Raw genomic sequence first — 57,671 nt, forward strand, 5'->3', positions numbered from 1 at the left:
GGTATGGGTATACGCGGGAGTTCCCGGTGGAGCGGATGATGCGCGACGCCAAGATCACCCAGATTTATGAGGGGACCAACCAGATCCAGCGGATGGTCATGGCCCGCCAGCTCCTGAAGTAACCGGCGGCAGGAGCCCCCGCCGACCCCGGGGGACGGGCCGGTGCCCGTCCCCCGGTGACGGGTCAGGCGTGCGAGACGTCGACGATGGCGTTGCCGTTCTTCGTCATGCGCGGACGGAACGTGATGCCGTTGTAGCTGGCGGTGGAGTTGGTCCCCGCCACGTCCATCACGGTCTTCGTCTTCGGGTTGCGGGCGTCCTCCAGGGTGAAGATCGCGCGGTTGCCGCGGAGGTCGACCTTGACCGGCTTCAGGCCGTACTTGGGGTCGAGCGGGATCTTCTGGCCGTCGCGGACCTCGACCTCGCAGGTGGCGTCCATGCAGGCCGCCAGGCGGGTGCCGTCCTTGGCGCTGGACGACTCGGCCAGCGTGGACGACTTGGACGAGACGGGCGGCGCGACCTCCGGCGCCTTGGTGGAGGAGGCCGGGTCGCCCGGTGGCGGCGCCGCGAGCGCCGAGCCGGCCATGCCGGCGGCGAGCGCCAGCGCGGCGGCGGTCGTGGTGAGCAGGCTGGGAATCCTTGTGGACATGCTGGTGACTCCTGACATGCGACTACTGTCTGTCACCAGAATGTTACCCAGAGTGCTTGATCAGGAACGGGCCGGGGGCTCGTCCACGAGAAGCGTCTGCATCACGCGGCCGACCTCGCCGGAACGGTCCGCCAGCGTCCCGTGGCACAGGGCGCTGCCGCCCGGGCCGGCGTCGAGGGAGGCGTGCATGCACAGCCACTCGCCGACGGGGTCGCGGTGCAGCGCGACCGTCAGGTCCGTGTTGATGATCAGCCATTTGGCCAGGTCGAGCTGGCTGCCGATGCCGGACGCGCTGTCGGCCAGCGTCAGCGCGCGCACCAGCGGCGTGTCGGGCTCGCCGGGCACCAGCGGGACCCGGGAGCGCGCCCAGGTCGTCCCCGGGCCGGGCTCGCCGAAGGCGCCCTCGACGACGCGCCACTCCATCGCGGACAGGTAGCCGTCCACGTGCGCCCCCGGCCAGCCGCCGAACGGGCGCTGAGGTCCGGGCAGGTCCGGCGGGGCGGGGGCGTGCACGACGGGTTCGAGGCGGGACGGGGCCGCCATGATCCGCCACGCGGTGGCGTGCACGACCGGCCTGTCCTCGTGGGTGATCCTCCCCTCGAGGAGGCTGACCCGCCGGCCGGGCCGGACGGTCCGGACGGCGACCTCCAGCTCCGCCACCGGGACGGGCGCGAGGATCTCGACCGTCACCCGCGCGACCCGGGTGCCCGGGACGGGGTCGTGCCGTTCGAAGGCCCGCCCGATCAGGGCCGACGCCGGGCCGCCGTGCTGGAACCCCGGCGACCAGGGCCCGGCCGTCGCGGCGGTGGCGGCGAACCGCCCGTCGCCGAGCGGTTCGTAGAACGCCTCGGCGGGCGCGTCCTCGGTCATGCGGCTCCTCCCCACAAGACTAGAATCCCACTCTAGAAGATGGGGGCGGCGGGACGCGCGTCAGCCGCAGAGCTTCTGGGTGGCCGTGCCGGTCTCGATCGCGGGGCTCGTGGACGGCGACGCCCCCGGGGACGGCTTCACCTTGACCTTCTTCACGCCGTCCCAGTTCGCCCCGACCATCACCTGCACCCGCGACCCGAGCGAGGAGATCTTCTTCAGTTTGGCGTCCGGGATCGCGGCGGCCACCGTCTTCGCCGAGTCCTCCCGGCCGGGCCCGTACTGGATCTGGGTCGTCTGGAGACCGCGCCGCGCGACGCCCGGCACCACCGTCACCTCGAACCCGAGCCCGCGCAGCTGGCCGCCCGCCCTGGTCGCGAGCCCCGGGGTGCCGATCGCGTTCAGCACGCGGAGGGAGATGTCGTCCGGCGGCACCGTCAGCTCGTCCTCCGGCTTCTTCGTCGGCGAGGCGCTCGGCTTGGCGGTGTGCTCGGTGAGCGGCTGGTCGCGCCGGAGCTTGGTGAACAGGTCGCGCGCCTTGTGCTGGTCCCACTGGACGGTCGACTGCGGCGTCGGCGAGTTCCACAGGACGGCGTTGTAGTCGGGGTCGGCCAGCGGCAGCTTCGCGAACGTGAGGTCGTCGGTCGACAGGTTCTTCATCTGGTCGGCGAGCTTCGGCAGGTCGTCGGCCAGCTCCTCGTCGACGCGCAGCGACTTCAGCGAGGCGTTCAGGAAGCGCGTCGACTTGACCGGGTCGCTGAGGGTCTTCGTCGACAGCGCCTGCTTCATCAGCGACGCCATGAACTGCTGCTGCCGGTCGATGCGCCCGAGGTCGCTGCCGCCGGTCAGCGAGTAGCGGGCGCGGGCGAACGCGAGCGCCTTCAGCCCGTCCACGTGCGACGTGCCGGCCGGGAGCCGCAGCCCGCTCTTCTTGTCGTCGACGGCCTGCTCGGTGCAGACGTCCACGCCGCCGAGCGCGTCCACCATGCGGACGAACCCGTAGAAGTTCACCTCGACGTAGTGGTCGATGGACACGCCCGTCGCCTGCTTGATCGTGCTGACGGTGAGGTCGGGCCCGCCGAACTGGTAGGCCCAGGTGAGCTTGCCCGGACGGGCCGGCACCCGCGTCCCCTTCGCGCCCTCTGACCCGTTCGACCGGTGCGCCGGGATCGTCACGTAGGAGTCGCGCGGCAGGCTGACCAGCGACATGCTGTCGTGGTCGCGGGACACGTGCACCAGCATCATGGTGTCGGAGCGCTCGCCCTCGAAATGCCCGAGCTTGGCGGCCTTCTGCTGCTCCTTCGTCAGCCCCTCGCGCCGGTCGACGCCCGCGACGAGGATCGTCATCGCGCCCTTGGGGGCGTCCTCGCCCTTGCCGAGCCCGCCGACGGACACCTTGTCGATCATGCCGGTGACGTAGTTCTGGAACGCCCACGCGCCGCCCGAGGTCAGCAGGACGAACGCCGACGCCGTCCCGGTGAGGGTGAGGAAGCGCTTCTGCCGCCGCGCGCTCATCGCGGCGCGCGGGCTCAGCTGCCGGCCGGGGCGGCGCGGCCCGCGCGGGCTCTCCACCCGGACCCGCGGCGCGGGCATCCCGTCGATGGTCACGCCCTCGATGTCGCCGTCGCCGTCGTCGGCCGCATGGGAACCGGGACGCGGCCGGAAGTAGCGTTCCAGCGGGTCGGTGTCGCCACGACCAGAGTCGTGCCCGTCTGCCATGCGGCCGCCGCCTCCCGGAGATCTCGTTCTGACGCGAGTCCACACCACTCTAAAGTGGGGGACACCCGTCCGTTCGCTACCTGAGCCTCGTGTCCTTGCAGTAACGTGGCGCCGTCTTGACCACACCCCGGCGGCCCGCACGCAAACCTGGGTGGCGTGGGCTGCGTCAGACGAGCGAGCAGAGAGGAAGAGGTGTCCTGCTTCGGTCCTCCGGACGGGTGCACCCGCGAGCCCACATGAATCCGTCTCCCCATGCCCAGCGCGCCATGAACCAGGAAACCCGGTACGCCGTGAAGCCCCACTCCGCGCCCGGTGAGCGCACCTGGCCCGCCGTCTCGGTCGTGATGCCGGTCCTCAACGAGCAACGCCACCTCACCGACGCCGTGCGCGGCATCCTGAGCCAGGACTACCCGGGCGAGCTGGAGCTCGTCCTGGCGGTCGGGCCGTCCCGCGACCGCACCGAGGAGATCGCCCGCAAGCTCGCCGCCGAGGACCCGCGCGTCCTGGTCGTCGAGAACCCGACCGGGCGCACCCCGCAGGGCCTCAACATCGCGATCAAGGCGTCGCAGTACTCGATCATCGTCCGGGTGGACGGGCACTCGCTGCTGCCGGCGGACTACGTCCGCGCCGCCGTCGAGACGATGGAGGAGACCGGCGCCGACAACGTGGGCGGGATCATGGCGGCCGAGGGCGTCACCCCGTTCGAGAAGGCCGTGGCGCGCGCGATGACGTCCAAGCTCGGCGTCGGCAACGCCCGCTTCCACACCGGCGGCGAGGCGGGAGAGGTCGAGACGGTCTACCTCGGGACGTTCCGCCGCAGCGCGCTGGACCGCGTCGGCGGGTACGACGAGACGTTCGTCCGCGCGCAGGACTGGGAGATGAACCACCGCATCCGGGAGACCGGCGGCCGGATCTTCTTCACGCCCCGGATGCGCGTCACCTACCGGCCGCGGCCCAACCTGCGGGCCCTCGCCAAGCAGTACTTCCACACCGGGCGCTGGCGGCGCGTCGTCGGGCGCGAGCACCAGGGCACCCTCAACCTGCGCTACCTCGCGCCGCCCATCGCCGTGGTCGCGATGGCGGCGGGCGCGGTCGCCGGGGCGTTCGGGTTCTGGCCCGGCTGGCTGCTGCCCGGCGGGTACGCGGCCGCGATGATCGTCGGTGCCGCCGTGGAGGGGCGCGGCCTGCCGCTCGGCGCCTGGGTCCGGCTGCCGCTGGTGTTCGCGACCATGCACGTGACGTGGGGCGTCGGGTTCCTGACCAGCCCGCCGCGGCTCGGCCAGCCGACCCCGGTAAAACCGGGCGAAACCCTCCAATAGCGGACAAAAGCTAGATCCACCTGCGAACCTCCGTGGTCTTCCGGACGTCGGAGCCGTTAGGTTTGGCGGGATCTTGCCTGCCGCTGTTCGGAGGTGGCCATGTCCAGCGGAGCACGCCACGGCCTCGGCGTGGTGATCGGTCTCGTGGTGACACCGGTCATCGCGGTGTGCCTGATGTACAGCACGACGAAGTTCAGCGAGTACTTCCGGTACTTCTACACCCGGGGCGGCGGCGACCGCTGGATCGCCGCCGCGGTCGTGCTGGTCGCGGCCGTCCTGGTGGGCGTGGCGGTGGGATCCAGGATCTCACCGCTCGCCTCGCTCATCCCGGGGTTCGTCTACACGGGCGTCGGCGTCCTCTGGGTCGTGGCCCCGCGCTGGGCGATCGAGCACTCCGGGCGCGACCCGCTCCCCCGCGAGATGTACCTCGGTTACACGTTCATCGCCCCCTACGGCATCTTCCTGCTGCTGGGCGTCGCGCTCCTGGCCGCCTCGCTCGCGCCGTCGCGCTGGAAGGCCCGTACGGGCGCCGCTCCGCGCTTCGCGGGGCCGCCGCCGGCGCCGATGGGCCCGCCGCCCATGCCCGGCTCCCCGGCGCCCATGGGAGCTCCTCAGCCGCCTGCCGCGCCGGGCCAGAGCCCGCCCTGGCAGGGTGCGCCCCAGTACGGGCAGCCGCCCGCCCAGCCCGCGTCCGCCGGCCCTCCGGCGCCGTCCTCGTCCCCGCCGTCGTCCCCGCCCGCCCCGGCGTCCGGCGACAAGCCCAAGCCGTCGTCGCCGCCCGGCTCCGGCCCTGACGACGAGGAGCCCGGCGACTGGACGCGGATGTACGGCGGGAACCACCCGTCGTAGGGCGCGGGCGGAGCGGCGCTCAGACGGCCGCCAGGACGCCCGGGACGTCGTTGACCACCATCGCGTCGAACCCGGCGGCGGCGTAGGTCGGCGCCGCCTCGGCGCTCGGGCACCAGGCGATCGTCTCCAGGCCCGCCTTGCGTGCGACGTCCACGCAGTGCTCCAGCGGGCGCAGCCGCGTGTCGGGATGCTCGATGCCGCACGACCCGGTGTGCACGGCGACGGCGTCCAGGCCGAGGCCCGCCGCCGCCGGGACCGCGTGCCACAGCGGGAACCGCAGCCACGTCAGCAGCCCCAGCGGGACGCCGGGGAGCTCGTCCTTCAGGAACATCAGCAGCGACGGGTCGAACGAGGTGACGAGCAGCCGGCGCCGCCGCGCCTCCCGCCGCAGCACCGGCAGCAGCAGCGCCCCGGTGCGGCGGGACGGCTCGTCCAGGGCGTCCTCCAGGACGGTCTTCACGTCCACGTCCACCGGCACGTCCGCGGGCAGCTCCGCGAAGATCTCGGTGAGCAGCGGCAGCCCGCTCGCGGTGGCGGGCAGGTCGACCAGGTGGTCGCCCTCCGACGTCGTCGGGTCGTGCCGCAGCACGAGGTGGTCGTCGGCGGTCCGGGTCACGTCGATCTCCACCCAGGGCCCGCCCGGGGCGCCGCGGAGCGCCTCCGCGGCGGCGAGCAGCGAGGGCAGCGTGTTCTCCGCGACCGGAGTCGGGGACCCGGGCGGCGTCGGGTCGCCCGACCCGTAGCCGCGGTGGCCGATGACCGTGGGAGCGTGCTCGAAGATCAAGGGGAGTCCTCGGTGGCGAGATGTTCGGCGACGACGGCGTCGAGGGGCTGGGTGACCTTGAGGTTCCGCTCGCTGCCCGCGACGACCCGGATCGGGACGTCCGGCAGGTAGCGGTGCACGATCCCGCAGTCGTCCGTGGCGCGCAGCGCCGGGTCGGCGAGGGCCAGCTCGTAGGCCTTGCGGATCGTGCCGAGCCGGAACCCCTGCGGCGTCTGGAACCGGCTCATCGTCTCGCGCGGCGGCATCGACACGACCAGGCCGTCCTCGTCCACCACCACGATCGTGTCGGACGAGGGCACGCCCACCGCGACGGCCTCGTCCGCGTCCAGCGCGTCCAGCACGCGGTCGATCACCGCGCGGTCGACGAACGGGCGGGCGGCGTCGTGGAACAGGACGCGGGTGTCGTCGGGGCGGCCGTCCAGCACGCGCAGCGCCGCGGCCGTGGACGCGGTCCGGGTCGCGCCGCCCTCGATCACCGCCGCCGTCTTGCGGAACGGCGCGGCGATGGCGGCGGCCTCGCGCAGATGGCCGGTGGCCATCACGACCACGACCTCGCCGATCCCCGGGTGCGCGTCGAACGCGGCGATCGCGCGCGCCAGGATCGGCCGCCCGCCGATGTCCATGAGCTGCTTGGGGCGCCCGGCGCCCATCCGCTCGCCGACCCCGCCGGCGAGCACCACCGCAACCGTCCGCGTCGCCATCTCTCCCCGGTTCCCACGACTGGTCACGCTCAACGTAACAGGACCGCCCCGCGCTCACCCGCCCGGACCGCAAGGCCGCCGGAGTCCGCCGGGTTCCGCTCGTCCCGCCCTTCATGCGCGCAATCGAGTATGGTTACCTCGCCGTGTTGGGGGACGCGCGGGCAGTATCGGCGCCGCTCGTCTACGCGCCGATCACGGTCCCCGCGCTCCACCACCGCGACACCGCCCACGGCACCCGCCAAGGCCACCGGGTCCGGCCCGGCCACGACGGCCGGACGCCGTCCGCGCGGGTCCGGCCGGGCCGCCTCCGTTCGCGTACGCGGCGCCGGCCGCCTACCTTGGCGTCCTGTCCGGGGACGTGGGGGCGGCCCCCACGAGGAAAGGGAGAGAAGATCATGATCGGTATGGTGCTGGCGGCGGGCGCGGGCCGGAGGCTGCGGCCGTATACCGACACCCTCCCCAAGGCCCTGGTCCCCGTCGACGGCGAGACCACCATCCTCGACATCGCCCTCGGCAACCTCGCCGAGGTCGGGCTGACGGACGTCGTCATCGTCGTCGGCTACTGCGCGGGCGCGGTGGAGGAGCGCAAGGCCGCCCTCGAGGAGAAGTACGGCGTGTCCCTCACGCTGGTTCACAACGACAAGGCCGAGGAGTGGAACAACGCCTACTCCATGTGGCTGGCTCGCGAGCACTTCTCCAAGGGCGTCCTCATGGTCAACGGCGACACGGTCCACCCGGTGAGCGTCGAGAAGACGCTACTGGCGGGCCGCGGACCGGACATCCTCCTCGCGGTGGACGACGTGAAAACACTCGCCGACGAGGAGATGAAGGTCATCCTCGACGGCGAGGGCCACCTGAAGACCATCACCAAGCTGATGGAGCCGGCCACCGCGAACGGCGAGTACATCGGCGCCACCCTGATCGAGCCCGCCGCCGCCGAGCCGCTCGCCGACGCCCTCAAGGCCACCTGGGAGCGCGACCCGGACCTCTACTACGAGGACGGCTACCAGGAGCTCGTGAACCGGGGCGGCCGCATCGGCGTCGCGCCGATCGGCGACACCGCCTGGGTCGAGGTCGACAACCACGACGACCTGGAGAAGGCCCGCCGGATCGCCAAGGGCTACTGACCGCACGCCCGGCACGACGCGAGGAGGCCCATGCCCCTGCTCACGCGGATGCTGAACGCGCCGCTGTCCATCGACGTCCGGCGCGGCGCCGTCGCCTCCCTCGGCGAGCTGCTCGCCGACCGGCGGATCGCCACCGAGGGACGCGTCGCGATCGCGGTCGGCCCCGGCCAGGGCGACCAGATCGCCGAGCAGGTCAGACCGTCGCTGGCCGCCTGCGAGGTGTTCCATGTCGCGGGCGGCACCGTCGACGCGGCCGTCGACCTCGGCTCCAAGTTGCGCGCCGGGTCCTACGAGGCCGTCATCGGCATCGGCGGCGGCCGGACGATCGACGCCACCAAGTACGCGGCGACGCTGTCGGGCATCCCGATGGTGTCGGTCGCCACGAACCTGTCCCACGACGGGATCTGCTCGCCGGTCGCCTCCCTCTTCCATGACAAGGGCAAGGGCTCCTTCGGCGTCGTGATGCCGCTGGCGATGATCGTCGACCTCGACTACGTGCACGCGGCGCCCGACCGTCTCGTCCGCGCCGGGATCGGCGACGTGGTCAGCAACTTCTCCGCCGTGGACGACTGGCTGCTCGCGGCCGACGAGTGCGGCGAGCGGGTCGACCGGATGGCGCTCACCGTGGCCCGCACCGCCGCCGAGGCGCTGCTGCACCAGCCCGGCACGGTCGGCTCGGACCGGTTCCTCACCGTCCTCGCCGAGGGGCTCGTCCTGTCCGGGATGGCGATGGCGTTCGCGGGCGACTCCCGCCCGGCGAGCGGCGGCGACCACGAGATCCTGCACGCCATCGACCATCTGTTCCCCGACACCGCCAACCACGGCGAGCTGGCCGGGATCGGCGCCGCGTTCTGCTACCACCTGCGCGCCACCCGGCTCGGCGCGGGGGAGGAGCGGCTCGGCGAGATCCTCGCCTGCCTGGCCCGGCACGGGCTGCCGCGGGTCCCCGGCGACGTCGGGCTGACCGCCGAGCAGTTCGCGGAGGCCGTGCACTACGCCCCGCGGACCCGGCCCGGCCGCTATACGATCTTGGAACACCTCAGCCTCGACGAGGGCGAGACCCGCAAGGCGGTGGAAGAGTATGTCCAGGCCCATGGAGGCTGAGCTGCCCGGGCGGAACCGTCCCCCGGAATCCCCCGAGCCGCCCGCCGACGACCACCGGCCGCACCGCAAGGGCGCCCGCGTCGCCGACATCCGCCGGTACGGGCAGCCGCCCGGCCTGAAGGACCGCCGCAACGAGGAGCACTGGGCCGGCCGCCTCTACATGCGCGACCTGTCCCCGTACTTCGCGTGGATCGCGCTGCGCCTCGGCTTCAGCCCCAACCAGCTCACCTACATGATGATGGCGTGCGGCGTGGCCGCCGGCGCCGTGGTGTCGCTGCCCGCCCCCGCCCTGTGGACGGCGCTCGGCGGCGCCTTCCTCGTCCAGGTCTACCTGCTGCTCGACTGCGTGGACGGCGAGGTCGCCCGCTACCTGCGGCAGACGTCGGTCGCCGGGGTGTTCCTCGACCGGATCGGCCACTACCTGTCCGAGGTGTCGCTGCTCATCGGGCTCGGCTTCATGGCGCAGGGCGGCTGGTCGAACGGCGGCTGGGCCGAGCTCGGCCTCGTCGCCGCCCTCGGCGCCGCGCTGATCAAGGCGGAGACCGACAACGTCGTCGTGGCCCGCGCCAAGTCGGGGCTGCCCGCCGACCCGTCCGGCGGCGACCGGGCGCTGCGCCCCCGCTCCACCGGCATCGCGCTGGCCCGGCAGGCGGCGTCCATGCTGCGCTTCCACCGCATCATCGGCGCGGTCGAGCTGTCGCTGCTGATCCTCGCCGCCGCCGTGATCGACACCGTCTCCGGCGCGGACGACCCCGTCGCGGTCCGCGTGCTGATGGTCGCCGTGGCCGCCGTCGCCGTCGTCCAGACGCTGCTCCACCTGGTCAGCATCCTGGCCTCCCGGAGGCTGAAGTGAAACTGTCCGTCGTCGTCCTCACGATGGGGAACCGGCCGGAGGAGCTGGCCCGCGCCGTCCGCAGCGCCCTGGAGCAGGAGCACGTGGACATCGAGGTCGTCCTCGTCGGCAACGGCGTCGACCCCGTCGGCGACCAGGCCGGAGCCGCCCCCTTCGACGACGAGCGCGTCAAGACCGTCTCCCTCCCGAAGAACCTCGGCATCCCGGGCGGCCGGAACCGGGGCGTCGAGGCGTCCGGCGGCGATGTGATCCTCTTCCTGGACGACGACGGCTGGTACCGCTCCACCCGCCTCGGCACCTACCTGCGCGACCGGTTCTCCGCCGAGCCCGACCTCGGCGTGATCTCGTTCCGCGTCCGCGACCCCGAGGGCGGCCGGGGCGAGCGCCGCCACGTGCCGCGGCTGCGCGCCGGCGACCCGGAGCGCTCGTCCGCCGTGACGACCTTCCTCGGCGGCGCCTCCGCGATCCGCCGCGCCGCGTTCGACGCCGGCGGCGGCCTCCCCGAGGACTTCTTCTACGCCCACGAGGAGACCGACCTCGCCTGGCAGATCCTCAACGCCGGCTACCGGATCGTCTACGACGCCTCGGCGGTCATGTTCCACCCGGCCGTCCTGCCGACGCGGCACGACATGTTCTACCGTTACAACGCCCGCAACCGCGTCTGGCTGGCCCGCCGCAACCTCCCGTGGCCGCTCGCCCTCACCTACCTCGCCGTGTGGGTCGGCATGACCCTCCTCCGCGAACGCAGGCCGAGCGCGCTCAAGCCGTGGTTCAGGGGCTTCCTGGAGGGCTGGCGCAAGCCCGCCGGCCCCCGCCGCCCCATCTCCTACCGCACCGCCTGGCGCATGACCCGCACCGGCCGCCCTCCCATCATCTGATTCGCAAGACCGAAGCGGCGGTCACGGGCAGGCGCGTGGAGCGAGTGCAGCGAGCGGAGGGCGCATGCCCGTCGAGCCGGGCGACCGCAGCGGCACGTCGCAGACCCGCACGGTCACAGCTCACCTGAACCGTGCCGTGAGGATCGACCGGCTCGTGACGGGGGTTCCAGGGGGTCGCCCCCCTGGGTCAACACGGCCAGGATCAGGTGGGTGAGTTCGGCGGTGATGTCGTCCAGGGGGACGTCCTGGTCGCGGGCGGACCAGTGGTGGACGAGGTTGTTCACGGCGCCGATGATCGCGATCATCGTAAGGCGGTGGTCGCGGTCGACGGCCTCGCCGCGCTCGACCGCCTCGCGGGTCATCGCCAGCAGCGCCTCCTCCCAGCGGGTGCGCCAGCCGAGGCGGTGCCGCTCCAGCCCGGGGCTGACCCCGATGACCTCGACGAAGGCGATGCGGGCGCGGCGCGGGTCGCTCGCGGTGGCGGTGACGAACGCGCGGACGGCCCGCTCGACGCGGGTGGCGAGGCCGGCGTCCGCCGCCTCGGCGTAGGCGGCGGCCACGGCCTCGGAGGCGCGCTCGTTGATGCCGCGGTGCAGCGTGGTGAGCAGCTCCTCGCGGCCGGAGAACTCCTCGTAGAAGTTGCGGGTCGACACGCTCGCGGTCGCGCACAGCCGCTCGATGGACGTCGCCGCGTACCCGCGCGTGCCGAACAGCTCCAGCCCGGCCGCCAGCAGGCGTTCCCGCCGTTCGGCGCGGCGCTCCTCGGCCGAACGGCCTCCGTAGCTGCGTCGGGGCGCGGGGTTGCGGCCGCTCATCGCTCTCCGTCCACGCGTCCGAATGGGGGCAGCGTCAGCCTAACTCCCGCGCGGGGGCGGTTTCGTTCCCACCGCGGGTCCGCGGCCGAGGGCGTGGTCAGCCGCCGAGCAGCGTGCGCTTCCACTCGGGGTCGGCGGTGAGGACGGTCAGCCGCTGCGTCGCCCGCGACACCGCCACGTACAGGACGCGAAGGCCGCGCGGCGACTGGGCGGCGACGGTCTCGGGCGCGACGATGACGGCCGCGTCGAACTCCAGGCCCTTGGCCTCCAGGACGTCCAGCACCTGCACCCGTTCCGGCAGCCCTTCGCCGAGCCGTTCGCGGTCGGCCTCCGACCAGGCGACAGGGCCGGGCGAGGGGTCGAACAGGGACGGCTGGGCCCCGGACGGCGCGGCCAGGGGGAGCGGGACGATCACGCCGATCGTGCCGTCGACCTGGCCCAGCAGTTCCTCGGCGGCCTCGCGGGCGGCCGAGGCCAGATCGTGGTCCGGGACGATGGAGACGATCGGGTCGATGCCGGACGTCCGCACGGCGCGGGCGGGGGAGGCGTCCGGCAGCGCGCGGGCCAGCACCCGGGCCGACACCGCGGCGATCTCGGTGGAGTTGCGGTAGTTCGTCGTCAGCTCGTACTCGTGCCGCGTGCGGGGCGGCGCCTTGCGGGTGCGGCGGCGGCCCCGGGACGGGCGCTCGCCGCCGAGCGCGGCGTCCATCGCCTGCCGGGCGGCGTCCAGGTCCTCCCAGGCGCTCTGGGCGGGGTCCTCGACGATCGTCCAGCTGGCCTGGCGGCCGCGGCGGCCGAGCATGCGCCACTGCATGGGGGAGAGGTCCTGCGCCTCGTCCACGACGATGTGGGCGTACTCGGGGCGTTCCTCCACCACGCCGTCGTCCACGCGCCGCGACCGCTCCACCCGTTCGATGGACGTGGTCAGCTCCTGCATCTCCGGCTCCCAGGTGTCGTCCACGACCTCCTCGCCGGTGAGGATGTTGACGCCGTCGACGACGAACGGGTCGTCCTCGGACGGGGCGCTCCGGCGGCGGGACGGGCGGGGCGGCGGGCCGAGCAGCGCGTCCAGCTCGTCGAGCAGCGCGACGTCCTGGTAGCTGAGCGGCGCGTCGCCGCCGGCCCAGGACGCGGCGAGCGACTCGATCGCGGAGCGGTCGAGGTCGCGGCCGGCGGCGCGGCGCAGCCGGGCGGGGTCGCCCAGCGAGCGGAGCACGTCCGGCGGCCGGCGGATCGGCCACCACGAGACGAGGAAGTCGGTGAAGGCGCGCTGCTCGCGGACCCGCGCGTCGAACCGGCCGCGCTTGGGGTCGCCGTTCCCCTGCCGCCCGCCGCGCGCCGGCTCCTCGTCGAGGGAGGCGAGGCCGTCGGCGGCGAGGATCGCGTTCCACAGGCCCGCCTCGGCGCCCTCCTCGGCCTCGGCCGCCTCCGGGCCGCCGACGTCGGTGAAGCGCTCCCAGAGCGCGTCCAGGAGCATCTCCGCGGCCCGGCCGCGGGCCGCGTTCACGCTCCCGCGGCTGCGCCGGTGCAGCTCGGTCCTGATCCGGTCGAGGCGGGCGCGGTCGAGCGTCACGACGATGCCCTTGAACACCACGCGCAGCTCGTCGGGCGCGCCGGGCGGGTGGTCGGCGACGGCGCGGCGCAGCACGGTCGCCATCGCGCCCGCGCCCTTGACGCGGGCCGTCTCCGGCGGGTCGTGGACGGTCGCGGTGACGCCGTCGACGAGGTCGCCGAGCGAGCGCAGCGTGGCCGAGCCCTCGCCGAGCGACGGCAGCACCCGCTCGATGTAGGCGGTGAACCGGCGGTTCGGGCCGACCACCAGGACGCCCCGCGAGCCGAACCGGCGCCGGTGCCGGAACAGCAGGTAGGCGACCCGGTGCAGGGCGACGGCGGTCTTGCCGGTGCCGGGGGCGCCGCGCACCAGGACCGTCCCGTCGGCGGGCGCGCGGATCACCTCGTCCTGCTCCCGCTGGATCGTCGCGACGATGTCGCGCATCGCGCCCTCGCGGGTGCGGGCGAGCGAGGCGAGGAACGCGCCGTCGCCGACGATCGTCATCCCGTCGGAGGCGTCCGGGTCGAGCAGGTCGTCCTCCAGGTCGACGACCGTGTGCCCGCGCGAGTGCAGCACCCGGCGGCGGACGACGCCGCGCGGGTCCTCGGGGGTGGCGCGGTAGAAGTCCTCGGCGGCGGGCGCCCGCCAGTCGATCACCAGGGAGTCGTGCTCGCTGGTGCGGACGCCGATGCGCCCGATGTAGCGGACCTCGCGGGAGGCCAGGTCGAGCCGGCCGAACACCAGGCCGTCGTCGGCGATGTCGAGGGCCTGGGCGCGCAGCGCGGCCTGGTGGACCATCGCGTCGCGGTCGACCAGGGAGCCCTTGGTGCCGGCGAGCGACTGCCGGTAGCCCTCGCGGATCATGGCCTGGGCGTCGGCGCGCATCTCCTCCAGCCGCGCGTACGCGATGTCGACGTAGCGCTGCTCGGCGGCGATCTCCCGGTCTTTCACCGTGCCGCCGGGGCCGGTCGGCCGCCCGTTGACCTGGGACGACATGCAGGCTGCTCCTCGCGCGTGTCTCGCGCCGGGGACGTCCCCCGGCACCCCGAAGGGGCGAAAGAGACAGCTTATGCGGTCCCGCGGCGGTTCATCGCGGGGCGCGGATCAGGGCAGGTGGGCGGCGGGTCGGCCGGGGGCGCACGTGGATCCGCGCGGCGGGCCGCGCGAGGGAGCGGTCCAGCGCGTCGAGGACGAGCCCGTGCGGCGCCCCGTCCGCGTGGACGCAGCGGAGCGTCACGCCCTGCCCGCCGTGCTCGGCCCACAGCGCGTCGGCGTAGGCGGCGACGGCCGCCGCGGCGGCGCCCGCCGGCGCCCCCGCTCCGCCGGGGCACAGGAACAGCTCGCCGGCGCCGCGGTCGAGCATCCCCGGCAGCGTCGCCCGGACGACCGTCACCGCGCCGAGCACGTTGGTCCGCAGAACGCGTTCTACCTCGGCGGGCGACCGCGCCAGCACCGGGCCGGACGCGGTGACCGCGGCGGCGTGCACGACGCGGTGCACGGGGCCCGCCATCGCCAGCACGTCCGCCAGGGCGGCGGGGTCGGTGACGTCGCACGTCCGGACGTGCGTGTTGGGGGAGCGCAGCGCCGTCGCGGCGAGGCCCGCCTCGTCCACGTCGACGGCGACGACGTCCCAGGCCGCCGCCGCGAGCCGCCGCGCGGCGAGCGCGCCCAGCCCGCGCGCGGCACCGGTCACCAGCGCGGTCCGCCTCATGGGCGCACCTCCTCGGCACCCTGGAAGACCATCCGCAGGTGCCCGACGGTGCTGCTGCTCAGCGCCCGCGCCCGGTCCAGGCCCAGCCCGCGCAGCTCCTCCGCCACCGGGTGGTCGCCGAGCACGACCTTCGCCCCGCCCGGACGGGTCCGGACCCGCGACGGCGTCAGCGTCCACGGCGTCCGGCGGGTCACGCCGTCCAGGCACGAGTAGGCGTCCACGCTCGGCGCGCCGGCCGCGTCCGGCATCGGGATCCCCGGCCGGACGGCGACCTCGATCGCCGTCCGCCCGCCGAACCGGACCGCGCACCGCCGCACGCGTCCGGCGAGGTCCATGGGGATGTCGGCGATCTCCTTGGGGAAGCCCCAGATCGTCCGCCCCGCCTCCAGGGTGAACTCCTGGTTGACCGGGAGCCAGTGGATGAACGCGCCGACCCCGCGCAGCCGCCCGAGCACCCCGCCGGATCCCGTCCCGCCGGGCGGGCGCACCAGGAACGCGACGGCGAACTCGTGGTACGGGCCGAGGTCCCCGTCGGCGTACCGGACGAAGGCCAGCGAGCAGATCGCCTTCCCGGGCAGCGGCTCGGCGACCTCCAGGCCGGAGTAGGCGATGACGGCCTGGGCGGCTCCGGCGGGGACGGCTAACATCGCCGACCCGACGGCGGCGTCGCGGATCCGCACCGGAAGGGTGACCCGCTCGCCCTGGATCGGATACGCGTGCACGGTGCTTGTCACACCGCTTAGTAGAACAGGTTCTCGTTTTGCTGCCAAGCGGGGACGCGGGCGGACGTCACCCCTTCTCGGCGGCTGTCCGGATGCGGTCGAGGGTGGCGCGCATGCCCTTGCGGTTGGCCTCGGCCCGGCGTTCCGCCGGGACGCCGGTGAAGACCTTTCCGAGCAGTGAGACGAACGCGGCGCCGCGGTTGTCGCGCCGCAGGTCCTCCCAGTACTCGGTGAGCCGGGTCCGGGGCGAGGCCGGATCGGCGGTGACGTCCTCGATGCGGTAGCCCCACAGCGCCACGGGCATCCCGAAGCTCGACACCCGGAACGCGAACGCCTGACCGGGCACGGCCGAGGTCACCTGGCACGTGGTGAACCACACGCGCCACCGGATCCGGTTGAACCCGACGAACTTCGTCCCCGGCGCGACCGACCGGCCGCGCACCCAGATCGCGAACACCTCCGGGCTCCATTCGCCCATGCGGCGCAGGTCAGCGACCGTCGCGTACACGCTGCGCGCGTCCGCCGCGACGGCCACGCTCTCCTCGACCACCCACTCACGCTCCATGGCCCCGATCATCCCACTTCGTGACCATCTGGTCATTGAAGGTGGGCGAACCGCCGCCGCCAGGAGGAGTACCAGTCCCGGAACCACGGCTCGCCCTCGGCGAGGGGGACGATGTAGGTGAGGGTCTCGGCGTAGTAGCGGCGCTGGAAGTCCGGGGGCATCCGGTCCAGGGTCTGCACGTTACTGGCGCGGTCGGCCAGCTTGACCAGCACGGCCTCGCGCGGGGCGTCGTTCAGCCGGCGGAGGTAGGCGGCCCTGGAGGCGCGCTTGGCCTGGCGTCCGGTGCCCGTGGCGGGCGGTTTGGTCACCCAGTCGACCAGCTCGGTCACCTCGGGGCCGAATTCGGCCTCCACGTCGGCGAGCGTCGCGGGCGTGTCCTCGACGGTGTCGTGCAGAATGGCCGCGGACAGGACGGCCGGCGCCGTCACGCCGGCCCCGCGCACCAGCACTTCGAGGGCCTCCAGTAGGTGCTCGACGTACGGCGCGCCCGTCGGCCGCAGCTGGTCGCCGTGCCAGCGCTCGGCGGCGGCGACGGCCTTGTCCAGGCCGTCGAGGCCGATGTCCGCGCCGGACGCGGCGATGTCCGCGCGGGCCGTGTCCCAGGCGTGCCAGCGGGTGAAGAGCTCCACGGTTCCTCCGTTCTTCCCTCCCGTGTCGCGCGGGAGCCCCGCACAGGGCATGGTGGGTGTCGTCCTTGATGAGCCTTGGTGAGCACAGTAGGGGAGGAGGCGGGCGCGGTCGTGGTCGGGAGCCGGCAGCGGCCTGACGGCCGACCGGAGTCCGTGGGCAGGGTCCGCGTCGCTCTCGGGCTGGTCTCCGCGGTGGTGGCCGTGGTGCTGTGCGTCGTGCTCGTCGACAAGTACGTCCTGCGGGCCGAGTGGTGGCAGGTCCGCCACACCGTCACCGGGACCCCCGTCACCCCGCAGAGCGAGGTGGGGCCGCCGCCCGGCCCGCTGACCGTGAGCTGGGAGCGGACGACGCGCACCCACCACGGCTCCGTCGCCGGCTACGACGGCATCGCCCACGAGGTCGCGCAGGGGCAGGTCGTGACGGCGTCGGGGAACGGCGTCGAGGTGCGGGACGCGCGCACCGGCGACGGCCGCTGGAGCTACCGCCGCTCCGGGTGGACGCTGCTCGGCTGGACGTCCACCGGGTCCCGGCTGGTCGCCTACTTCGAGCGGGACGGCGACCGGGCCGACCGGGTGCTCGTCGCGTTCGACGCGCTGTCGGGCGGCCTGCTGTGGCGGCGCGAGGGGGAGCGTCCCGCCGCGGTCTCCCGGACGACGCTGCGCTGGCCCGCCGGGTCGGAGGTGCTGCTCACCACCGACGACGCGCGGCGCACGCTGTTCGGGGTCTCGGCCGTCACCGGCAACCGGGTGTGGCGGATGGCCCTGCCGCGCGGCTGCCGGCTGTTCGAGGGCGGCGCGCACCCGTCCGACGGCCGGGAGCGCCTCGCGGCGCTGGGCCTGCACTGCACGGCGGCCGCGGGGAAGGACGGGGCGGGCAGCCGGCTCCTCGCCGTCGATCCGGCGAAGGGCGCCGTGCGCTGGGACCGGCGCCTCGGGTCCCGGGAGTCGCCCGAGGTGTCGATGCTGGACGGCGTCACCCTCGCCTCCGACGGGACGGCCCTGCGCGCCTACGACGACAAGGGCCGCCAGGTCGGGGTCTGGAAGGGCGACGGGGTGTGCGGCGACCTGATGTGCCCTGGCGTGCGGGTCGGGGACCGGCTCCTCGTCGTCTACCACCTGGAGGATTCCGGCCCGGACGAGGCCCGCATGGAGGCGGTGGACGTCCCGTCCGGGGATGTCCGGTGGGGCCGCGACGTGCCCGCGTACGCGGCGCTCGCCCAGGCCGGCGGGCGCGTGTTCGCGCTGCGCCCCCGCCTGTCGGCCGATCTGCTGCCGGCGGCCGTCGACATCGTGGACCCGGGCGGTGGGGGCGCCACGACCGCGCCGGTGCCGTTCTCGCTGGATCCCGACCTGCCGGGCGCCCGGCCGTGGCTGGCGGCGGCGGGCGGGCTGCTGTACGTGGCCGTCCCGCAGGCGGCGCCCCGCCCGGACGGCGCGGCGCGGCTGATGGCGCTGCGCGGCGGGCTCACCGGCCCCGGCCCGGCCGAGCTCGGCGGCGTCCCGGTGGCGGACTGGCCGGACGCGTGCGCCCTGCTGAAGAAGCCCGACCTCGCCGCCGCCCGGCTGACCGGGCACACCACCCGGCCGCGGCCCACCTCCGCCGGGACGGTGAGGCTGCCGCACCCGGTCTCGTGCTCCTACGAACCCCGCCGCAAGGCGAAGGGGGAGGACCCGCCGGAGCCCGGCGAGCGGACGTCGCCCGAGCCGGAGCCGAGCGCGACCGGGTCGGCGGCGCCCGATCCGTCGGCGAGCCCGGAGGAGACCGGCCGGCCGGACACGACGGTCCGCGGCCTCACGGTCAGCGTCCGCTGGGTGGGCGACACCGACCGGGCGGCCTCGCGGATGCTGGACGCCCTCCAGGCCACGCAGGCGCAGGCGCGGCGGCGCCGCGACATCGGCGCCGACGAGGCGTACGAGATCGGCCCGGCCGCCGGGATGATCGCGCTGCGGGTGGGCCGGTACGTCGTGGTCGTCGAGGCCAGCCGCCCGCCGGGTGCGGCGGCCCGCGTCGCCCGGTCGGTCGCCTACCGGCTGCACCACCCGTCGTTCACGCGGCACTCGTCCTGACGCGCCACCCGGTCTCTCAGAACTCGGGCACCGGCCGCGCCTCGGGCTCGGGGTCCGGCGCGGCGCTCGGGGAGCGGCCCGCCCAGGCCTCCAGCTGGGCGACGAAGCGCTCGGCGTGGACGGGCCAGTGGAACCGCTTCCGGGCGGCCTCGTAGCCCCGCCGGCCGAGGTCGGCGCGCAGGTCGGGGCTGTCCCGCAGCCGCAGGACGGCCTTGGCGGCGGCCTCCGGGTCGCCGAACGGGACGATCAGGCCGCATCCGGCGGGCTCGATGATGTCCACCGCCGGCGGGTTCGGCGTGCTGACCACCGGCACGCCGCGGGCCATGTACTCCACGACCTTCGTCGGCATCGAGTGCCGGTAGTTGGGCTCGTCGTGCAGCAGCGCCAGCCCGGCCGCCGCGCCCTCGGCGATGCGCAGCGCCCGGTCGTTCGGGACGAACCCGTACCAGCGCACGATCCCCTCGCGCTGCGCCTCCCGCAGGTCCTCCCGGACGTCGCCGTCGGCCGCGCCGATCAGCTCGACCAGCACGCCCGCGGCGGTCAGCGTGCGGGCCATCTCGATCATGTCGAGGGCGCCGCGGGCCCGCGACAGCTGCCCGACGTAGACGGCGCGGCGGCCGTCCGGCGGCCCCGGGGGCAGGTCGGAGACGTAGGTGGTGTTCGGCACGACCGGGTGGTCCTCGCGGAACCTGGCCCGGTAGCCCTCCTCGGCGAGTAGCAGCCGGTGCCGCCGCTCGCTGCGCCGCTCCAGGCGGTGCACGGCCGGGCGCAGCACGGGCCGGGCCGGGCCCGGCACCCAGCCCTTGGCGGAGAGGGCGGCGGCGGTGTCCTCGTGGACGTCCCAGACGACCGTCCGCTCGCGGACCTGGCGGGGGAGGGACACCAGCAGCTCGGGGTCGTGGAGGAGGATCAGGTCGGCGTAGGCGGCGTGCTCGGCGAGGGCCCGGCGGGCGGCGCGCAGGGCCCGCAGGCGCCGCCGCCCCGTGGCGCGCGGGATGTCCACCGGGCTGAGCTGCCGCCACGGCGTCGCATTGCATGCCCGGAATGGCGCTATATATGTGACTTCATGGCCGGCGTCCAGCAGCGCGCGTATCTGCCGGTGCAGAATGCGCGCGTCCTCGGGATGGTGCACCACCGTGCAGACGCAGACCCGCATAACACTTCACTCCGCAACATGCCGAAAAACGTGCCCTCACCGCCGAGTCTCGGACGTCGATGGAAATTGCCGATGAATTCCCGCTGTCCCTGACATGGACGCTGCCGGGCGACTCGTTCCCGTCTGCTAGAGAAGCTCGACGGTGTCCGAATGGACGTTCCTCGTGCGGCCCCGCGTGTCGAAGAGCAGCCGCGCGTGCCGGGCCAGCGTCGCCGGGTCGTAGGCGGAGTGGTCGGCCAGCACGATCGCCAGATCGGCCGCCTCCAGGGCGGCGCGGAGATCGTTTCCGGCGGGCGGCACCGGCGTGCCGTCGACGTCCCACGACGCGACGAGCGGGTCGTGGAACGACAGCTCGGCGCCGAGCCGGGCCAGCCGCCGCGCGACCGGGCGGGCCGGCGACTCGCGCTGGTCGGCGATGTCGGCCTTGTAGGTGACGCCGAGCAGCAGGACCCGGGCGCCCTTGAGCGCGCGCCCCTCCCGGTTCAGCAGCTGCTGCGCGCGTTCCGCCACGTACCGGGGCATCCGGTCGTTGATCTCCTGGGCCAGCTCCACGAACCGGAACGGGTAGCCGAGCGAGCGGACCTTGTACGACAGGTAGTTCGGGTCGATCGGGATGCAGTGCCCGCCGACGCCCGGCCCCGGCCGGAACGCCTGGAACCCGAACGGCTTGGTGGCCGCGCAGTCGATCGCGTCCCACAGGTCGATGCCGAGCTCGTTGCAGAACACCGCCATCTCGTTGACCAGCGCGATGTTGACGTGCCGGTAGGTGTTCTCCAGCAGCTTGGCCATCTCGGCCTCGCGCGTCCCCTTGGCCTGCACGACCCGGTCGACGAACTTGCCGTAGAAGGCCGCGGCCGCCGACGCGCACGCCGGGCCGAGCCCGCCCACGATCTTCGGGGTGTTGCGGACGCCGTACACCCGGTTGCCGGGGTCGATCCGCTCCGGCGAGAACGCCAGGTGGAACTCCTCCCCGGCGACCAGGCCGGACGTCTCCAGGATGGGGCGGACGACCTCCTCGGTCGTGCCGGGGTAGGTGGTCGACTCCAGGACCACCAGCGTCCCGGGGTCCAGGTGCCGGGCGACGGTCGCGGCGGCGCCGCGGACCGCCGTCAGGTCGGGGCCGCCTTCGGGCGACAGCGGCGTCGGCACGCAGATGACGACGGTGCGGGCGCCGTCCAGGACGTCCTCGTCGAGGGACGGGCGGAACCCGGCGTCCAGCATCCGCTCGACCTCGCGGGGCGAGACGTCGTCGACGTGCGACAGCCCGGCCTTCAGCCCGGCGACCACCCGCGCGTCCCGGTCCAGCCCGCCGGCCCGCAGGCCGGCCCGGCAGGCCTCCCGCACGAGCGGGAGGCCCACGTAGCCGAGTCCGATGACCACGAGATCCACGCGGCCGGCTCCCTTCGATCTATGTCCTTCGGTAGGCGGCCCGGTATCCGGCCGTCACGGCGGTCCAGGTACGTTCCGCCGCGACCCATTCGCGGGCCGACCGCCCGATTTTCTGTCTCCTTTCCGGACTGTAAGCCAGATCTTCCAGGCAATTCGCCCATGCTTCCGGGTCTTCCGGAACTGTTAACGCGCCGGTCACGCCCGGTTCCACGATTTCGCGGAGAGCCTTGACATCACTGGCTACTACCGGGATTCCCCCGGCCATCGCCTCGATCGGTTTGAGGGGCGTCACCAACTGGCAGACCCGGTCCGCCCTGCGCGGGACCGCGAACACATCGAGGACGGCGTGATAGCGGCGAACCGATTCCATCGGCACCCGGCCGGTGAACACGGCGTGAACGCCGTGCGAGGCCGCCCGCCGTTCCAGCGCGCCGCGCTCCGGGCCGTCCCCGACCAGCAGCAGCGTGACGGGCGCGCCGCGGTCGCGGAGCAGGGCCGCCGCGTCGATGAGCGTGCCGATGCCCTCGTAGCCGTAGAAGGACGACGTGAGCCCGACGACGGTGGCGCCCGGCGGGACGCCGAGCCGCTCGCGCAGGCCGGACGCGTCCGGGAGCGGCTCCAGGAACGCCTCGTCCACGCCGTTCGGCACCGTGAAGATCTTCTCCTCCGGGACGCCGCGGGACACGATCTCCGCCCGCATCGCCTCGCCGAGCGTGACGACCGCGTCCGCCTCGGCCATGCGACGGGTCTCCAGCTCGCGGGTCAGCCGGTAGAAGTCGTCGGCCTCGTCGTGCGCGGGGTCGCGCGACAGCCAGGAATCCTCCAGGAAGCCGCGCACCTCGTACACGACGGGCAGCCCGTGCCGCCGTCCCAGCTCCAGCGCGACGGCCGCGTTCAGGTGGTTGCTGACCGCGTGCAGGACCGCCGGGCGCAGCTCCTCCACCAGCCGGCCCGCGAGGTCGGCGCTCCTGGCGACGACGCGCCGCGGATCGGCCTCCGGCAGCCAGGGCAGCAGCCGGTGGTACGGGACGCCGTCCACGTCCACCCGCGCCCGCGCGTCGGGTATCCCCTGGCTGAGCGGATACCCGAGCCGGGACACGATGTGCGGGTCGAGGCCCATGGCGCGCTGCGCGAGCGCGATCCGGTGCGTGCGGACGGTGTAGCCCGCGTTCGTGCGCGGCAGCGCGTTCGTGACGAACTGCAGCACGGTCCCGCCCTGCACGGCCCGGCGCTCGCGCGGCCGCGACGGCTCGTCCAGCAGCAGGCGCAGGTCCCGCGTCTCGCGACGGACGTCCCTCGGCCGCGGGACGGCGAGGCGGGAGCGCCGCAGCCGGGCGCCCGCCGGGGTGCGGGCGGCGAGCCGGACGGCCAGCCGGGACGCCCGGCCGGGGTCGTCGCGGAGCTGCCGCCAGGCGAGCCCGGCCAGGTAGACGGACTTCTTCACGGATTTCTCGGCCACAGGGCCGGACGTTAGGCAAGCCCGATGAACAGAAGGGAAATCGTGTTGGGACCCATCGTGCACGTCCTCGGGGCGCGGCCCAACTTCGTCAAGGCGGCGCCGGTGATCTCCGCGCTGCGCACCGCCGGCGCCGAGCAGACCGTGATCCACACCGGCCAGCACTACGACGCGCGGCTGTCGGAGATCTTCTTCGACGAGCTGGGGCTGCCCGAGCCCGACGTCAACCTCGGCGTCGGCTCCGGCGGGCACGCCGAGCAGACCGCCGCGCTCATGATCGGGCTGGAGCGGGAGTTCACCGGCCGTTCACCCGCGCTCGCCATCGTGTACGGCGACGTGAACTCGACGATCGCCGCCGCCCTCGTCGCGGCCAAGCTGCACATCCCGGTCGCCCATGTGGAGGCCGGGCTGCGCAGCTTCGACATGACCATGCCCGAGGAGGTGAACCGCAGGGTCACCGACCAGCTGTCCGCGCTGTGCCTCGTCACCAGCCCGGAGGGGATCGGGCACCTGGCCGCCGAGGGTGTCCCGGTGGAGCGGGCGCACCTGGTCGGCAACCCGATGATCGACACGCTGCTGGCGAACCTGGACTCCTTCGACACGGCCGCCGTGCGGGAGGCCCGCGGGCTGCCGGAGCGGTACGTGCTCGCGACCATGCACCGCCCCGCGAACGTGGACGCCCCGGAGACGGCGGCGGCCCTCGTCCGGCACCTGCACGGCGTCGCCGACCTCGCCGACCTGGTCATCCCCGTCCACCCGCGCGGCCGGGCGAACCTGCTGGCCGCCGGCCTGGACGAGCACGCCGGGGTGCACATCCTGGAGCCGCTCGGGTACATCGAGTTCATCGCGGCCGTGCGGGGAGCGGCGGCGGTCGTCACCGACTCGGGCGGCCTCCAGGAGGAGACGACGATCCTCGGGGTGCCGTGCCTGACCGTCCGCCCGAACACCGAGCGGCCGATCACCATCACGCACGGCACCAACCGGCTGGTGACGTTCGAGGAACTGGTCCCCGGAGTCCGGAAGGTTCTGGAGTCGGGTGCCGGAGCGGGGGACCGCAGGCCGCCTCTCTGGGACGGCCAGGCCGGCCCCCGCATCGCCGAAGTGATCATGGAGTACCTGAGTGACTGACGCAGCCCGGGACGCAAAGGCGTACCAGCAGGTCGCACGGCTCAAGGCCGCGCTGCGCGAGCGTGAGGCGCGGCTCGACGAGATGGAGAAGCGGCTCGCCGCGCTGGAGGCCTCGACGGCCGTCCAGTTCGGCCGGCTCGTCGCGGGCGCGGCACGCAACCCCAGGCGCGGCAAGCGCCTGCCCAGGGACCTCTACCGGCTGTGGCGCAAACGCAACGCGCCGGTGGCGGCGTCCGGCTCGGCCCGCGGGGGCGGCGTCCACCCCGACCGCGCCGACCATCCGGAGAACCGCCTGCTCGTCGCGGGGGTGCACGACGGCCTGATCATCGCGGGCGTGCTGAACCCGTCCACGGCGGCCGCGCTCGCCGCGCACGCCAAGGTCGTCCCGCTGTACCCGCACGACGCCGCGACCGCGCTCGGCTCCGCCGACGTGGACATGGTCGTCGTGGACGCGGCGGCCGGCGAGCCCGGCGGCCCCTGGGCGTACCTGGGCGTGCCCGGCATGTACGACCGCGACCTCGCGCTGGACGAGATCCGCCGGATCGCCGCCGCGCGGTCGCTTCCGCTCGTCCTGTGGGGCGAGGCGCCGCCCGCCACCCTCGCGTCCCTGCACTGGGACGCCACTGCCGGCACGCCAGGTCGGCTCAACGAGATTTCGGCCCCCGCGCGATGAAAGGAACCACCACCGTGCGACCACGCGCCCTCGTCTACGGCGACGTCGACCTCAACATGATCGACGGCTCGGCGATCTGGGCCCAGGGCATGGTCCAGGCGCTCGCCCGCGCCGGCTGCGAGGTGACCCTGGTCCTCAAGGCGGCCGTGCGGACCGGCCGGCTCGTCGACCCGCTGCGCGCGCTGCCCGGCGTCACCGTCCGCAGCCCGCACGCCGAAGGGCTGTTCGACGGCCCGGACGGCATGGGGCCGCGGCACGCCGCCGCGATCCTCGCCCGCATCGACGCGGAGGACCCGCACGACCTCGTCGTGGTCCGGGGCCGCCGCCTCGCGGGCAAGCTCGCCGCGGGCCCGCTCGCCGGGCGGCTCTGGACGTACCTCACCGACGTCCCCCAGTCCGCGGCCGAGTTCGGCGCCTCGGCCAAGGGCGAGCTGCGCCGGATCGCCGACGCCTCGCGCCTCCTGCTGTGCCAGACCGAGGAGCTGCGCGGGTTCCTGGAGGCGGCGGTCCCGGCCATGTCCGGGAAGAGCGTGCTGTTCCCACCGGTCGTGGTGCTTCCCGAGGGCCTGGAGGCCCGTCCCGCCGGACCGCCGGCCGGCCCGCTCCGCCTCGTCTACACGGGCAAGTTCGCGCCGCGCTGGAACACCTGCGAGATGACGTCGCTCCCACGCCTGCTCTCCGTGCGCGGTGTGGACGCCGAACTCCACATGGTCGGCGACAAGATCCACGACGACCCGTCCGACCCCGGTTTCGCGGCCCGGATGCGGGCGGCGCTGGAGTCGGGCGAGGGCGTCGTCTGGCACGGCGGCCATCCCCGCGCGGAGGCGATGCGCCTGACCGCCGCGGGCGACGTGGGTCTGTCCTGGCGCGACCCGTCCATGGACACGAGCCTCGAACTGTCCACGAAGGTCCTGGAGTGCGGGGCGCTCGGCGTCCCGGTCGTCCTCAACCGCACCCCCATGCATGAGCGGCTCCTCGGCGCCGACTACCCGCTCTTCGCCGCCACCGAGGACGACGTCCTGGACTCCCTGACCCTCATCGGCAAGAACCCCGAGGTCTTCACCCTCGCCGCGGACCGCTGCCGCTCGGCCGCCGCCGGGTTCACCTTGGACGCCGCCGCCGGACGGCTCCGCGCGTACCTGTCCCAGGCCTTCCCCGAACCGTCCGCCAAGGTCATGGCCGTCAAGGAGCGCCGCCTCCGCGTCGGGGTGGCGGGCCATGACCTGAAGTTCTTCACCCGCCTCCTCGACTATCTCCGCTCGCGCGCCGACATGGAGGTCCGCGTCGACCACTGGGCCGCCCTGAAGGCCCACGACGAGAAGCGCAGCCAGGACCTCGTCGACTGGGCGGACGTCGTCGTCTGCGAGTGGTGCGGCCCGAACGCCCTCTGGTTCGCCGAGCGCAAGCGCCCGGACCAGCGGCTCGTCGTCCGCCTCCACCGCTTCGAGCTGTACGCGAACTGGCCGAAGCAGCTCGACATCGACGCCGTCGACCGGGTCGTCTGCGTCAGCCCGCACTACAAGGCGCTGACCCGGGAGATCACCGGCTGGCCGGACGCGAAGGTCGTCACGATCCCGAACTGGGTGGACGACCACCAGCTCGGCCGCGCCAAACTCCCCGGCGCCGAGCACCACCTCGGGATGATCGGCATCGCCCCGTCCCGCAAGCGCCTGGACCTCGCCCTGGACGTCGTCGAGGAGCTGCGCCGCGACGATCCCCGCTTCACCCTCTTCGTGAAGTCCAAGCTCCCCTGGGAGTACTGGTGGATCTGGCAGAAGGAGGAGGAGCGGGCCCACTACAAGAAGGTCTTCCGGCGCATCCGCCGTTCCCGCCTGCTCTCCGGAGGCGTCGTGTTCGACTCCTACGGCCGTGACGTGGCGTCCTGGCTGCGCCGCATCGGGTTCGTCCTCTCCACCAGCGACGACGAGAGCTTCCACCTGGCCCCCGCCGAGGGCATGGCCTCCGGCGCCGTCCCGGCCCTGCTCCCGTGGCCCGGCTCCGACACCATCTACGACCCGCGCTGGATCCACGAGGACACCTCGGCCATGGCCGCGTCCATCGCCACGACGGTCGCCCTGGACCGCTGGCGGGACGACGCCGACGTGGCCCGCGACCAGGTGACGTCCGCCTACGGCCTGGACGAGGTCTGCCGCAGGTGGACGGACCTTCTCGCCGGGGACCTGTAGTACGAAGACCCCATACCGGGCAGAGAGCCCTCATGGGGGACACGCTGAAGAGCGCACACCGGACGATGTGGGCGCTGGGGAACTACCCGGAGCTGGCCGAGGACGTCATCCCGGACCTCGGCGGCGTCCTGGTCCGGGCCGCCGGGGTCGGGCCGGGCCGGCGAGTACTGGACGTCGCGGCCGGCTCGGGGAACGCCGCCATCGCCGCCGCGCTCGCGGGCGCCGACGTGGTCGCGAGCGACCTGACGCCGGAGCTGCTGGACGCCGGAAGGGACGCGGCGGCGGCCCGCGGGGCGACGCTGCGGTGGCAGGAGGCCGACGCCGAGGCCCTGCCGTTCGCGGAGAACGAGTTCGACACCGTGCTGTCCTGCGTGGGCGTCATGTTCGCCCCGCACCACCAGGCCACGGCGGACGAGCTGGTGCGCGTCTGCCGGCCGGGCGGCACGATCGCCCTGCTCAACTGGACGCCGGAGGGCTTCATCGGCCGGATGTTCACCACGATGAAGCCCTACGCGCCGCCGCCCCCGCCGGGCGTGCGGCCACCGCCGCTCTGGGGCGACCCCGGCCATGTCCGGGCGCTGCTCGGCGACCGCGTCACCGGCGTCACGGCCCGGCGGGAGACGGTGCGGATCGACCTGTTCGGCACGCCGGAGGACTTCCGCGATTACTTCAAGAGCCGCTACGGCCCGACGATCGCCGTCTACGACCGCATCGCGGACGACCCCGGTGCGGTCGCCGACCTCGACCGGGCCCTGGCCGATCTCGCCCGCGACCACGACCTGGGAGGCACGGGCCTGACCATGGACTGGGAGTACCTGCTCGTCACCGCGCGGAAGGCGTAGCGCCGGGGCCGCCGGGGCCGCCGGGTCAGCCGGAGCTGCCGACGGCGGCCTCGGCGTACTCGGCCGGGAGTTCGGCGCGGTAGGTCTCGATCTTGGCGTTCAGCTTGGCGAGGCTGCGGCTGTAGTCGCGGCTGGACAGCCAGAACTTGTAGATGATGATCAGCTCGAAGGCCAGCAGCCCGGCACCGCTGACCACCACCACGGGGATGATGGCGCCGGAGACGATCGCGGCGGCGATGGGCGCGACGATGAACACGCCCATCTGGAACTCGATGCCGCTGATCAGGTGCGGCCGGATCCGGCCCGCCATCAGCACGTTGCGGATGCGCGCGTACCAGGGGAAGCGCTGGTTGAAGCCCTGCTGCATGGCCGCGATGGCCGGGTCGTCGGCGACCACCCGGTCCTCCAGGTCGGCCTCGGGGTCCCCGGTCAGCGCCTCGGCGGAGCGCAGGTCCTCGTCGGCGTCGGGGATCTCGCCGTTGGCGCGGCGGGCCGCGAGTTCGAGCGAGTGGGCCTCCTCGCGCGCCGCGTTCAGCCTCGTCCGCATCTGGGAGCGCACCTTGTAGATCTCCAGGGCGTCCATGTAGCGGAGCATGTCGAGGAAGACGACGCCGAGGGCCGTCCAGACGTAGGCGACGTTGCCGGTGGCCGCGTACTGGCCGGCCATCAGCGCGATCGCGCAGGCCAGGACGCGGACGCGGTCGAAGATGTAGTCGAGCCAGGCGCCGAAGACCGAGCCGGTGCCCTTCAGGCGCGCGATCTTGCCGTCCATGCAGTCGAGCGTGAACGACAGGTGGTACAGGGCCGCGCCGGCGAGCAGCCACGGCCAGGACGCGACGGCGAAGCACGCGCCCGCGCCGAGGCCGAGGATCAGCGCCGCGACGGTGAGCTGGTTGGGGGTCACACGCGTCCGGTTGGCCGTGAACCTGACCAGCCGGGACGCGAGAGGGTCGACCAGCAGGACGGTCCACCAGGCGTCACGCGCCTTGTACGTCCGTTGCCGAACGTCATCGAGCGTGAAGTTCGCCATGGAGTTCCTTTCAGAGTGCGGAGCGGTCCGATGCTATCGGCTGTCCGGTTCGGGACACGGCAATGTCTCCGATCCGAGATCCACCGGTCACATGATGATCACTACGCTGGGTAAAGTTGGTGGGTGCGCGTCCGTTTCCTGACCCACCTGCCGTTCGCCTGCGTGATCGCGGCGGCGATCTGGATCCGGGTGATCGTGGTTCTCGGCTACCCGGCACCGATGTGGTTCGGCGACTCGCCCGAGTACCTGGAGTCCGCGGTCGAGCTGCGGCCCGGGCCGACACGTCCGAGCGGCTACTCGTTCCTGCTGTGGCTGATCAAGCCGTTCCACAGCTTCACGGTGATGGTGTCGGTCCAGCACGCGATCGGCGTGCTGACCGGCGTCCTCGTCTACGTCCTGGTGTGGCGGGCCGGCCGCGCGGCGACGGCGTCCGGCGAGACCGGACGGTGGGCGTGGCGGGCGTGGCTGCCCGGGGCGCTCGCGGCGCTGCTCACGGTCCCGGTGCTCCTGCCCGTCCACCAGATCGCCCTCGAGCACATGCTCATGTCGGACTCGCTGTTCACCTTCCTGCTGCTCGCGGCGGTGGCCGCGGCCCTGTGGCGGCGGCGGGCGACGTGGTGGCTCGCGGTCCTGGCGGGGGTGCTCGCCGCCGCCGCCGCGCTGACGCGGTCGACGGGCCTCCCGCTGATCGCCGTGATCCTCGTCGCGCTGCTGGTCCGGCGGGCGGGGTGGCGGGCCTGCGCGGCGGCCGCGGTGGCGTTCACGCTGCCGATGGTGGGCTACATGTTCTGGTTCAAGGCGGAGTACGGCCAGTTCGCGATGGCCAAGGCCGGCAGCATCTGGCTCTACGGGCGCACCGCGACGTTCGCCGACTGCCGGGTCATCGAGCCCCGCCCGGAGCTGCGCGTCATGTGCCCCGAGCGCTCCGACCCGCGCATCTCCCGCCCGTTCGCCGCCATGTGGACGCCCGACTCCCCATTCCGCGACCTCCCGGGCTGGATCTACGGCGACCAGGCCAACGAGCTCGCCGGAGAGTTCGCCCTGGACGCCATCAAGGCCCAGCCCGTCGACTACACGAAGGTGGTCGTCCGCGACACCCTGCGCGCCTTCGAGTGGAACCGCGGGCCGTACCCGACGCCCTGGACGTGGCTCCAGTACGAGTTCCCCGAAGGCGAGGCGTGGAGCGACAAGCAGGCGCTCGCCGCCGAGAAGTACGACGCCGACGGCGGCGAGACCAGGGTCGTCCGGCCGTGGGCCGGGCAGGTCCTCGCCTACCAGGACCACGTCGCCATGCCGGGGACGGTCCTCGGCGTCCTGCTGCTCGGCGGGCTGGCCGCGGCCCTCCCGTACGCGAGGTCCCGCGGGCGGTGGGAGCCGCTGCGCCCCGTCCGGCACTGGGGGACCGGCGCGATGCTCCCGTGGGGGACGAGCCTCGCGCTGCTGGTGATCCCCGCCGCGACCGCCGACTTCGACTACCGGTACGTCCTGCCCGCGGTGCCCTTCGCCTGCGTCGCGCTCGGCCTGGCGCTGTTCCCGCCGTCCCGCCCGCGGAAGGAGGCGGCCCCCGAGGACGACCGGAAGGCGCCCCGGAAGAAGGTCAGCGCCTAGCGGCGCCCGGTGTCGCGGCGGGGCGCGGCGCGCAGCCCGTCCAGCATCCGCTCCCACTTCGCCGCCACCGCGGAGACGCCGAACCGCTCCGCCGAGGCGCGGGCGTTCGCCGACATCGTGCGCCGCAGCTCCTCGTCGTCGATCAGCCGGATCAGCGTCTCGGCGAGCGCCCCGACGTCCCCCGGCGGGACGAGCAGCCCGTCCACCCCGTCGGTGATGATCTCGCGGGGGCCGCGCGGGCAGTCGAAGGCGACCACCGGCAGCCCGCACGCGAACGCCTCGATGATCGTCATGCCGAACGGCTCGGCGCGCGACGACATCGCGAGGATGGACGCCTTGGCCAGCTCGCCCTCCATGTCGTCGGTCGGCTCCAGCATCAGGACGTTGTTGTAGAGCCCGAGCCGGGTCGCCTTGCGGCGCAGCTCCTCGCGCCGCGGGCCGTCCCCGTGGATCCGCAGCCGCCACTCCGGATGCTTCTCCACGACCTGCGCGAACGCGCTGATGAGCAGGTCATAGCCCTTGATCCAGACGACCCGCCCGGCCGCGACGACGACCTTGTTCTCCTGCCGGGAGCGCGGGTACACCCGCGACGGCAGGCCGTTCCCGATCGTGTGGACGGGGCAGGACCCGTCCGGGAGCATCCGCTCGTAGTCCTCGGTGTCGGCGGCCGTCAGGCAGGTGAGCGCGTCCAGCCGCGGGTACCACTTCTCGATCTCGGCGAGGATCCCGGCGCCGTTGATGCCTAACTGGAGGTGCTCCTGCCCGACCGCGATGACCTTGCGGGGCGCCAGCCGCGCCGCCATCAGGTTGAGGCCCGCGCGGGTGGTGACGAGCACGTCGGTGCGGAGCCTGCGCAGGAACCGGCCGATCCGCTCGTCGGTCCACGCGGAGTACTTGTTGAAGCTGCGCTCCTCCGGGTGGACGAGCGTGCTCGGCTCGGCCGTCAGCCGCTTCGCCCGCCCGGCGTGCGGCCAGCCGACCTTGGCCTCCGGCCGGACGTCGATCAGGGAGCGCAGCCGGACCCGGTCCGACAGCGGGAACACCGGCCGGTCGGCCGTCCGCCGCACGCTGACGATCTCCACGTCGTGCCGGCGGGACAGCTCGTCGGCCAGCGTGAACGTGGTGCGCACCGTGCCGTCGATCGTGAAGGCCTCCAGCAGCAGGAAGGTGATCTTCACGATCCGGTGTCCTCGGGGACGAGGTGGCACGCGATCGACAGCTCGTCGTCCAGCGTGTAGTACGGCCGCACGGTCATCTCCCGGTCGGCGGACGCGGTCACCTGCCGAGGATAGGACAGCGTGCCGCGCTTGCCCGGGGCGTCGTCCAGCCGGGTGGCGAGGCGGGCGTGCACGGTCTCGCCGACGTCCAGCCACAGGTCCCAGAGGGCGGGCTCCCAGGCGGCGAACGCGCGGACGTCCAGGCGGGCCTCGAACTCGGTCCCGTCGAGGCGGACGTCCCACGTCACGGCGCCCTCGCGCTTGCGCGCCACGGCGAGGAGGCGGGCCTTCTCCCCGGGCTGCGGGCCCGCGTACGCGAGCCGGCCGACGATCCCGATGTCGCCGCCGCCCGGGTGCACGGCCTCGACCTCGGCGTGCGGGACCACCTCGTGGACCTCCAGCGTGACCCGCCCGTCCGGCAGCCGGACGACGCGGGCGGCCCGGTCGCGGGCCAGGGCGGCGTAGGCGCGCAGCCCGTCGTGGGAGAAGCCGGGATCGTCGGTCAGCAGCGGGCGGCCGATCGAGCCCGCCTCGACGAGCACCTCCCAGGCGCCCGGCGAAAGCCCGGCCAGCGGCAGGGTCACCGAGAGCCGGTCGCCGGTGAGGGGCTCGGCCCGGCTGTCGCCGGACGCGCCGTGCCGCAGCACGATCCGCGTCCCGTCCGGTACGGGGGCGGGCCAGCGGATGACCAGCTCGTCGTCCGTCCCGACCCTGCAATGATCAGCAACCGCGTTCACGGTCCGTTCGCCTTCCCCGATGTCGAGGGCGCAGGCGCGCAGCCTACCAACGCCCCTCCGGTGCGCTCGCGCGTGTTCCGTCCCACTGGCCTCAACCGGTCGCGTCGAAGACCCGGTCGACGGTGCGGGCCGCGGCCCTGCCGTCGTCGAGCGGGCAGAACCGGTCGACGAAGGCCTGGTAGCGGTCCCGGTGCCCGGCGGTGGCGGACTCGACGTCGCGGATCGCGTCGATGAGGTCGTCGGAGGTCTCCACCAGCGGGCCCGGCGACTCGGCCTCGAAGTCGAAGTAGAAGCCGCGCAGCCGGTCCCGGTAGTCGGCGAGGTCGTAGGTGAAGAACAGCATGGGCCGGCCGGTGTTGGCGTAGTCGAACATCACCGACGAGTAGTCGCTGATCATCATGTCGGAGATCAGGTACAGCTCGGTGATGTCGGGGTACAGCGACACGTCCCGAACGAAGCCGTGCTCGTCCTCGGTGACGCCGTCCACGACGTTGGTGTGCAGCCGGACGAGCAGGACGTGGTCGTCGCCGAGCGCGGCGCGGGCCCGCTCCAGGTCGAGCCGCATGTCGAACTTGTAGCGGCCGCGGCTGTAGTACTGGTCGTCGCGCCACGTCGGCGCGTACAGCACGACCCGCTTGTCCTCGGGGATGCCGAGGCGCTCCTTGACCTGCTTGGCGACCGTGTCCGCCTCGGGGCTGTGCATCAGGTCGTTGCGCGGGTAGCCGACCTCCAGCATCTCGCCCTTGAACGCGAACGCCCGGCGGAAGATCTCCGTGCTGAACGGGTTCGGGGACAGCAGGTGGCTCCACTCGGGCACGACTGGCCCGGCGGCCTTCGCCTGCAGCGCCTTCTTCATGCCGGGCGCGTACGCGAAGTGCACCTCCTTGATGTCGCTGCCGATCTTCTTCAGCGGCGTGCCGTGCCACGTCTGCAGGACGATCTGGTCGGGGTGCCGCCGGAACGCGTCGCCCAGCCGGTGGTTGGTCACGATGTACCGCGACGTGGCGAGCGCCTCGTTCCACTCGCGGCCGTTGAGGCGCACGGCCTTCAGCGTGCTCGGCAGCTCCACCTGCGCGTCGTTGACGACCCACAGCTGCTCCAGGTCCATGCCGCGGCGCAGGAGCTCCTGGTGGATGGCCTTCGGGCTGTCGGAGTACTGCCGCCCGCTGAAGCAGGAGAACACGACCGCGTCGCGCAGGCCGTCGCGGTCGACGCGGCGGCGCGCCTCCTCCCGGTACTTGGAGCCGGCGCTCTTCTCCTCCGCGGAGACGTCGCCGGTCACCGCGACGGCGAGCCGCCCGTCCCGGGACTCCAGCGCGTACCCGCGGCGCGCGACCTCCAGCGGCTCCGGCAGGTTCTGCTGCGCAGGGCCCGACAGCCGGACGGTCAGCGCCCGGCCGCCCGGCGGGCGGAACAGCACGTCCCAGCGGCCGGGACGCAGCGGCAGGACGCCCGCGACGCCCGGCACGGCCGCGACCGGCACCTCGGCGCGCAGCACGCCCGACGACGGGTCGGCGACGAGGTCGAACGCGTGCTCCTTGCGGCGGCCCCGGCCGCGCAGCACGACCTGCCCGCCGGCGTGGGCGGGGTGCGTCGCGGTCAGCGCGAGCGTCCCGTCCGGCCGCCAGACGCAGTCGTCGACGGCGAGCCGGACGGTGGTGCGCCGCACCCGCAGGTAGCCGCTCGGGCCGCGGCCCGCGGTCACCTCCAGCGGGCCGAACGTCCGCGCGGCGTCCTCGACGCCCTCGGCGAGCACGAGGGGGCGGCCCGCGACGGAGGCCGTCCAGTCGCGGGTGTCGTCGATCTGGTCGGCCGGCATCGGGGACCCTTCGAGGTCCGCCGGGTCGACCCGGGCGGTGAACCCGCCCTCGGTCGCGGTGACCGGCACCCGGAGGCGGTCGTCGCCGAGCGCGAGCTCCAGCTCCGCGGGCGCCGGGCCCTCCGCGGCCACCTCGACGACCAGCGCGGTGTCGTCCCAGCGCAGCGCGGTGGCGCGCGCCGTGAGCTTCTCGACCTTGATGACGAGGCGGCCGTCCTCGATCCGCGGGACGACGCGCACGTCGTCGGCGACGTAGTGGTACGGCGGGTGGGCGCCGCTGCCGGAGCTGCCGCCGCGCAGCGGGCCCCGCCGGAACACGCCCGCGTTCAGCACGGACGCGTCGACGCTCCAGGTGCCCTCCTCCCACCGCCCGTGGTCGCGGAGCCGGTTCACGTCGAAGGTGAACTCGAACCCGGACCAGCCCGACTTCTTGCCGGGCTTCGGCGTCTGCCGCGCCCGCGCGGTGATCTTCCGGTCGCCGGACCGGAGCGTCATCGTCTTCATCGACGTCCAGCGGCGGCGCATGCTGACCGAGTTGATGTAGGCCTCGCCGGTGACGGTGAGCGTGTCGCCCGACCAGCTCACCGCGTGCACCCGGCCCCGCAGCCGCACCTCGTCGCGGGCCCGGTAGACCTCGCGGGGGATGTCGAGCTTGGAGTCCTTCCAGTACGGGTAGACGACGTACCGGCGCAGCGGGTCGCGGACGATCGACGGCGACGCCTTCCCGCGCTCGTACCGGACGACCTTCACCAGCTCCGTCGTGCGGCCCGTGGTGGCCAGATGCCACTTCAGGCGGGTCAGCGCGGGCACCTCGCCGAGCAGCTTCGCGGGCAGCCCCGACGCGTACGCCGCCGCCTGCGCGACGACCTGGTCGCGTTCCCCGGCGGGCACGTCCGGCAGCGCGTCCAGGAACACCCGCAGCTCCTCGCCGGCCGCGAGGAGCCGGACGCGGTGCAGCGACCGGTCGTGGCCGTGCTCGCCGAGCCAGCCGGTGGCGAGGGTGACGGCGCCGAACCCGTCCGCGATCTCCTGCGCCTCCGTGGTCGCCGGGAACGGCTGGCGCCGCCGGTGCAGCACGACGTCGGGCAGCACGTCGACGCCCTTCGCGAGGTGCAGTGCCTGGAGCACGGCCGGCAGGTCGTCGTACCGGCCGAGATCGGGGAACTCCAGCCCGTGCTCCGTCCAGAAGGACCGGCGGAACAGCTTGCCGGAGATCCTCCGCTCGGCCACGAGGTCGGGGGTGCGCCGCACGTCCGTTCCGGTGACCGGGTCGAGGGACGCTCTGACCGGCCGCCACGCGTGCACCTGCCCCGTCCACCGGTGCACGGCCTCGCGGCCGAGCGCGATGTCCGAGCCCGACGCCTCCAGCGCCGCGGCCAGCGCCGCGAGCGCGCCGGCGGGGAACTCGTCGCCGCCGTTGACGAACAGCAGGAACTCGCCGTCGCTCTCGGCGACGCCGAGGTTGCGCGCGGCGCCGCGGCTGAGCGCGCCCTGCCGGACGATCCGGAACCGGTCGTCGGGGACGGCGGTCTCGGCGGTCGCGCCGGTGCCGTCGTCCACCACGAGCACGGCGAGGTCCGGGTGGGACTGGGCGGCGAGGGACGCGAGGGTGCCGTCCAGCGACTCTCCGGCCCCGTGCGCGAGCACGATCACGCTGATCCTGCTGACGGACAAGCGACCCACTCCTTTTTCACTTGGTCAAGGCCCGCGGCGATGCCGTCGGGCCTGTCGGTACTTCACGCGGCGGGCGGGTGCCTGGGAGCGTGAGGGGGTGTGCGCCGGATGCTACTGCGGCGCGGGCGACGATGGGGGCTGGTGCGGAGGATTCGGGACCTTCTCCCCCAGGAACATCCGGCGGACGGCGCGCTCGGCGGCGTTCCCGTCGTCCCAGGGGCAGAACCGGGCCCGGAAGTTCGCGAGGTTCTTCGACGCGGCGTCGCTCCAGGCGGCCCGGGACACGAACGCGTCGACCAGCTCGGCCTCCGTCGTGGCGACGGCCCCGGGCGGCGTGGCCATCAGGTCGAAGTTGACGCCGCGGGTGAGCCTGTAGGTCTCCCAGTCGTTCGCGTAGATCACGATCGGCCGGTCGAGGTTGGCGTAGTCGAACATCACCGAGGAGTAGTCGGTGAGCAGCGCGTCCGAGGCGATCATGAGGTCCTCGACGGACGGGTGCTTGGACACGTCGATGACCCGGCCCTCCGGCCAGCCCATGTCCGCCGCCAAGTTCTTGATCTTGTAGAAGTAGTGCGCGCGCAGCAGCAGCACGTACCCCTCGCCGAGCCGGTCCATGACCCGGCCGATGTCGAACATGGGGCTGTAGCGGCGCTGGTAGTCGCGGTGCGTCGGCGCGTACAGGATCGCGGTCGCGTTGCCCGGGACGCCCAGCTCGGAGCGCATCCGGCTGCGCTCCTCCTCGGTGGCCCGCACGAGCCGGTCGTTGCGCGGGTAGCCGATCTCCAGCATCTCGTAGTCGCACGGGAACCCGCGCTCCCACGCCTCGGTCGACAGCGGGTTGGACGACACGAGGTAGTCCCAGCGGTCGGACCGGGTGATGAGGGCCTTGAAGTCCATGTCGTTGGCGCCGACCGGGTACTCCATCTGGTCGAGGCCCATCTTCTTCAGCGGCGTGCCGTGCTGCGTCATCATGTGCACCTGCCCCGGCCGCTTCACGTAGTTGTCGGGGAAGTTCACGTTGTTGACGAAGTACTTCGCGCGGGCCAGCGTCCGGTAGTACTCGGCGGACCCGGCGACGACGTGGTCGACGCCCTCCGGCATGGTCTTGCGCGCCCCCGGCTTCACCACCCACACCGGGGTGATGTGCGGGGCCAGCTCGCGGACCTTCTCGTAGATCGCCGCGGGGTTGCAGGCGTACCCGCGGTACCAGTACGCGGCGAACACGGCGAGGTTCTCGTCGACCGGGAGGCGGCGCTGCACCTGGTAGTAGCGTTCCTTGGCCAGCTCCTTGCCGATCAGCACGCCGCGCTTGCGGATGCCGGCCGCCTTGGTGGCCTTGCGCTTCGCCTTGTCGCGGGTCTCGGCGGCGCGGACGCGCTGGAAGCCCCGGTAGTCGTTCGCCTTGATCAGCCGGTGCTTCTCCGCGAGGTACGGCTTGTCCTCCGGGTCCGGCGGGACGTACCCGGGCGGCTCGTACCGGTTGTACGTCTTCGACATCTCGGCGAAGAACCGCTCGTTCTCCGACTCGTGGACGCGGTCGCCGCGCTCGATGATGACGAGCAGGTGCCAGATCGTCCGGCTGAACATCAGCGGCCGGAACTGGTCGGCCTCCGGCCCCATCGCGTCCATGAACTCGAAGATGCGGTCGTACTGCGCGAACGCGTCGAAGTGCTTGGCGCCGGTCGTCTTGGTGATCGCGCCGCGGCGGCGCTGCCGGTAGATGTAGCAGACCCGGTCCAGCAGGCTGAGCCGCTCGGCCGCCATGAGGATCGGGTAGGTGACGTTGACGTCCTCGTAGTAGCCGCCGCTGAACCGCAGCCCGAGGTCGAGCAGGAACTCCCGGCGGATCGCCTTGTTCCACGCCGTCATCATCATCTCGAGCACGCTCTGCCGCTCGGACAGCGTGAACACGTCCGGCGCGGGCGGCTCGCGGAACAGGTCGTTGATGATGCTGCGCTTGACCTTGCCGTTCCAGTAGGAGCGGGCGTAGTCGAAGACCAGCACGTCGGGGCGGGTCTCGGCGAGGCGGTCGCAGATGGCGCGGACGGCGCCCTCGGTCGCGTAGTCGTCGCTGTCGAAGAACCAGACGTAGTCGCCGGTGGCCATGTCGAGGCCGATGTTGCGGGCGTGCCCGAGCCCGACGTTCTCGGTGAGGTGCCTCACCTTGACGCGAGAGTCCCGCTCGGCGAACTCGTCCAGAATCTCGCCGCACCCGTCCGGTGAGTGGTCGTCGACCGCGATGACCTCGAGGTTGGGCAGATCGGGGTCGAGGATCGAATCCAGACATTGCCGGATGTACCCCTGCACTTTGTGCACGGGCACGATGATGCTCAGGGAGATGTGGTGATCAGAGCTCACGCGTAGACCAATCAGCTACTCGGTGAATCTGGACTATACCCGCAGATCGCCGTTGAATCTTATGTCCGCCCATGGGCGGGCTTGAGCAACCATCTCGCGTCGGGCTCCACGGCCCACCGCGTGAACCGCTGGACGGGCGCGGTGGCGAGGACGACGCCGAGCGCCGTGCAGGCGAGCGTGACCGCCACGATGCCGAGCGGCCCGTGCAGGACGGGTCTGTCCAGCATGCCGGTGTAGTCGAACGTCTTCACGATGAGCCCGTGCAGCAGGTACACGTACATCGTCCGGGTGCCCATCTCGGTGTACCAGGCGCGCCCGCGCGGGATGCACGCGAGGAACGCGGCGCCGAGCAGGACGGCGAACGCCAGCGTCACGAGCCGCCAGGACATCCCCTCCGCGGCGCCGAACCCCATGTCGGCATAGCCCTTGTTCCAGTACAGGAAACCCGTGTCGATCCTGGGGACGACGTCGCCGAGCCGCCAGACGTAGGCGACGGGCAGCGCCGCGGCGAGCACCGCGAGCCCCGCCCAGCGCGCCCATCCGGCGCGCAGCCGGCGCACGTGCTCGGGCTTGATCGTCAGCCCGAGGACGAACAGCGGGAGCAGCCCGGCCGCCCGGCTGAGCGTCGAGTCGGCGGTGAACGCCCAGCTGCCCGCGACGAGGCTCAGCGCGACGGAGATCGCCACCGGGTGCCGCAGGTGGGCCCAGAGCGGGGCGCTCAGCCGCCACAGGACCAGCGCCACGAGGAACCACATCAGGAAATGCGGCCGGAAGATCTCGCTCAACCGGAAGTCGACGCCGTTGATGAGAATCAATTGCGCCCGGTAAAGCAGAATGAATATCACATAGGGCACGACAAGGGTCGGGAAAATGCTGCGGAACTTGTCCGTCGAGCGCATGAACCCGCGCGAGAAGTAGCCGGAGATGAAGACGAAGACCGGCATGTGGAACGTGTACAGGACCACGTAGGCGGCGTCCACGGCGTTGCTGTCGCCGAGCTGCGCCCACACGTGCCCGAGCACGACCAGGATGGCCGTGAAGAACTTGGCGTTGTCGAAGTAGGCGTCCCGCTGCTTGGGCGCGGGGGCGGGCGGGGCCGCGCCCGGCTTGCCGGCGGGCGTCCTGACGTCCGTCGGGATGGCGGGATACGTGCCGCCCTGGGCGGTCGCACCGCCCGGGGCGGAGGGCGCGCCGCCGGTGGCGGGCTGGGGGGTCGGGAGGATGTCGGTCATAGCTCCGGGGCAGGCCCTAGCGGGAGCGCGCGGGCCGTCGCAGGGGGGTGAACACCCAGGTCATCTTCGGCTCCAGTGCCCAGCTCATCGTCCGGACGACGGGCTTGGAGCACAGGAACGTGCCGACCACGAGGGCGCCGGCGATCACGATGAACACCCCGGGGACGGTGTGCATCCAGTCGGCGCCCCACCAGCCGGTGAAGTTCAGGAGACGGGTGACGAACCCGTGCAGCAGGTAGGCGTACAGCGTGTAGGCGCCGAGCTGGGTGAACCAGTGCTCCCGGCGCGGGATCAGGCTGAGGAACGCGGCGACGCACACGATCGCGAAGGCGAACATGGCGAGCCGCATCACGGTGCCGGCGAAGTTGCCGACCCCGAGGTCCTCGTGCGCGTGCTTCCAGTAGATCCAGTTGCGCGACATGTTGTTCATGGCCAGGTACGTCCCGGCGAGGCCGGCGGCGAGCACCACGGCCCCGATCGGCCGCGCGATCGGCTTCTTCAGCAGCTCGAAGTGCACCGGCTTCAGGCAGAGGCCGAGCACGTAGAACGGGAGCAGCCCGAGCACCCGGTGAATGTCGAACGTGCCGCCGATGTCGCTCATGTACGACAGCAGCGCGAACACCAGCGCGACGGCGAGCGGCCAGCGGATCTGCTGCCAGACCGGCGTGGACAGCCGCCACATGAACAGCGCGCACAGGAACCACGTCAGGTAGTACGGGTTCAGCAGGCTGATCTCCAGCTCGTTGCGCCCGGCGAGCCAGTCGTACAGCGAGTAGGCGATCTCGAACACCACGTACGGCACGCCGACGTTGGTGATGAGCTTGCGCGCCTTGCCGCCGGCGAACGTCCAGTTCCGCGAGAAGTAGCCGGTGATCACGATGAACAGCGGCATGTGGAACATGTAGATGAAGATGTACAGGCCCTTGGCCAGCGGGACGTTCAGCAGGTTGGCCAGGGAGTGCCCCGCCACCACCAGCAGGATCGCGAAGTACTTGGCGTTGTCGAAGAACGGGTCGCGCTTCTTGGCGGGCCGCGGCGCCGGCGCGGCGGCGGGAGCCGCGGGGGCGCCGGGAACGGTGGCCGTGGCCGTGGCGGTGGCCGTGGCGGGAACCGCGGCGCCCGCCACGGCGACGCCGGGCACCTCCGCCGCGGGCATCGCCTCTGTGGGCATCGCCTCTTGTGGCATCGTCTCCGCGGGCGGTGCGACGGGGTCGCCGAACGCCGTTGGATCGGTCCGGTGCCCCTCGCCCCCGCTGGGCCTGGTGGTGTAGGTCATACGGCTGTCCGGTCAGGTTCCCTTGCAGATGTCGTCACTGGCGCGGATCTCGCCCTGCTGCTTCGGGATGCCGCCGCCGGAGCTCTTGAGGTTGGTCCAGTTCCGCCCGACGACGAGGTCCACGACGCCGGGCGTGCCGCCCGAGGTGCGCGCGGTCGGCTGCGGCTTGCTGGGGATCAGGGCGGTCAGGGTCTGGGCCTGCTGGTCGGCGCCGGCACCGTACAGCACCTTCGTGGCGGAGGTGGGGGCGGACGCGTTCCCGCCGACCGTGACCTGGAAGCCCTGCGACTCCAGGTCGTCGGCCACCCGGCCGGCCTGGCCGTCGATGCCGCTGCCGTTGAAGACCCGCACCCGCACCTGGCTCGGCGGGATCTTCGAGGCGCCCGGCTTCGGCTCCTTCGGCACCGTCTTGTCGTTGCGGACGGCGGCGAAGAAGGGCGTGGCCGCGTCGGTGAGCGCCACCCGGTTCGGGTCGGCCGGGTCGGGCCCGGACGGGACGGTCACGAACCGCAGCTTGCCGGAGGTCATGCCCTGCATCTCCTGGCCGATGTCCATCATGACCTGCGGCGTCAGCTCCTTGTCGGTGGTGAGCGACTTGGTGACCGCGTTCATCAGCGAGTAGAGCTTGCGCGGGTTGCTCAGCACGCCCGCGCTCATCGCCTTGCTGGCGAGGGCGCCCATGAACTTCTGCTGGCGCTTGATGCGGTCGGTGTCGGAGCCGTCGCCGAGGCCGTGCCGGACGCGCACGTACGCCAGCGCCGTCTCCCCGCTGATCACGTGCTTGCCCTTGCTCAGCCGGAGGCCGGACTTCGGGTCGTTGACGCTCTTCGACAGGCACACCGGGACGCCGCCGACCGCCTTGGTGATGGTCTTGAAGCCGTTGAAGTCGACCTGCATGAAGTGGTCGATCCGGATGTTGGAGAGGCTCTCGATCGTCTTGATGACGCAGGCCGCGCCGCCGTTGGTGAACGCGGAGTTGATCTGCGCGCGGGACTGCGCCGGGATCACCCCGCCGTTGCGGCTCTTGCAGGACGGCATCCGGATCATCAGGTCGCGCGGGAAGCTGATGCCCATCGCCTGGCCGCCGCCGGGCGACAGGTGCAGCAGGATCATCGTGTCCGAGCGCGGCGCCTCGTTCTTCAGCCGCCGGCCGTACTTGGCGTTGGCCCCCGCGCGGGTGTCGGACCCGAGCAGGAGGATGTTCATCGCGTTGTTCAGCTTCTTCGGCCGGTTCGGCCCGAGCTGCGCGTTGACGTCCTCGTGGGAGATGTTGCCGAACGCCTTGCGGTACAGGCCGTAGGCGGTGAGAGAGCCCGCGACCATGACCGCCGACAGTCCGATGCACACCCAACCGAGGATGCGCCAGCCGCGTCGAGGCGCCGGCTGCGGGTCGGCGTCGTCGACGTACTCCATGTACATCGGGTTGCTGTTCATCGGCTCCGAGGTCCGGGGGTCTGGGCGGTTCCCGGGGGTGTGGGGTCGGCCCCCCACGGGGTTGGACCGCTTTCAGGGGTCGTGACGGGACTGGGGCAAGGGAGAGCGTAGGTCAGGGGAGCCGGTACGGGGACCCGGATTCGTCATTCGGTCCGGGCGGACCGGCCACCACCGTCACATGCTCCACGGTCAGGCGACGATCTAGGGTGGCTTTGTCAAAGTTTCGTTGGATTATGACGGAAGCACCTGAGGCTAGTGGTGCGAGAAGGCCGGTCAGTACTCCGTCGAGTGTGGCGAACGACATGTCAACCAGAAGCCGGTCGCGCGCGTCCAGCTCCCATTTCGCGGCGGCCTCCCGGGCTGCGGTCACCAGCCGTCCCGCGGTGAATGTGGCCTTTGTCACATCCAGCGCAGGTGTCTCCGGGGTCACTTCCGGCCCGGCGGTGAACCGGTCCCCGTAGGTGCGGACCTCGGCGGCGTAGTCGGTCACCCCGGGCGGGCACGCGGCGAGCGGACCGCCGAGCGCGTGCAGCGACAGCCCCACGATCTCCTCGGCCCCGCCCGCGAGCACGTCGTCCGCCGTCACCTCGTCCAGCACCTCCTGTGCCGCCGCCACGATGTAAGGGCCGTTCCGGGGGGTGTGGGGGGTCGTCCCCCCACGTTGATAGGGGCCGTTCCGGGGGGTGTGGGGGGTCGTCCCCCCACGTTGATAGGGGCCGTTCCGGGGGGTGTGGGGGGTCGTCCCCCCACGTTGATACGGCCCCGGACCCGTGATCGGTTCGGCCCCGCTTCGTTCGGTGCCCCGCCGGACCTCCTCCGGGTCGAGCGGCGCGACCACCAGCCCGGCCGACCAGCAGGCCATCAGCCACACCGCCGTCTGCCAGTGCGGGGGCAGGACGAGGACGGCGCGGGTCCCCGGCTCGGCCGCGAGCCCGTCCACGAGGAAGTTCGCCGTCTTGGCCACCCAGTTGTCGAACGTCCGCGCGGACAGCTCGACGCGTTCGCCGCTCGCGTCGTCGTAGAACGTGACCAGCGGCCGGGACGGGTCGTCGGCGACCCGCCGCCGCAGCAGCTCCGCGGGCGTGGCCGCCCCGCCGTCGTGTGCGCTCATGGGTCCGAGCGTAGGCGCGCATGATCGCCGGTGCGGCGGCACCTCGCCGGTGCCGCTACGCTCCGCACGGGTGGATGACGGAACTCACGCGAGCGAGCATGGGCGGGGACTATGAACGCGGGCCGGCTGCTCGCCCGGGCCACCGTGGCTCCGGCGCTCCTCGTCGCGGCCTGGCTGGCGGTGTCGCTGCCGCTGCTGCTCGCAGGGGTCTTCCACCCGGTGCCGGCGGTCGCGCTGTTCGTGCCGGTCGCGGCGCTGCTGCTGTGGGCGGGCCTGCGCTCCCGCCCGGGGAGGCCGCACGCGCCGGGCGGCGCGGACCCGTCGCCGCGGTGGCCGGTGTGGACGGTCTTCGCGATCACGGCCGCGTTCCTGGTGCTCCAGGTGGTCATGTGCGCGGAGCAGATCGTCGTCCGCCGCGACCCGGCGTCCTACGTCCAGTTCGCGACCTGGCTTGCGGAGCACGGGTCCCTGCCGATCCCGATGCGGGAGGCGGCGTTCGGCGGCCCGGACGCCGCCCTGCACTTCCAGAGCCCCGCCTTCTACCAGCACGACGGCGCCGTCGTCCCGCAGTTCATGGCGGGGCTGCCGCTGGTGCTGGCGCCCGCCGGGTGGATCGGCGGCACCCACGGGATGCTGCTCATGGCGCCCCTGCTCGGCGCGTGCTGCGTCCTGTCGTTCGCCGGGGTGGTGGCGCGCCTCGTCGGCCCGCGCTGGGCGCCCGCAGGGGCGCTGCTGCTCGCGCTGACGCTGCCGATGCTCTACGTCTCCCGCGGCACCTTCAGCGAGCTGCCCGCGCTCGTGCTGCTCCTGGGCGGCCTGTCGCTGATGGACGACGTCCGCCGAGAGGACGGACGCGCCGCCCACGCGAAGGCGTTCCTCGCCGGGGCCGTGCTCGGGCTGATCGTGCTCGTCCGCATCGACGGGCTGCGGGACGTCCTGCCGGTCCTGGCGTTCGCCGGCCTCCTCATCGCGCACCGCCGGCCGGCCGGGTACTGGACGGCGGCCGGCCTGGTCCTCGGGGCCGGCGCCGGGCTGACCGAGGGGGCCGTGCTGTCCAGGCCGTACCTCTCCTACCTGGGCTCCTCGCTGAAGCCCCTGCTGGCCATCACCGCCGCGGTGATCGTCGCCACGGCGGTCACGGTCGTGCTGCTCCGCCATCCCAGGACGGGCACGTGGCTGCGCCGGACCGGTGCGTCGGTCGCCCGCGGCCGGGTGCCGGGGGCCGCCGCGGTCCTCACCGTCGTCGTCGTGGCGGGCTTCGCCGTCCGGCCGTTCGTGCAGACCGTCCGGCGCGTGCCGGCGACGAAGGACGACGAGATGAACGTCCGGTTCATTGAGACGATCCAGCGGATCCAGCACCTCCCCGTGGACGGCACCCGGCAGTACTCCGAGCTGTCCCTCTACTGGGTCGTCTGGTACATCGGCCTCCCCGCGCTGCTGTTCGCCACCCTGGGCGCGGCGCTGCTGGTACGGCGGCTGCTGCGCGGGCGGTCCCCGGAGTGGCTGCTGCCCTACGCGATGATCGTCTGGACGACCGCGCAGGTGCTGATCCGGCCCGGGATCACGCCCGACCATCCGTGGGCGTCCCGGCGGCTGATCGGCCTGGTCATCCCCGGGCTGCTGCTGTTCACCGTGTTCGCGTGCGCGTGGACGGTCAAGCGCGTCCGGCGGCTCGGGTACGGCCCGGAGGTGGTGCGGGCGGGCACCGTCACCGGCGTCGCGCTGATGCTCGTGCCCGTCCTCATCACGTCCGGCGGCTTCCTGGTGACCCGCACCGAGCAGCACGAGGTCGCGGCCGTGGACGGCCTGTGCCGCGAGCTGGGCCCGCGCGCCTCGGTGGTGATGGTCGAGCAGTCCACCGCCGACCGGTTCCTCCAGGTCGTGCGGGGGATGTGCGGGCTGCCCGCCGCACGCACCGGCGGCGCGACCACGCCCGGCGACGTCCAGCGTGTCGCAGGCAAGGTGCGGGCCGCCGGCCGGAGTCCGGTGATCATGGCGGCGACGCGGGAGCAGGTCGCCCGGTACGGGCCGCCGCGCCGGGTCCTGCACGTGCGGACCCGGCAGGACGGGCGCACCCTCACCGAGCCGCCCGGCGGGACGTGGGGCCTGTCCATGGACGTCTGGATCGCCGAGCCCGCACGGCCGTAGATGCCTCCCCGGTGCGCGGGGGCGAGTATCCTCGCGCTGCGTGAGCACCCAGTCTGCCGAGCCGAAGCCCGCGCACGCGCCGGAGCCGCCGCCGGATCCCGCGCCCGCGCCCGCGGCCGTTCCCGAGGCCGTCGAACCGCCGTCCGGGCCCGTCCACGTCACGATCGTCCTGCCCTGCTACAACGAGCAGGACCACGTGATCGACGAGGTCGAGCGCATCTGCAAGGCGATGGACGCCAGCGGCAAGACCTACGAGCTGCTGGCCGTCGACGACTGCTCGACCGACGAGACGCTCGCCCGGCTGCGGGAGGCGGAGCCGCGGTTCCCGAACATGCGGATCCTCGCGTTCCAGCACAACAGCGGGTCGGGCACCGTCCGGCGGATCGGCTCGCAGCAGGCGCGCGGCGAGATCGTGGTGTGGACCGACGCCGACATGTCCTACCCGAACGAGCGGATCCCCGAGCTGATCGACGTCCTCGACACCGACCCGGCCGTCGACCAGGTCGTCGGGGCGCGCACGTCCGAGGAGGGGACGCACAAGGCGCTGCGGGTGCCCGCCAAGTGGTTCATCCGCAAGGTCGCCGAGCGGCTCACCAACACCAAGATCCCCGACCTGAACTCGGGGCTGCGGGCGTTCCGCCGCGAGGTGTCGCTGCCCTACCTGCGGCTGCTGCCGCCCGGGTTCTCCTGCGTCACCACGATCACGATCGCGTTCCTGTCGAACCAGCACCCGGTCCGGTACATGCCGATCGACTACGCCAAGCGGGCCGGCAAGTCGAAGTTCCACTTCACCAAGGACGCCTACCGCTACATCCTGCAGGTGCTGCGGATGGTGATGTACTTCAACCCGCTCAAGGTGCTGATGCCGCCCGCGCTGTGGCTGATCGTCATCGGGCTGCTCAAGGGCGTGTTCGACATGGTGGTGCACTTCGGCTACTTCGCCAACAACACCATCATGATCTTCGTGACCGGGTTGATCATCGCGTCGCTGGCGCTGCTCGCCGACCTGATCGTCCGATCGCGCGGCGACGTCTAGCGGGATGCGGATCGCGATCGTCGGGCCGGCGTTCCCCTACAAGGGCGGCGGTGCCCGGCACACCACCGAGCTGGCGCACCGGCTGGCGGCGGCCGGGCACGACGTCGTCATCGAGTCGTGGCGGGCCCAGTACCCGTCCTTTCTGTACCCGGGGCAGCAGACGATCTCCGAGCCGGAGGGGGAGCCGTTCCCCGGCACGCGGCGGCGCCTCGACTGGCGGCGCCCGGACGGCTGGTGGCGCACCGGCCGCGCGCTGCGCTCGTACGACCTGGTCGTCCTGGTGGTGCTGAGCACCGTCCAGGTGCCCTCTTACCTGGGGATCCTCGCCGGCCTTGGACGCGGTGCCAAAAAGGTCCCGGGGGGTTTGGGGGGTCGTCCCCCCTCGAAAAGCAGGGTGGTGGCGTTGTGCCACAACGTGCTGCCGCACGAGCGCAAGGCCTATGACGAGCCGCTGATGAGGCGGCTGCTGCGGAAGGTGGACGGCGTCCTCGTCCACACCGAGGCGCAGGCGGATCTGGCGCGGATGCTCACCCGCCGCCCGGTGCGCGTCGCCGAGATGGCCGCGCATCTGCCGTCGGCCGGTGCCGCGGCGTCCGGCGACGAGAAGGTGCGCCGGCGCCTGCTGTTCTTCGGGATCGTCCGCCCGTACAAGGGGCTGGACGTCCTCCTGCGCGCATTGGCGGAGGGTCCGAGCGACGTCGGGCTCACCGTCGCGGGCGAGTTCTGGGGCGGTCTGGAAGAGACCCGCGAGCTGATCCGGTCACTGGACCTGGCGTCGCGGGTGGAGCTACAGCCCGGGTACGTCCCGGCCGCCGACATCCCCGGGCTGTTCGCCGCCGCCGACGCGCTCGTCATGCCCTACCGGTCGGCGACCTCGTCGCAGAACGTGTGGATGGCCTACGAGCACGGCCTGCCGGTGATCGCCACCGATGTGGGCGGGTTCGCCGAGCAGATCCGCGACGGCGTGGACGGACTGATCTGCGCGCCGGACGACGTGGCGTCGCTCGCCGCCGCCGTCCGCCGCTTCTATGAACCGGGGGAGCCGGAACGTCTGCGTTCCGGCGTCCGCCCGGTCGACCACGGCCCGGTCTGGGCCGCATACCTGGACATCCTCACCGGCGACGCGCTCACAGGTGCGGTTCGAGCACCTTGAGCAGGGCCCGCTTGGGCTTGGCGCCGACGATCTGCTCCACGACCTCGCCGTTCTTGAGGAGCAGCAGGGTCGGCAGGCCCATCACGCCGTACTTGTTCGGCGTCTCCGGGTTCGCGTCGTAGTCGATCTTCGCGATCTTGATCTTGCCTTCCTGCTCCTCGGCGATCTGCTCCAGCACCGGAGCGATCATGCGGCACGGTCCGCACCAGTCGGCCCAGAAGTCGACCAGCACGGGGGTGTCGCTGTTGAGGACCTCGTCCGCGAACGTCGCGTCGGTCACGGTGATCGGGGCCGTCACGGTCCCTCCTTCGTCGGGTGTGTACCCGTCACAAGCTCCTTGGACGGCCGTTCATTCCCGGCGGCCGGCGCCGTACGCCCGAGCAGCAGCGCCACCCCCGCGTTGATCAGGTCGGCGGCGGTCAGCAGCACCCGGGACGCGATCGCGACCACGACCGGCGCGCCCGCCGGGAGCACCGGCGTGAGGACGACGGTCAGCGCCGCCTCCCGCGCCCCGATGCCGCCCGGCGCGATGAAGACCAGGAAGCCCGCGACGAACGCCAGCGCGTACGCCCCGGTCGCGACGAACGGCAGGCCCGTGCCCTCGCCGCCCACGGCCATGCACAGCAGCCAGGTGTGGACGCCGAACAGGGCCCAGCCGAGGACCGTCCAGCCGATGGCCCGCAGGGTGACGCCGAGGCTCACCGGGTGCTCCAGCGGGGGCCGCCGGATGAGCGAGAGCATCACGCCGAGCGCCCACGTCACGACCTTCGGATGCAGCAGCGCCAGCAGGACCGGCGCCAGCAGGAACAGGTACCAGTACCGGTCGCGGGCCGCCTCGGACGTCAGCGGCAGCGTCACCGCGGCGACGGCCAGCCCGCAGGACGTGGACGTCGCGACCGCCAGCATCGTCGACCCGAAGCTGCGCTCGGGCGGCACCTTGTGCTCGCGCGTCATCTCGATCTGCGTGACCAGCGCCCACACCTTGCCCGGCACGTACTTGCCGAGCTGGGAGATGCCGGAGATCCGGAAGATCGCCCGGACCGGCAGCGGCGAGCCGAGCCCGCCGAGGAACTCCCGCCAGCCGAGCATCCAGACGAAGAGCCCCGCCAGGCCCGCGGCGAGCGCGCCGGCGAGCGCGGCCCACGACATCTGCCGGAACGCGTCCACCGTCGCGTCCCACTGCGACGCCACGCTGTAGCCGCAGAACGCCAGCGCGAGCAGCACCAGGAACACGCGCAGCGCGCGGACGGCGACGACCTTCATCTTCACGCGCCCAGCGTAGGCGAACGTGGCGTCGCAGCCGTCCGGGCGGCCTAGAGTTGGGGTGCGATGAAGATTTCGGATGTGGTCGCCTTCATGGGGCACCAGGTGCACGTGTGCCGGTACCGCGAGGCGGGGACGCTGCTCGGCTGGATGGGAAGCGACCTGCGCGGCAAGCGGGTCCTCGACGTCGCCGGCGGCGACGGCTACTGGGCCGGCCGCGCGCGCAGGCGCGGGGCCGAGGCGGTGTCGATCGACCTCGCCCGCGGGAAGATGGTCTACGGCCGGACGCTCGCGCACGCGCCCGCGCTGATCGAGTGCGACGCGCTCCGGCTCCCGTTCGCGGACGGCGCGTTCGACGCGATCCTGTCCGTCTGCGCGATCGAGCACTTCGACGACGGCGGGAAGTCGCTGGACGAGATGGCGCGAGTACTGAAGCCCGGCGGTGAGATCTTCATGTCCGCCGACGTGCTGAGCCGCGCCGACGCGTGGCCGAAGCTGCGGGACGCCCACAGGTCCAAGTATCACGTGCAGCACACGTACACGCACGACAGCCTGCGCAAGCTGATGGACGAGCGGGGCCTCGACCTCGTCCAGCACAGCTACCAGTTCCGGACCGCCGCCACCGAGCGCCTGTACCTGTCGCTGTCCACCTACGGCGGCAAGGTCGGCTTCAACGCGGCGGCGCCGCTGACGCCGCTCGTCGCCTTGGCCGACCGCAAGGCACCGAACGAGCGCGGGAGCATCGTCCTCGTGCGCGCGCGTAAGAGATAGGTGGGTGGGGAGGGCTCCCACCGTGAATCGCGTGGAACCGGATCCGGCGGGCGTGCGCCCGGCGGGCGTAGGCTCGAAGAGTAAAAAGTGATCTACGCCACCGCGCTGGATGGGGGAGTGGACCGTGGCGCCTCGGATTCTGCTTGACGCCACCGCCGTGCCGGCCGACCGCGGCGGGCTCGGACGGTACGTCGATGGGCTGCTGTGCGCATTGCACGCGCAGGGGGCCGATCTCGCCGTCGCCTGCCAGCGCGCGGACGCGAAACGGTACGAGGGACTCGTCCCGGGCGCCCAGGTGGTGGCCGGCCCGGCGACGCTGTCGCACCGGGCCACCCGCCTCGCCTGGGAGCAGTCGGGCCTGCCGCACGTGGCCGAACGCGTCGGCGCGGACGTCATCCACCTGCCGACCTACACGATGCCGGTGGGCGTGACCCTGCCCACCGTGGTGACGATCCACGACGTGACGCTGTTCGCCGAGCCGGAGCTGCACGACCCGGTGCGCACGTCCTACATCAAGTCGGCGACGCGGTCCGCCGCCCGCCGCGCGACCCGGCTGATCGCACCGTCCCGCGCGACCCGCGACGAGCTGGTCCGCATCCTCGGCGCCGACCCGTCCCACATCGACGTGGCCTACCACGGCGTCGACCACGAGGTGTTCCACCGGCCGTCCGAGGCGGAGATCAAGCACGTCTCCGACCGCCTCGGCCTGCACGGCCGCCCCTACGTCGCCTACCTGGGGGCGCTGGAGCCGCGCAAGAACGTCCCGAGCCTGATCCGCGGCTGGGTGCAGGCCTGCGCCGACCGCCCGGACGCCCCGGCGCTCGTCCTCGCGGGCGGGGGCGGCTGGGACGACGAGGTCGACGCGGCCCTCGCCACCGTCCCCCTGAACCTGCGCGTCCTGCGTCCCGGCTACCTGCCCTGGTCGGCGCTGCCCGGCTTCTTCGGCGGCGCCCTGGTCGTCGCCCTCCCGAGCCGCGGCGAGGGCTTCGGGCTGCCGGTCCTGGAGGCGATGTCCTGCGGCGCGCCCGTCCTCACCACCCACCGCGGGCCCCTCCCGGAGGTCGGCGGCGACGCGGTCGCCTACACCGAGCCCGACCCGGCCGGCATCGCCGACGCCCTCACCGCCCTGATGGACGATCCGCCCCGCCGCGCCGAGCTGGCGGAAGCGGCCCACGCCCGCGCGCAGAAGTTCTCCTGGCCGGCGTCCGCCGAAGCGCACCTGGCCTCCTACCAGCGCGCAGTGGACCAGTACACGGCCACCCGCACCCACTAGGCTCGCTCCCACCAGGCCTGTGGTGGAGAAAGGAACCGAGTGGAAGCGATCCTTCTGGTCGGCGGCCAGGGCACCCGCCTGCGCCCCCTGACCATCTCCACCCCGAAGCCGCTCCTGCCGACGGCCGGGGTCGCGTTCCTCGCGCACCAGCTGGCCCGCGCGCACGCGTCGGGGGTCGAGCGCATCGTGTTCGCCACCTCCTACCGCGCCGAGATGTTCGAGGCGGCGTTCGGGTCGCACGCCCACGGCGTCGACCTCGCCTACGTCAGCGAGGACGAGCCGCTCGGCACCGGCGGCGCCATCCGCAACGCGTCCCGCGCCCTGACCTGCGGCCCGGACGACCCGGTGCTGATCCTGAACGGCGACATCCTGTCCGGCCACGACGTCCGCGCCCAGGTCAAGCTGCACGAGGAGGCCGGGGCGGCGGTCACGCTCCACCTCACGGAGGTCGACGACCCGTCCCGGTTCGGCTGCGTGCCCACGTCCGCCGACGGGCGCGTCACCGCGTTCCTGGAGAAGACGCCGCACCCGGTGACGAACCAGATCAACGCGGGCTGCTACGTGTTCCGCCGCTCGGCCATCGACACGATCCCCGAGGACGAGGTCGTCTCCGTCGAGCGCGAGACGTTCCCGTCGCTGATCGCGTCCGGCGCGGTCGTGATGGGCCACGTGGAGTCGGGGTACTGGCTGGACGTCGGCACCCCGGAGGCCTTCGTGCGGGGGTCGCGCGACCTCGTCCTCGGAGCTCTGGAGTCCCCGGCGATGCCCGGCGATCCGGGCGAGCGCCTCACGCTCCCGGGCTCCCGCGTCGCGGCGGGCGCGGTCGTCCGCGGCGGCACCACCGTCGGCCGGGGCGCCGTGGTCGAGGCCGGCGCCACCGTGCTCGGCAGCGTCCTGCTGGAGAACGCGTTCGTCGCCGAGGGCGCCACGGTCCGCGACTCGGTCCTCAGCCGCCGCGCGCGTGTGGGCCCCGGCGCCGTCCTGGACGGCGTCGTCCTCGGCGACGGCGCCGTGGTGGGCCCCGGCAACGAGCTGCGCCCCGGGTTGCGGGTCTGGCCGGGCATCGAACTCCCCCCGACCGCGATCCGCTTCTCCGCCGACGCCTGATTCTCCATCCGGTGAGGTCGAACGCGCGATGCGCCAGCATCTGGATGTACGGGTCGGTGTGGGCCGTCCGCACGCTGACGAGGGTCCTATGGGCGGACGAGCGCTCGCGCAAGCATGGTCGAAAGCACATCCCGGCCGCTCACGGGGCAGTTTGCCAGAGGGTGGCACACTGGGGCGCGGCAGCGCGCAGTGCGGACGGTCGAGCGGAGGGTGGGTGGTCGGTGGCTCCGGTGCCGTCCGGTACGCCCGCCGCCCGTGCGGCCGGGGAGAAGACCGCTGGGCGTCTCCCCGGCCGGGTCCGGGAGTGGCGGCCGCCGTGGGTGCTCGATCTCGCGGACGTGCTGTCGCCGCATCGGCGAGGGTCCCGCGATCCGGCGTTCCGGGTGGAGCGGGACGGGTCGTTCTGGCGGGCGTCCCACACACCCGACGGTCCCGGGACGCTGCGGCTCCGGTTGGCCGGCGACGTCGTCGAGGCGACGGGGTGGGGGCCCGGGGCCGACTGGTTGCTGGACGGGGTTCCCGAGCTGCTCGGGGCCGATGACGACCTGGACGGGTTCGTCGCGCGGCATGACGTCGTCCGGGACCAGGTGCTGAGGCGGCCCGGCCTACGGATCGGACGGACGCGGCGTGTGTTCGAGGCGCTCGTCCCTGCCGTGATGGAGCAGAAGGTGCTCGGGCAGGAGGCGTGGCGGGCCTGGGGGTACCTGCTCCGGAAGTTCGGGGAGCCGGCGCCGGGGGCGCCGCACATGCGGGTCCCGCCGCCGCCCGAGGTGTGGGTCCGGATTCCCTCGTGGGAGTGGCACCGGTCGGGGCTGGAGGCCGTCCGCGCCCGGACGATCATCGGGGCGGCGCGGGTGGCGCGGCGGCTGGAGGAGGAGCCGAGCGAGCGGCGGCTGCGGTCGCTGCCCGGCATCGGGGTCTGGACGGCCGCCGAGGTCCGGCAGCGGGCGGCCGGCGATCCCGACGCCGTCTCCGTCGGCGACTACCACCTGCCCGGCCTGGTGGGCTGGGCGCTGGCCGGCCGCAAGGTCGACGACGCCGGGATGCTCGAACTGCTGGAGCCCTACGCCGGTCATCGGTACCGGGTCACCCGGCTGCTGGAATCGTCCGGGATGCACCCGCCGAGGCGCGGCCCCCGTTTGGCCGTCCGGGACTATCGCTCGTTCTGACCGGGTCCGCGTCGGTGCGGCGGCGCAGCCAGAAGTTGTTCGGGGTCCAGTCGAGGCCGTCCCTGCTGTCGGCGCCGAACAGGGGGCCGAGGCCGGCGAGGGCGATGATGATGCCGAGCACGTACAGCATGGCTACTTCTTTCCTGGGATCGCTGTGGAGGCGTTCCCGCGCGGGGCGATCGGTGGAGCCGGGGTGTCCGTCCCTTCCCGTCGCACCTACAGTTTGACTCCGTCCAACGTGTAGGTCCAGCGACGGTTTCTGTAGGGATTGTGTAAGAATCACTTCACTATGTTGGATCTCGGGCGGTTGCGGGTGCTCCGCGAACTCAAGCTGCGCGGGACGCTCGCGGCCGTCGCCGACGCGCTCGGCTACACCCCGTCGGCCGTGTCGCAGCAGCTCGCGCAGTTACAGCGGGACGTCGGCGTCCCGGTGGTCGAGCGGGCCGGGCGGCGGCTGCGGCTGACGGAGGCGGGCGAGGTGCTCGCCGAGCGGGAGGAGGGCATCGTCGTCCGGGACATCGCCGACGCCCCGGTCGACCGCCGCATGGTGCCGTGGACGCGCGTCGGATGGCGGTGAACGCGGCCCGGTCGGATCCGGCGCCGGTTCCACACAGCAGGCCGTGGCCGCGGTCGGCCGCGAGCAGAAAGGTCTTCTCGCCGTCGGTGAGGTCGAATGCGTCGGCGATGTGGTCGATGGCCTGGGGTGCTTGGCGGAGCAGGATTTGGGTGGCGGAGTTGGCGATCACCGCCCGCCCCAGATCGGTGGAGAGGAGGTCTCCGGCGTCCTGGGTGACCACGGCGAGGCCGGCCCAGTGCTTGCGGGCTGACTTGGCCAGCCGGTACAGGAACCGGGCGCCCTCGTCGTCGCGCATGAGCGTCCAGGCCTCGTCGACCACGATCAGGCGGCGGCGCCGCTCGGTGAGGTTGGCGACGGCGCGCCAGATCGCGTCCAGAGCGAGCAGCATCCCGACGTTGCGGACCTCGTCGGGCAGGTCGCGCAGTGAGAAGACGACCAGGTGCCCGGACGCGCGGGTGGTGGTCGGCCCGGCGAACAGGCTCCGGTAAAAGCCAGCGGTGTATGGGGCGAGCCGCGCCGCAAGATCAGCGGCGGTTCCCGCCTCCGGCGCGTCCGATTGGGCGATGGTGTCGAGTTGGTTGGTGAGGTCGGCAAGGACGGGGGCGGGACGCGCCCAGGTGCGGGGGTCGGAGCCGATCCCGCGCGCCCGGTAGGCGGCTAGGACCGCCCGGTCCAGCACCGCCCGTGCCGCCGGTGTGAGCGGCTCGGCGAGCATCGCGCTGATGAGGGTCTGCAGGAACAGCGCGCGGCGGATCAGGGTGTCTTCGCCTTGCCCGTCGGGAAGGTCGAAGGGGTTGAAGCAGACGCCGGGCGCGCCGAGCGCGATGCGGGTTCCGGCGACGTGGTCGCACAGCCGCCGGTACTCGTCTTCGGGGTCGATGACGGCGACGTGCACGTCCTGGTACAGCAGCCGCAGGGTTTCGAGTTTGGTGAAGTAGGACTTGCCGGCTCCCGAGCGGGCGAGGGTGACGGAGTTGTAGTTGTCCTGGGCGAACCGGTCCCACACCACCACGCCCGACGAGTAGGCGTTCAGCCCGTACAGCACCGGCGTGTCACCCAGCACCGGCTGCAGGTCGGGTGAGGTGAACGGAAACGCGGCGGCGAGCGCGGCGGTGTCGAACACCCGCCGCGCACCGATCGAATCGGCTCCCAGCGGCAGCGTGGAGGTCCAGCCTTGCAGGGCGCGGAACGTGGTGGGCTGGGCGTCCAGGAGCAGCGACGCGGCCAGCGCCCGCACCCGCTGCACCTCCCCCTCCAGCACACCCGCGTCCGGGGCGTGCACGGTCAGGTACAAACCGACACGGAACAGGCGGCCGTGACCGCGGGCCAGCGAAGCGGCGAGTTCGGCGGCGTCGTCAGCCGCGGCCTCGGCAGCGAAGTCGGCCAGCCGCCCCCTCTGCGCATCGGCGCGCGACGCCGATTCCAGGCGGGCGAGCTGGCGGCGAAGCCGCTGCGCGGCGACAAGCGGCGGGATCGGCTCGATGTGCAGGGAGACATCCAGGCGTCCGGGATAGGTGAGCAGCGGCTCCAGCCAGCCCGCGCCGACCTCCCGCGGGTACCCGGTCACCGCGAACGACGCGCACACTCCGCCCGGCAGCTCCAGCGAGCGGGCGTTGACGCGCAGCGCCGACGGGCCCAGCCCCAGCTCCAGCCCCGAAAGGTCCAGGCCATCTCCACGGCTGTCTTCTGCGAGGCCATCGGCGGGGGCGCCGGTTTGGGGTGTGAGGCCGAGCGTGCGTGAGAGCGCACCAAGTGAATGGCGCATCAGCCCTCCTTCCGGTGAGTGATCACGTCGCCAGGAGTCGCGTTGTCCACAAGAGGGGGCTCACCTGGGGATAGCGATTCGGCCAGAACGGCGGTGGCGCTGTCGGCGTCCAGGACCTCGGCCGGGACGCCGAGTGCGGCCAAGCTCTGCACGGCTTCGGTGGCGCGCCGCAGGGCAACCGCAGCGGCCGAGTTGCGTGCCACCCGGCGTCGTTCGTGCTGCCGCCAGGGCAGGACGGAGGCGGGGGCTGAGGCTGGGATGTGGCCGGTGATGACGATGAGGACCTGCCGGATGAGCAGGTCGTGCGTGCTACCGAGGTCGGTGAGGAACGCGGCGTGCGCATACGCGGCCTGCTCCAGTGCCGGATCGGGTAGGGCGGGTGCGTGGTGGGTGATGTGGTCGGCCAGGCCGGTCAGATCGACCGGGCGGGCCTGGACGAGGATCTGGACAGGGGCATCGAGGGAATTGAGCCAGCGGCCGAACACCGCCACCAGCCCTGCCTGTTCGCCTGGGGTCCGCAACCCGAAGGTCAGGGTGCCGGCGCGGACGATGACGGCGACCTCGCCCCCATCTGACTCCAGCGCCCCGTCCTGGCGGACGGCACGGACCGGCAGCCGCAAGGGCTCGGGTAGACGTCCGCGCATCCGGCACCAGGCCGGCGGTGGCTGCACCGACTCTGCGCCGGTGATGCGCTCTCTGGATCCACGCAGGTGGCGGACGGCGGCAAGGATGTAGCGGTCCAGGTTCATGCCGTCGTGGCGGGCGACTGCCAGCACGACACCAGTCGCCACGACCGGCACCAGCACCGCGATCAGCATCGGGAACGGCACCAGCGGCCCGAAGGTGAGGAAGGCCCACAGGCAGGCCGCGGCGGTACCGGCCAGGATCGCGAGTTGCCTCGCGGTGAGGCCGTAGAGGATCTTGTCGGGCTGGTCGATGTCGGCGGGAATACGTGCCGCATACTGCTCATACGAGCGGTGGTTGGCAGGGCTCACTGGCTTCTCCTGGTCTTGGGCGGGTCGGTCCACAAGGTCAACTGCCGTCGCGGGACAGGGCGTTTGGGCATGCCGGGCAGCATCAGCTGCCATGACCGCACCCGCGCACGCCCACCCGGTACCGCTGGGCTGCCGGGCGTGGGCGGCCGGGGGACGCGGGTCACCGGGACCGGCAACGCCAGCTGCGTCGGCCGACGTGCGGTGGAGGACTTGCCGGCCGGGATCGGCAGTGTCAGCTGCATCGGGTGCCGGATTCCTTGCCCGTCACGGCCGGGTTCGGGTGGTGGGCCTGGCGGCATCGGAATCGCTCCAGAAGGCATCGGAATCGCACCGGCGGGCAGCGCGGGCGGCGGATCGGAAGGGGCGGGCAACCCCGGCGGCATGTGCGAGGTGTCAGCCGCCTCCAGGGGCAGGCGGGACGGACCGGACAGCGCCGACGGCGGCCGGAAGTACCGCCGAGGAGGAAGCGGTGGTGGAGGAGGAGGCGGTGGTGGAAGAGGAGGCGAAGGTGGCGGTGGCGGGTTCCAGAACTTGCGGGGTGTGGGGACGCGGCGGCGCATCAGGGCGCCGAGACCGCGGTAGAGGATGAGGCTTTTGACCATCCCGGTCAGCGCGCTGGGTTGGGCGGCCCGCCAGATGGTGCGGGCGACCCAGGAGGGGACGCGGACCATGAGCCACAGCAGGCACAGCGCCAGCAGCAGATCGATTCCGGTCCCAGAGGCGATCCCGGGAAAGTGAGCGTCGGAGTCGCCGGAGCGGTTGATGTCGGAGAACAGCAGCCGGAATGCGGTAGCCAGGATCAGGGCCTGGCAGACCCCGATGGCCAGCACGCCGGTGATGCTGCGCCACCACAGCCGGGCCAGCCCGTCGGTAATGGGCAGGGCGTGGAACATCAGTGCCACGGGCGCGGCGGCGATCAGCACCATGGTGAGGGCGATCCGGATGATGTAGATGAACGCCACGCACACCGCCAGCACCACCACGCCCAGCCCGATGAAGATCGTGAACGGCTGATTGGGGACCAGGCTCGCGGCAAGGTACGCGGCGATCGCCTTGGCGACCCGGCTCGGGTCGATCGCCTCGGCCCCGGCGCGCAGGAATGCACCCGACAGGCCGTTGGCGAAGGTGATCGCGTACCCGATCAGGATGAGGCTGAGGTTGGAGGCCGCGAACGCAC

At 72.9% G+C, this 57,671-nt stretch carries 48 protein-coding genes and 1 pseudogene (1 of these 49 running past the window's edge); 21 read left to right on the top strand and 28 right to left on the bottom strand.

Annotation, left to right across the window (positions count from 1 at the left end):
* Positions 1 to 122: acyl-CoA dehydrogenase family protein (locus tag ABGB11_RS39420; protein WP_347640450.1), on the top strand; the 122-nt coding region annotated here is incomplete at its 5' end.
* Between the two features lie 62 nt (positions 123 to 184).
* Here ABGB11_RS39420 and ABGB11_RS39425 read toward each other — a convergent pair.
* Genes ABGB11_RS39425 through ABGB11_RS39435 form a run of 3 tightly spaced genes read right to left on the bottom strand, consistent with a single transcriptional unit; the run spans position 185 to position 3,235 of the window.
* Entirely contained in the window at positions 185 to 649 is a 465-nt protein-coding gene (locus tag ABGB11_RS39425) for a hypothetical protein (protein WP_347640642.1), read from the bottom strand.
* A 60-nt stretch (positions 650 to 709) separates the two neighbouring features.
* Positions 710 to 1,519, bottom strand: a complete 810-nt coding sequence (locus ABGB11_RS39430) for a thioesterase family protein (RefSeq protein ID WP_347640643.1) — start codon at positions 1,517 to 1,519, stop codon at positions 710 to 712.
* A gap of 60 nt (positions 1,520 to 1,579) precedes the next feature.
* On the bottom strand, positions 1,580 to 3,235 hold the full coding sequence (locus tag ABGB11_RS39435; protein ID WP_347640644.1) for an LCP family protein: 1,656 nt from the start codon (positions 3,233 to 3,235) through the stop codon (positions 1,580 to 1,582).
* A 266-nt stretch (positions 3,236 to 3,501) separates the two neighbouring features.
* On the opposite strand from ABGB11_RS39435, the gene ABGB11_RS39440 reads away from it, so the two are divergent.
* Entirely contained in the window at positions 3,502 to 4,554 is a 1,053-nt protein-coding gene (locus ABGB11_RS39440) for a glycosyltransferase family 2 protein (RefSeq protein WP_347640646.1), read from the top strand.
* Positions 4,555 to 4,653: 99 nt separating this feature from the next.
* Entirely contained in the window at positions 4,654 to 5,403 is a 750-nt protein-coding gene (locus ABGB11_RS39445; protein WP_347640647.1) for a hypothetical protein, read from the top strand.
* A 19-nt stretch (positions 5,404 to 5,422) separates the two neighbouring features.
* On the opposite strand, the gene ABGB11_RS39450 is transcribed toward ABGB11_RS39445, so the two are convergent.
* Positions 5,423 to 6,187, bottom strand: coding sequence for a glycerophosphodiester phosphodiesterase (locus ABGB11_RS39450; RefSeq protein ID WP_347640649.1), 765 nt, complete (start codon positions 6,185 to 6,187; stop codon positions 5,423 to 5,425).
* Entirely contained in the window at positions 6,184 to 6,888 is a 705-nt protein-coding gene (gene ispD, locus ABGB11_RS39455) for a 2-C-methyl-D-erythritol 4-phosphate cytidylyltransferase (RefSeq protein ID WP_347640651.1), read from the bottom strand. Before ispD ends, ABGB11_RS39450 begins: the two co-directional genes overlap by 4 nt.
* A gap of 395 nt (positions 6,889 to 7,283) precedes the next feature.
* On the opposite strand from ispD, the gene ABGB11_RS39460 reads away from it, so the two are divergent.
* From ABGB11_RS39460 to ABGB11_RS39475, 4 genes are read left to right on the top strand one after another with little or no spacing between them, the layout of a single operon-like run.
* Entirely contained in the window at positions 7,284 to 8,015 is a 732-nt protein-coding gene (locus ABGB11_RS39460; protein WP_347640652.1) for a phosphocholine cytidylyltransferase family protein, read from the top strand.
* A 48-nt stretch (positions 8,016 to 8,063) separates the two neighbouring features.
* The gene (locus tag ABGB11_RS39465) at positions 8,064 to 9,119 is read left to right on the top strand and encodes an iron-containing alcohol dehydrogenase family protein (protein ID WP_347640697.1); all 1,056 of its coding nucleotides are present in this window, start codon (positions 8,064 to 8,066) and stop codon (positions 9,117 to 9,119) included.
* A complete protein-coding gene (locus ABGB11_RS39470; protein WP_347640653.1) occupies positions 9,109 to 9,972 on the top strand; it encodes a CDP-alcohol phosphatidyltransferase family protein in 864 nt (287 codons plus the stop codon). Before ABGB11_RS39465 ends, ABGB11_RS39470 begins: the two co-directional genes overlap by 11 nt.
* Before the next feature lie 23 nt (positions 9,973 to 9,995).
* Positions 9,996 to 10,850 (top strand): glycosyltransferase family 2 protein, encoded by an 855-nt coding sequence (locus ABGB11_RS39475; RefSeq protein WP_347640698.1) that lies wholly within the window; start codon positions 9,996 to 9,998, stop codon positions 10,848 to 10,850.
* 113 nt (positions 10,851 to 10,963) lie between these two features.
* Here ABGB11_RS39475 and ABGB11_RS39480 read toward each other — a convergent pair whose 3' ends face one another.
* The 6 genes from ABGB11_RS39480 to ABGB11_RS39505 all read right to left on the bottom strand — a co-directional run bounded on the left by ABGB11_RS39480 (position 10,964) and on the right by ABGB11_RS39505 (position 16,844).
* Complete coding sequence (locus tag ABGB11_RS39480) at positions 10,964 to 11,665, bottom strand: TetR/AcrR family transcriptional regulator (protein WP_347640655.1); 702 nt, start codon at positions 11,663 to 11,665, stop codon at positions 10,964 to 10,966.
* Between the two features lie 97 nt (positions 11,666 to 11,762).
* A complete protein-coding gene (locus ABGB11_RS39485) occupies positions 11,763 to 14,213 on the bottom strand; it encodes an AAA family ATPase (protein ID WP_347640656.1) in 2,451 nt (816 codons plus the stop codon).
* Positions 14,214 to 14,304: 91 nt separating this feature from the next.
* Entirely contained in the window at positions 14,305 to 14,928 is a 624-nt protein-coding gene (locus tag ABGB11_RS39490; RefSeq protein WP_347640658.1) for an SDR family NAD(P)-dependent oxidoreductase, read from the bottom strand.
* Positions 14,925 to 15,662 (bottom strand): acetoacetate decarboxylase family protein, encoded by a 738-nt coding sequence (locus ABGB11_RS39495; RefSeq protein WP_347640659.1) that lies wholly within the window; start codon positions 15,660 to 15,662, stop codon positions 14,925 to 14,927. The genes ABGB11_RS39490 and ABGB11_RS39495 overlap by 4 nt, the downstream gene beginning before the upstream one ends.
* A 55-nt stretch (positions 15,663 to 15,717) precedes the next feature.
* Entirely contained in the window at positions 15,718 to 16,215 is a 498-nt protein-coding gene (locus ABGB11_RS39500; protein WP_347640661.1) for an SRPBCC family protein, read from the bottom strand.
* 32 nt (positions 16,216 to 16,247) lie between these two features.
* Entirely contained in the window at positions 16,248 to 16,844 is a 597-nt protein-coding gene (locus ABGB11_RS39505) for an HD domain-containing protein (RefSeq protein ID WP_347640662.1), read from the bottom strand.
* Between the two features lie 78 nt (positions 16,845 to 16,922).
* On the opposite strand from ABGB11_RS39505, the gene ABGB11_RS39510 reads away from it, so the two are divergent.
* Positions 16,923 to 18,911: a PQQ-binding-like beta-propeller repeat protein gene (locus ABGB11_RS39510; protein ID WP_347640663.1), complete on the top strand. Its 1,989-nt coding sequence runs from the start codon at positions 16,923 to 16,925 to the stop codon at positions 18,909 to 18,911.
* A gap of 16 nt (positions 18,912 to 18,927) precedes the next feature.
* Here the strand turns inward: ABGB11_RS39510 and ABGB11_RS39515 are convergent, their stop codons facing one another.
* From ABGB11_RS39515 to ABGB11_RS39525, 3 genes are all read right to left on the bottom strand, one after another.
* Positions 18,928 to 20,067 (bottom strand): glycosyltransferase family 4 protein, encoded by a 1,140-nt coding sequence (locus ABGB11_RS39515; protein ID WP_347640664.1) that lies wholly within the window; start codon positions 20,065 to 20,067, stop codon positions 18,928 to 18,930.
* Between the two features lie 126 nt (positions 20,068 to 20,193).
* Positions 20,194 to 21,456 (bottom strand): nucleotide sugar dehydrogenase, encoded by a 1,263-nt coding sequence (locus ABGB11_RS39520; RefSeq protein WP_347640665.1) that lies wholly within the window; start codon positions 21,454 to 21,456, stop codon positions 20,194 to 20,196.
* 19 nt (positions 21,457 to 21,475) lie between these two features.
* Positions 21,476 to 22,915, bottom strand: coding sequence for a glycosyltransferase family 4 protein (locus tag ABGB11_RS39525; protein ID WP_347640666.1), 1,440 nt, complete (start codon positions 22,913 to 22,915; stop codon positions 21,476 to 21,478).
* Between the two features lie 57 nt (positions 22,916 to 22,972).
* Here ABGB11_RS39525 and wecB point away from each other — a divergent pair, with 57 nt between their 5' ends.
* From wecB to ABGB11_RS39545, 4 genes are read left to right on the top strand one after another with little or no spacing between them, the layout of a single operon-like run.
* The gene (gene wecB, locus ABGB11_RS39530; protein WP_347640700.1) at positions 22,973 to 24,040 is read left to right on the top strand and encodes a UDP-N-acetylglucosamine 2-epimerase (non-hydrolyzing); all 1,068 of its coding nucleotides are present in this window, start codon (positions 22,973 to 22,975) and stop codon (positions 24,038 to 24,040) included.
* Entirely contained in the window at positions 24,033 to 24,713 is a 681-nt protein-coding gene (locus tag ABGB11_RS39535; protein ID WP_347640667.1) for a hypothetical protein, read from the top strand. Before wecB ends, ABGB11_RS39535 begins: the two co-directional genes overlap by 8 nt.
* Entirely contained in the window at positions 24,710 to 26,899 is a 2,190-nt protein-coding gene (locus tag ABGB11_RS39540; protein WP_347640668.1) for a glycosyltransferase family 1 protein, read from the top strand. The genes ABGB11_RS39535 and ABGB11_RS39540 overlap by 4 nt, the downstream gene beginning before the upstream one ends.
* Positions 26,900 to 26,931: 32 nt before the next feature.
* Entirely contained in the window at positions 26,932 to 27,741 is an 810-nt protein-coding gene (locus ABGB11_RS39545) for a class I SAM-dependent methyltransferase (protein ID WP_347640669.1), read from the top strand.
* A gap of 25 nt (positions 27,742 to 27,766) precedes the next feature.
* Here ABGB11_RS39545 and ABGB11_RS39550 read toward each other — a convergent pair whose 3' ends face one another.
* Positions 27,767 to 28,771, bottom strand: coding sequence for a CDP-alcohol phosphatidyltransferase family protein (locus ABGB11_RS39550; RefSeq protein ID WP_347640670.1), 1,005 nt, complete (start codon positions 28,769 to 28,771; stop codon positions 27,767 to 27,769).
* 123 nt (positions 28,772 to 28,894) lie between these two features.
* Between ABGB11_RS39550 and ABGB11_RS39555 the strand changes: the two genes are divergently transcribed.
* The gene (locus tag ABGB11_RS39555; RefSeq protein WP_347640672.1) at positions 28,895 to 30,379 is read left to right on the top strand and encodes a hypothetical protein; all 1,485 of its coding nucleotides are present in this window, start codon (positions 28,895 to 28,897) and stop codon (positions 30,377 to 30,379) included.
* Here ABGB11_RS39555 and ABGB11_RS39560 read toward each other — a convergent pair.
* From ABGB11_RS39560 to ABGB11_RS39595, 8 genes are all read right to left on the bottom strand, one after another.
* Positions 30,376 to 31,557: a glycosyltransferase family 4 protein gene (locus ABGB11_RS39560; protein ID WP_347640673.1), complete on the bottom strand. Its 1,182-nt coding sequence runs from the start codon at positions 31,555 to 31,557 to the stop codon at positions 30,376 to 30,378. The two genes, ABGB11_RS39555 and ABGB11_RS39560, sit on opposite strands and share 4 nt — an antisense overlap.
* Positions 31,554 to 32,333 carry a hypothetical protein gene (locus ABGB11_RS39565; RefSeq protein WP_347640674.1) on the bottom strand — a complete coding sequence of 260 codons (780 nt, stop codon included), beginning with the start codon at positions 32,331 to 32,333 and terminating at the stop codon, positions 31,554 to 31,556. Before ABGB11_RS39565 ends, ABGB11_RS39560 begins: the two co-directional genes overlap by 4 nt.
* Positions 32,334 to 32,424: 91 nt before the next feature.
* Complete coding sequence (locus tag ABGB11_RS39570; RefSeq protein ID WP_347640675.1) at positions 32,425 to 35,826, bottom strand: CDP-glycerol glycerophosphotransferase family protein; 3,402 nt, start codon at positions 35,824 to 35,826, stop codon at positions 32,425 to 32,427.
* A gap of 111 nt (positions 35,827 to 35,937) precedes the next feature.
* On the bottom strand, positions 35,938 to 38,184 hold the full coding sequence (locus tag ABGB11_RS39575; RefSeq protein WP_347640676.1) for a bifunctional glycosyltransferase family 2 protein/CDP-glycerol:glycerophosphate glycerophosphotransferase: 2,247 nt from the start codon (positions 38,182 to 38,184) through the stop codon (positions 35,938 to 35,940).
* Between the two features lie 59 nt (positions 38,185 to 38,243).
* Positions 38,244 to 39,416, bottom strand: coding sequence for an acyltransferase family protein (locus ABGB11_RS39580; protein WP_347640677.1), 1,173 nt, complete (start codon positions 39,414 to 39,416; stop codon positions 38,244 to 38,246).
* A gap of 16 nt (positions 39,417 to 39,432) precedes the next feature.
* Complete coding sequence (locus ABGB11_RS39585) at positions 39,433 to 40,692, bottom strand: acyltransferase family protein (protein WP_347640679.1); 1,260 nt, start codon at positions 40,690 to 40,692, stop codon at positions 39,433 to 39,435.
* Between the two features lie 12 nt (positions 40,693 to 40,704).
* Positions 40,705 to 42,126 carry an LCP family protein gene (locus tag ABGB11_RS39590; RefSeq protein ID WP_347640680.1) on the bottom strand — a complete coding sequence of 474 codons (1,422 nt, stop codon included), beginning with the start codon at positions 42,124 to 42,126 and terminating at the stop codon, positions 40,705 to 40,707.
* A 112-nt stretch (positions 42,127 to 42,238) separates the two neighbouring features.
* Positions 42,239 to 43,237 (bottom strand): TIGR03089 family protein, encoded by a 999-nt coding sequence (locus tag ABGB11_RS39595; protein ID WP_347640681.1) that lies wholly within the window; start codon positions 43,235 to 43,237, stop codon positions 42,239 to 42,241.
* A 111-nt stretch (positions 43,238 to 43,348) separates the two neighbouring features.
* On the opposite strand from ABGB11_RS39595, the gene ABGB11_RS39600 reads away from it, so the two are divergent.
* From ABGB11_RS39600 to ABGB11_RS39610, 3 genes are read left to right on the top strand one after another with little or no spacing between them, the layout of a single operon-like run.
* Positions 43,349 to 45,385 carry a hypothetical protein gene (locus ABGB11_RS39600; protein WP_347640682.1) on the top strand — a complete coding sequence of 679 codons (2,037 nt, stop codon included), beginning with the start codon at positions 43,349 to 43,351 and terminating at the stop codon, positions 45,383 to 45,385.
* Positions 45,386 to 45,425: 40 nt separating this feature from the next.
* Positions 45,426 to 46,421: a glycosyltransferase family 2 protein gene (locus ABGB11_RS39605; protein ID WP_347640683.1), complete on the top strand. Its 996-nt coding sequence runs from the start codon at positions 45,426 to 45,428 to the stop codon at positions 46,419 to 46,421.
* 4 nt (positions 46,422 to 46,425) lie between these two features.
* Entirely contained in the window at positions 46,426 to 47,574 is a 1,149-nt protein-coding gene (locus ABGB11_RS39610) for a glycosyltransferase family 4 protein (RefSeq protein WP_347640684.1), read from the top strand.
* Here the strand turns inward: ABGB11_RS39610 and trxA are convergent.
* Both trxA and ABGB11_RS39620 read right to left on the bottom strand, forming a co-directional pair.
* A complete protein-coding gene (trxA, locus tag ABGB11_RS39615) occupies positions 47,549 to 47,872 on the bottom strand; it encodes a thioredoxin (RefSeq protein ID WP_347640686.1) in 324 nt (107 codons plus the stop codon). The genes ABGB11_RS39610 and trxA overlap by 26 nt on opposite strands.
* Positions 47,869 to 48,837, bottom strand: coding sequence for a lysylphosphatidylglycerol synthase domain-containing protein (locus ABGB11_RS39620; protein ID WP_347640701.1), 969 nt, complete (start codon positions 48,835 to 48,837; stop codon positions 47,869 to 47,871). The genes trxA and ABGB11_RS39620 overlap by 4 nt, the downstream gene beginning before the upstream one ends.
* 66 nt (positions 48,838 to 48,903) lie before the next feature.
* Here ABGB11_RS39620 and ABGB11_RS39625 point away from each other — a divergent pair, with 66 nt between their 5' ends.
* From ABGB11_RS39625 to ABGB11_RS39645, 5 genes are all read left to right on the top strand, one after another.
* A complete protein-coding gene (locus ABGB11_RS39625) occupies positions 48,904 to 49,608 on the top strand; it encodes a class I SAM-dependent methyltransferase (protein ID WP_347640687.1) in 705 nt (234 codons plus the stop codon).
* 124 nt (positions 49,609 to 49,732) lie between these two features.
* A complete protein-coding gene (locus ABGB11_RS39630) occupies positions 49,733 to 50,881 on the top strand; it encodes a glycosyltransferase family 1 protein (protein WP_347640688.1) in 1,149 nt (382 codons plus the stop codon).
* Between the two features lie 39 nt (positions 50,882 to 50,920).
* The gene (locus ABGB11_RS39635; protein ID WP_347640689.1) at positions 50,921 to 51,988 is read left to right on the top strand and encodes an NDP-sugar synthase; all 1,068 of its coding nucleotides are present in this window, start codon (positions 50,921 to 50,923) and stop codon (positions 51,986 to 51,988) included.
* 221 nt (positions 51,989 to 52,209) lie between these two features.
* Positions 52,210 to 53,157 (top strand): DNA-3-methyladenine glycosylase 2 family protein, encoded by a 948-nt coding sequence (locus ABGB11_RS39640; protein WP_347640690.1) that lies wholly within the window; start codon positions 52,210 to 52,212, stop codon positions 53,155 to 53,157.
* A 289-nt stretch (positions 53,158 to 53,446) separates the two neighbouring features.
* Entirely contained in the window at positions 53,447 to 53,734 is a 288-nt protein-coding gene (locus tag ABGB11_RS39645) for a LysR family transcriptional regulator (protein WP_347640691.1), read from the top strand.
* A 61-nt stretch (positions 53,735 to 53,795) separates the two neighbouring features.
* Here ABGB11_RS39645 and ABGB11_RS39650 read toward each other — a convergent pair.
* From ABGB11_RS39650 to ABGB11_RS39660, 3 genes and pseudogenes are all read right to left on the bottom strand, one after another.
* Positions 53,796 to 55,499, bottom strand: a pseudogene (locus tag ABGB11_RS39650) (conjugal transfer protein TraC); the annotation flags it as partial.
* Positions 55,499 to 56,494 (bottom strand): PrgI family protein, encoded by a 996-nt coding sequence (locus ABGB11_RS39655; protein ID WP_347640692.1) that lies wholly within the window; start codon positions 56,492 to 56,494, stop codon positions 55,499 to 55,501. The pseudogene ABGB11_RS39650 and the gene ABGB11_RS39655, both read right to left, overlap by 1 nt.
* Positions 56,491 to 57,671: the 3' portion of a hypothetical protein gene (locus tag ABGB11_RS39660; protein WP_347640693.1), read on the bottom strand. It continues 286 nt past the right edge of the window; the window shows 1,181 of its 1,467 coding nt (coding positions 287–1,467); its start codon lies off the right edge, out of view — the gene reads right to left on this strand; the stop codon is at positions 56,491 to 56,493. Before ABGB11_RS39660 ends, ABGB11_RS39655 begins: the two co-directional genes overlap by 4 nt.

Source organism: Actinomadura sp. B10D3, assembly GCF_039871695.1.
Taxonomy (GTDB): Bacteria; Actinomycetota; Actinomycetes; order Streptosporangiales; family Streptosporangiaceae; genus Spirillospora; species Spirillospora madurae.

What these genes read in the sequence shown, in the direction of transcription:
- ABGB11_RS39425 (WP_347640642.1), bottom strand. Translation starts at nt 649, where the DNA reads ATGTCCACAAGGATTCCCAGCCTGCTCACCACGACCGCCGCCGCGCTG.
- ABGB11_RS39430 (WP_347640643.1), bottom strand. Translation starts at nt 1,519, where the DNA reads ATGACCGAGGACGCGCCCGCCGAGGCGTTCTACGAACCGCTCGGCGAC.
- ABGB11_RS39435 (WP_347640644.1), bottom strand. Translation starts at nt 3,235, where the DNA reads ATGGCAGACGGGCACGACTCTGGTCGTGGCGACACCGACCCGCTGGAA.
- ABGB11_RS39440 (WP_347640646.1), top strand. Translation starts at nt 3,502, where the DNA reads ATGAACCAGGAAACCCGGTACGCCGTGAAGCCCCACTCCGCGCCCGGT.
- ABGB11_RS39445 (WP_347640647.1), top strand. Translation starts at nt 4,654, where the DNA reads ATGTCCAGCGGAGCACGCCACGGCCTCGGCGTGGTGATCGGTCTCGTG.
- ispD (WP_347640651.1), bottom strand. Translation starts at nt 6,888, where the DNA reads ATGGCGACGCGGACGGTTGCGGTGGTGCTCGCCGGCGGGGTCGGCGAG.
- ABGB11_RS39460 (WP_347640652.1), top strand. Translation starts at nt 7,284, where the DNA reads ATGATCGGTATGGTGCTGGCGGCGGGCGCGGGCCGGAGGCTGCGGCCG.
- ABGB11_RS39465 (WP_347640697.1), top strand. Translation starts at nt 8,064, where the DNA reads ATGCTGAACGCGCCGCTGTCCATCGACGTCCGGCGCGGCGCCGTCGCC.
- ABGB11_RS39470 (WP_347640653.1), top strand. Translation starts at nt 9,109, where the DNA reads ATGGAGGCTGAGCTGCCCGGGCGGAACCGTCCCCCGGAATCCCCCGAG.
- ABGB11_RS39475 (WP_347640698.1), top strand. Translation starts at nt 9,996, where the DNA reads ATGGGGAACCGGCCGGAGGAGCTGGCCCGCGCCGTCCGCAGCGCCCTG.
- ABGB11_RS39480 (WP_347640655.1), bottom strand. Translation starts at nt 11,665, where the DNA reads ATGAGCGGCCGCAACCCCGCGCCCCGACGCAGCTACGGAGGCCGTTCG.
- ABGB11_RS39485 (WP_347640656.1), bottom strand. Translation starts at nt 14,213, where the DNA reads ATGTCGTCCCAGGTCAACGGGCGGCCGACCGGCCCCGGCGGCACGGTG.
- ABGB11_RS39490 (WP_347640658.1), bottom strand. Translation starts at nt 14,928, where the DNA reads ATGAGGCGGACCGCGCTGGTGACCGGTGCCGCGCGCGGGCTGGGCGCG.
- ABGB11_RS39500 (WP_347640661.1), bottom strand. Translation starts at nt 16,215, where the DNA reads ATGGAGCGTGAGTGGGTGGTCGAGGAGAGCGTGGCCGTCGCGGCGGAC.
- ABGB11_RS39515 (WP_347640664.1), bottom strand. Translation starts at nt 20,067, where the DNA reads ATGCGGGTCTGCGTCTGCACGGTGGTGCACCATCCCGAGGACGCGCGC.
- ABGB11_RS39540 (WP_347640668.1), top strand. Translation starts at nt 24,710, where the DNA reads ATGAAAGGAACCACCACCGTGCGACCACGCGCCCTCGTCTACGGCGAC.
- ABGB11_RS39545 (WP_347640669.1), top strand. Translation starts at nt 26,932, where the DNA reads ATGGGGGACACGCTGAAGAGCGCACACCGGACGATGTGGGCGCTGGGG.
- ABGB11_RS39550 (WP_347640670.1), bottom strand. Translation starts at nt 28,771, where the DNA reads ATGGCGAACTTCACGCTCGATGACGTTCGGCAACGGACGTACAAGGCG.
- ABGB11_RS39580 (WP_347640677.1), bottom strand. Translation starts at nt 39,416, where the DNA reads ATGACCGACATCCTCCCGACCCCCCAGCCCGCCACCGGCGGCGCGCCC.
- ABGB11_RS39585 (WP_347640679.1), bottom strand. Translation starts at nt 40,692, where the DNA reads ATGACCTACACCACCAGGCCCAGCGGGGGCGAGGGGCACCGGACCGAT.
- ABGB11_RS39590 (WP_347640680.1), bottom strand. Translation starts at nt 42,126, where the DNA reads ATGAACAGCAACCCGATGTACATGGAGTACGTCGACGACGCCGACCCG.
- ABGB11_RS39595 (WP_347640681.1), bottom strand. Translation starts at nt 43,237, where the DNA reads ATGAGCGCACACGACGGCGGGGCGGCCACGCCCGCGGAGCTGCTGCGG.
- ABGB11_RS39600 (WP_347640682.1), top strand. Translation starts at nt 43,349, where the DNA reads ATGAACGCGGGCCGGCTGCTCGCCCGGGCCACCGTGGCTCCGGCGCTC.
- ABGB11_RS39610 (WP_347640684.1), top strand. Translation starts at nt 46,426, where the DNA reads ATGCGGATCGCGATCGTCGGGCCGGCGTTCCCCTACAAGGGCGGCGGT.
- ABGB11_RS39620 (WP_347640701.1), bottom strand. Translation starts at nt 48,837, where the DNA reads ATGAAGGTCGTCGCCGTCCGCGCGCTGCGCGTGTTCCTGGTGCTGCTC.
- ABGB11_RS39625 (WP_347640687.1), top strand. Translation starts at nt 48,904, where the DNA reads ATGAAGATTTCGGATGTGGTCGCCTTCATGGGGCACCAGGTGCACGTG.
- ABGB11_RS39645 (WP_347640691.1), top strand. Translation starts at nt 53,447, where the DNA reads ATGTTGGATCTCGGGCGGTTGCGGGTGCTCCGCGAACTCAAGCTGCGC.